Genomic DNA, 51,576 nt, shown 5'->3' on the forward strand with positions numbered 1-51,576 from the left:
GGCACCGACCTACCGCGTCGCCGCGCCGGCCCCCGCACCGGTGCGCAGCGACCGCCTCGGCCAGGTCAGCAGCATCGAGCCGATCACCGAGACCCCGAAGGCGACCGGTGTCGGCGCGGTCGCCGGCGGCGTGCTCGGCGGCGTGCTGGGCCACCAGATCGGCAACGGCACCGGGCGCGACGTCGCCACGGTGGCCGGTGCCGTCGGCGGCGCGGTGGTCGGCAACAAGATCGAGAAGAACCGCTCCGAGAAGGTGGTCGGCTACCGCGTGCATGTGACGCTCGACAACGGCGAGCAACGCACGTTCGAGCAGACCGGCAGCACCGGCCTGCAGGTCGGCGACCGCGTGCGTGTCGACGGCAACCAGGTCCGCCGCAGCTAACCTGCTTACACTGCGCCATGGCCGCCGCGGCGCGGCCTTCAGGAGTCCGCCGTGGCCATCAGCTGGATCAGCGCGCTCAAGGTCATTCCGTGGGGCGATGTGATCGAGGCGGCGCCCGGTCTCGTCAAGGGTGCACGCAAGGTGTTCACGCGCACGCAGCCGGAGCCGGTGGTCGCGCAGGACCCGACGGCGTCGCCGCATCAACGCATCGAGCAGCTCGAAGCCGCGGTCGCACGACTAGCTGAGCAGCAACAGGCTGCTGCGGCGCTGATCGAATCGCTCGCCGAGCACAACGCGAAGGTCGTCGATGCGGTCGATCGTCTGCGGTTGCGCAGCCGGGTGCTGATGGCGGTGTGTGCTGCACTGCTCGTGGCGGTCGGCGCGCTGGCCCTGCAGGCCCTGCGTTGACGGCCTGCTGAGCGGCAACTATATGGGCAGTTCCGAACTCGGTACCGTGGCCGCCACGGCCGACGATGCCTCCGCGTCGCAGCCGGTGCGCCACCTGCGCCAGATCCTGCTGTGGCCGCTGCGGCTGGTCCCGCCCGAAGGCTCCGCGGCGCGCCATGCCAAGCCGTGGGAACTGTTGCGCGACCTGCCCGATTCGCCGTGGCGTGAAGAGGTCGACGAGTACACCGGCGACGCGACCCGCTTCCACGAGCGCCACTACAACGAGTTCGTCAGCTTCCTGCCCTATGTGCAGCGCTTCCTGTACGGGGAGGGCCGCGCGCGGCGCGATGGAACGAAGAGCGACGGCGCCTCGCCGATGCGCGTGTTCCGACGCCACGACGTCAAGGGGGTGCGCGTGGTGTCGCGCCCCGGCGATGCGCCGCTGACGCTCGAGGTCGTGCACGCCGACCTGTACTTCTTCTACGACCTCGACATCGTGATGCTGAACCTCGAGGTCGGCATCAGCGACCTGAGCCTCGCGCAGGCGCAGGACCTGCTGTACCGCTTCGGCCGCGGCTACCCGGCCGGCTGGGATGCCGAGGGCTCGCCGCTGCACGGCATGCACGGCGTCGAATGGCTGGGCGCGGACGGCCAGGTGCTCGCGCGCTCCGACTCCGGCGAGCGCGGGGCCTTCCTCGCGCACGTGGCCGAGCACCGCGCGCCGCGCATTGCATCGCACTGGGCCTTCATGCTGCAGCCGCTGGTCAGCGACCACTCGGGCGAGCCCGGCCTGCTGCGCTACCGCCAGATCGAATACCACCGCATGCCGGTGATGGGCTTCATCGCGGTCGACGAGCCGGCGCGGCTGACGCGCGGGGATTTCATCCGGCTCGGCCTGGTGATCGGTGGCAACGAGGCCGAGACCGCGTTGCCCTACCTCGAATCGACGCTGCAGGGCCGCGCCGCCGATTTCGAACAGCGCTTCTGCTACGACCGCTTCTGGATCGACGCCGGCATGGCGCCGCGCACCCGCTACCTGTGCAGCGGGCATGCGCTGATCGTCGTCGGCGATGCGCGCTCCACGTTCTACAACTGCCGCGACCGCGGCGTGCTGGCGCAGTTCCGCCACCAGCATTTCCTGCTGTTCCTGATCGCGCACTTCCAGAAGGCGGCGCTGCTGATGTTCTCCGACACGCTGGTCGAGGCGCTGAAGCAGCTCGACATCGGCCAGCCCGCCAGCGTGCGGCGCTTCAAGCGGGCGATCCGCGCGAGCTTCGAATCCTTCCTGCGCTTCACGCACCGCTACTGGTTCCATTCGGTGTCCGACCAGGCGCAGGTGCGCGCGCTGTTCCAGATGTGCTCGACGCACCTGGACCTCGACGCGCTCTATGCCGAGGTCAAGGAGCGCATCGCCGACATGAACGGCTACCTCGATGCCGACAGCCTGCGCCGCCAGGCCAACACCGTGGTGCGGCTGACGGTGGTCACCATCCTCGGGCTGGTCGGTACCGTGACGACCGGCTTCCTCGGCATGAACCTGCTGTCCGAGGCCGATGCGCCGGCCTCGCGCAAGCTGTGGCTGTTCGGCATCGTGTTCGTCGCGACCACGGTGCTGACGTTCTACACGATGGCCAAGTCGAAGGGCCTGTCGGATTTCCTCGACGCGCTGTCCGACGAGCGGCTGTCGACCTGGACCAAGTTCAAGGCGCTGCTCGCGGTGTGGCGGCGCCCGGTCGACTGATCAGCCGGCCAGCGCGCGGGCGTTCGACGCCGGGATGTTGTCGCGCGCGATGGCCCGGCCGGCCTGCACCGCCCCGATCCAGTCGCCGGTGCCGGTCACCGCGGCGAAGCGGCTGTGGAACACGACGCTGAACACCCGGTGGATCTCCTCGGCACTGGCCCGGCCGGCCGCGTTCGCATACGGCAGCGCGCCGCTCGCGTCCGACAGCAATTCCACCGCGAAGCCGCGGTGCGTGGCCTCGAACACCGTCGACGCGTTGCAGTTGTGCGTCATGTAGCCGGCGATGCTCAGCGTGTCGATGCCGCGCTGCGCAAGCCACTGCGCGAAGCCGGTGTCGGTGAAGACGCTCGGCCAGTGCTTCTCGATCAGGTGGTCGCGCGGCCGGCTCGCGACCACCTCGTGCAGCGCCCAGCTGTCGGAGCCGGTCGCGAACAGCAGCGCCTCCGCGGCCTCGCTGTGCTGCACGACGATCACCGGGATGCCGGCCGCGCGCGCCGCGTCCATCGCGCGGCCGATCTGCACGAGGCTTTGCGACACCGGCGGGTGCTCGATGCGCAGCTTGCCGCTGACGTATTCGTTCTGGACGTCGATCACGACGAGGGCGCGGCGGGGCGGGTGGGGGGTGGTCATGGAAGCTCCTGCGGGCGACGGCACCGTGCCGTCGATGGCATGCATTCTTCCGCGCCGACGCGCGAAGCGACAGTGGCCCGAAACACCACTTTCGATAGGATCGGGCCATGCCGACGAAAACCGCCTCCGAGCCGATCCACCGCGTTGCCGTCGTCGCGTTCGACGGCATCAGCCCCTTCCACCTGTCGGTGCCCTGCATGGTGTTCGGGCCCGACATGGCCGGCCCCGGCGTGCCGCCGTTCCGGCTGCAGGTCTGCGCGAGCGAGCCCGGCCCGCTGCGCACCACCGCCGGCTTCACGATCGGCGCGACGCACCGGCTGGCTGCGCTCGCGCAGGCGCACACGGTGATCGTTCCATCGTGGCGCGACACCGCCGAGCCGGTGCCGCCGGCGCTGCTGCAGGCGCTGCGCCGTGCCCATGCCCGCGGCGCGCGCATCGTCGGCCTGTGCGTCGGCGCCTTCGTGCTGGCCGAGGCCGGCCTGCTCGACGGCCGGCCCGCGACCACCCATTGGCACCTGGCGGGCGAGTTCGCGCGCCGCTTCCCGCAGGTCGACCTGAAGGCCGACGTGCTCTATGTCGACGATGGCGATGTGCTGACCTCGGCCGGCACCGCGGCCGGCATCGACTGCTGCCTGCACGTGCTGCGCGGCCTTGCCGGCGCCGAGGTCGCTGCGCACGTCGCGCGGCGCATGGTGGTCGCGCCGCACCGGCAGGGCGGGCAGGCGCAGTACGTCGAGCAGCCGATGCCGCGCAGCGGTGCCGACGAGCGGCTGGCCGCCGTGATGGGCTGGGCGCTCGCGCGGCTCGACGAGACCCACAGCCTCGATGCGCTGGCCGCGCGTGCCGCGATGAGCCGGCGCAGCTTCACGCGGCACTTCCGCCAGGCCACCGGCACGACGGTGCTGCAGTGGCTGCAGAACCAGCGGCTCGCGCGCGCGCAGCGGCTGCTGGAGACCAGCACGAAGCCGATCGAGGCGGTGGCGGCGGAATCGGGCTTCGGTTCGGCGTTGTCGCTGCGCCAGCTGTTCGCGGCCCGGCTCGCGATCTCGCCGTCGCAGTACCGCAAGGCGTTCCGCGCGGCTTGAAGGGTGTCGGGCAACGACCACACGCCTGCTGGTCGGTGGCCGACCTGCGGTTCTCCTCGCAGCCGATTCGCGATCCGGGAGGGCACGTGGACGATGGAGCGCAGTTCAACCACAGGAGCCGACCATGATCACTCGCCCTCGCTCCCTGCTCACCCTCGCACGGCGTGCAGCGCTGGCGCCGGCGCGCATTTGCGGCCATCATCGCGCTTCCGTTTTTTCGGGAGCACGGTGGTGGCCACAGAGAACAAGCTCATCCGCGTCGGCGTCGGCGGCTGGACCTTCGAACCCTGGCGCGACAACTTCTTCCCGGCCGGCTGGCCGCATGCGCGCGAGCTCGAGTACGCGAGCCGCAAGCTGACCGCGATCGAGGTCAACGGCACCTACTACAGCACGATGAAGCCGGCCACCTTCGCGAAGTGGCACGACGAGACGCCGGACGGCTTCATGTTCTCGCTGAAGGCCTCGCGCTTCTGCACCAACCGGCGCGTGCTGGCCGAAGCCGGCGACTCGATCCAGCGCTTCATCGGCAGCGGCCTGTCGGAACTGCGCTCGAAGCTCGGCCCGGTGGTCTGGCAGTTCGCGCCGACCAAGCGCTTCGATGCGGTGGACTTCGAGGCCTTCCTGAAGCTGCTGCCGGACAGTGTCGACGGCCGCCCGCTGCGCCACGTGATGGACGTGCGGCACGACAGCTTCCGCGCGCCCGAGTACCTCGCGCTGGCCCGCCGCCATCGGGTCGCGACGGTGTTCACGCATTCCGCCGACTACCCGTCCTTCGCCGATCTGACAGCTGATTTCCTGTACGCCCGGCTGATGTCGGCGCGCGCCGAGGTGCCGACCGGCTACGAGCCTGCGGCGCTCGACGCGATCGCCGGCTGCGCCCGCTGCTGGGCCGCCGGTGACGAGCCGGCCGGCCTGCCGCGTGTCGAGGATCCGCCGCCCGCGAGCGGCAGCCCGCGCGACGTGTTCATCTTCTTCATCAACGGCGCCAAGGAACGCGCCCCGGCCGGTGCAATGTCACTGATCGAACGACTCGCCTGAGGCGCCGGCGCCGGAAATCCACAGTTTCTCGACGATCGCCCGCTACAACTCCCGACGGGGCTGGCGCGGATGGACGATCCCTCTCGCCGGTGTCCCGTGACATCCAGCGAGCAACGTTCCTTGAACACCCCGCAGTTCCGGTTCGGCGAGAACGAGGTCGATCCGGCGACCCGCCAGGTGACCCATGCCGGCCGCTGCCTGCGCACCGAGCCGAAGGTCTTCGACGTGCTGGTGCTGCTGCTGCGCCGGAAGAACGGGGATGTCGAGAAGCGCGAGCGGCTGTTCCTGATCACGCCCCGCATCATCCAGTCGGCGGCTGCGGGGTTGCCTGTCGCCGGCCCACCGGCCTCCAGTCTGCCGGCTGTTTCCCGCTGAGGTTCGCGCCATGGTCGCCATTCCCGTCTTCACTGCCGCCGGCGCCGTCACTGCACGCCGCGCGCCGCACAGCCACACGCCCTCGGCCTTCGACACGCTGATGGCGAGCGCCTGGGCCGAGATGATCGTCTCGTACTGGGATGACCAGCACCGCGCCGGCCGCATCGATGCGCGCGCGCCGCTGGACGTCGTCGACTGGATGCCCGGCGACGGCGGCTCGGCCCGGCAGATGATCCAGGCGCTGGTGGAGCGCGTGCGCTGGCGGCTGGGCTTCGAGCCGCGCCTGCGCTACCTCGCCTGCGTCGAGGATGCGGCGGTCGCCGGGGCCTGGCACGACGAGCCCGAGCTGTGCAGCCTGCTCGACCCCGGGCTGCTGGTGCCGATGCTGTGGCAGCCGGGGGGCGGCGACGCGCCGTGCCTGCTGCCGATCGGCGAGCCGCAGCGCTGGGCCAGCCCGAACCCGGTGGTGGTGCTGGCGCACGACCGCTTCCGGCACCTGCCGCAGCGGTTGCTCGCGACGCACTACGGGCGGCTGCTGGAGGCCTCGCCGCACGAACTGGTCGAGCTGCGCGACGAGCCCGAGGACAAGCGCTGGCGCCCGGTGGACGAGGCGACGCTGACGCCGGCCTTGCGCGCGCTGGTGCAGGCGCACGTCGCCGGCCTGAACAGCGCGCCGGTGTGCCTGCCGGTCGGCGCGATCGACGCGCTGGCGCAGGTGGCCGCGCTGTGCCCGGCCGGCTGGCTGGTGCTGTCGACCGCGCGCGGTTTTGCGAACGACCGCGGCGTGCGCCTGGGCGGCTTCGACAGCGTGCTGTCGGCCTTCCGGCGCGACCGGCGGCTACCGACCGATTTCGCGCTGCTGGCCGCGCACCTGGCCGGGCAGGACGCCCATGCATGGCACCGCGCCGTCGGCGATGCCGAGGTGGTGCAGGCGGTGGCCGGTGGCGCCGGCAGCTCGCGTGCGGCGCTGGAACGCTGGGTCGCGCCGCTGGCGCGCGGCGACTGCGGCGACGGTGYGGCGCTGGCCCGCGTGATGCGCTGCGCGCTGCGCGATTCGGGCGCGTCGGCCGGGCTGGTGGTGTTGCGCCGTGCCCAGCACGACCCGCAAGTGTTCGCGGCGGCCTGCCCCGATCTGCACCTGCGCTGGCTCGGCCGCGGCGGTGTCGACCGCGAGGCCTGGGGCGAGGCGCTGCGCTGCGTGTGGGGGCAGCACCTGCCGTCGCCGCAGGGCCAGCCGCTGTTCCGCGATGTTGCGCTGTCGGCGATGCGCATCGCCGAATGGGGCTTTGCGCGGCGCGTCTGGATGCGCGGCTTGGCGGTGCACGGGCGCACGGCGCCCGACCTGGCGCAGCTCGCCTGGTGCGAGTCGTGCAGTGGCGACCTGGCCGCTGCCGTGCGGCACGTGGCCGAGGCGCTCGCGTGCAACCCGGCCGATCCGCTGGCGTTGGACGTGCAGCGCCGCCTGCACGAGCGGCTGGCCGGCTGGGACACGAAAGAAGGCGGCTGGCTGCGCTGCATTGCCCGCGATCCCGGCGGGCTGGTGCTGGAGCCGCTGGACGGCAGCCACGCACCGGCGCTCGGGCACCAGTTCCGCGACCCGCAGATCGCGGTGATGTCGGGGTTCGACCCGATCGATGCGAAGCGCGATGCGGCGCAATGGGTCGACGAGCGGCGCCTCGAGCCGAGCCGCATCGACTACGCGGTGATGCATGCCGAGCATGGCTTCGTCGGGCACACCGGGCTGTACCAGTGGGCGCGCGCGGGCTTCTTCTACTTCTGGATCGGCATCGACTTCCAGGGCCGCGGCTTCGCGGTGCAGGCCGGGCGGATGCTGTGCCAGTACGCGCTGGCGCATGGGGTCGACTGCCTGGTCACGTCGGTGTATGTCGACAACACGAGGTCGGTGCGAGCGCTGCGGCGCATCGGTTTCCGCCGCATTCCGGTGCGCCGGCCGAGCGACAAGGAAGGCCTGCACTACATGGCGCTGAAGGCGCCGGGCGTGGAGGTCGATGCCCTGGCGGTGTTGATCGACCACAACCGGCGCGAGGACCAGCCGATCGATTTCGAGCCGGATCCGGACCTGGCCGCCTGCGAAGGGGGCGAGACATGAGCGAATCGTCGGACGGACGCCGGCGCGTCGCCGAAATCCATGCCGCGCAGCGGGCCGCGCAAGTGCAGCGCTACCGTGTTTCGGGCGGAGAGTCGGTGTTGGATCGTGGGGGCGAGCACGACCCGGTTCCGGAGATCGAGCCCTGCAGGGTGCCGTGGCCGGCTCCGCTGGCGTCGGCGCAAGCGGGGCCTGCGCCGGAAGCGAGCTTGCTGTCATCGTTGCGCCAGGCCATTGCCGGCGAGACCTGGCAGATCGCGCCTCGGACGGCCGAGCCCGAGCCGGCGCCGGCGGGGCCGCCGACAACGACGCGTGCCGAGCCCCCGGCCGAGCCGCGTGAGCTTGCGCCGGCGCCACTGCCCTTGCCGGGCGCGCCACCGCGGACGCCGACCGATTCGCACACGCGGTCGAACGCAGCGATGGTGGCCTTCGAAGCGGGCCTGCGCGAGGCGGCACCGCCGAGTTCGCGGCCGGCGTCGCCGCCGGTCGAGCTGCCGCGTCATGAGGACCCCGAGACCTTGCCGGCGGTTGAGGGCGATGACGCTGTCCGGCCCGAACTGCGGACGCAGGAGCCGATGCCGGCTGCTGCACCGTCACCGGCTCGCAGGCCCGCGGAGCGGTCGGTGCCGAAGCCGGCCGACCCGATGGCGGACGAGGTGGCGATCGCCTTCGACGCAGGCGCGCGCGAGACGGCGTCGTTGCCGGCCGTGCCTCTGCCGTTGCCCTCCGGGCGGCATCCTGAGCCCCGGGCGCCGGAACGTCAGGTGCCCGCCGGCGACGCCGGGCAAGCCCAGCAGATGACGAGTCTGCCTGCAACGAGCACGGCAGGTCAGTCGGTTGCTCCGACACCGACGCGGCAACCGCAGCCGCAGCCGCAACCGCATGAGTCGCGGCCACCGCAGATGGCACCGCGGGTCGCCCCGGCGGGCCCCGACGACGCCGCGAGGGCCTTCGACACGGGCGCGCGGGAAGTGGCCTCGCTGCCGGTGCGGCCGCCGGCAGTGCGACCGCGCGCCGAAGCTACCATCGAGGCTGAGGGCCAGGAGCGGCTCGAAGTGCACGGCGAAGCGTCCAGCGAAGAGGATGCGCCTGAAGGGAGCGATGCGCTCCTGGCGGCGCAGCAGGCCCTCGATGAGCGGTTGGCCCAGCTGACGTTTCGGGGCGTCGTCGCGAACGGCGTCGGCTAGGGCCTAGGCCAGCTGCGGTGCCTGCTGCGCGGGCGACCAGCGCAGCGGCAGCGCACCCGGGCGCCACACGCCGGCCTCGACACGCAGCCGCAGCAGCCGCTGCGCGCCCTCGAAGGCCGGCAGCTCGGCACCGTCCCAGACCAGCTCGGCATCGCCGGTCAGCTGCAGCAGGTCGCCGCGTTCGTAGTCGATGAACAGCAGCCCGGCGTGCGGGTGGGCGGCGATGTTGCCCAGCGTGTTGAAGAGGCGGTTGCCGCGGTAGTCGGGCACCGTCAGCACGCTGCGCCCGTCGACGGTGTCGACCCGCACGAAGCCCGGTCGCCCGCCGCGGTGAGAGACGTCCACGCCATCGGCACCGGCATGGCCGCGCGCATGCGGCGAGGCCGATGCGATGAACAGCGTGTCGGCGCCCCGCACCAGCGCGGTCGCCTCGGTGCTCAGCAGCGTGCCTTCCGGACGGCCCGGCAGTGCGGCGGCGTCCACGCGCCGCGGCGCGCGCGCCTGGATGTACTGCGGGCAGTTGCCGAAGCTCTGGTCGACCTCCACGTCGATGCGCTGCGCGTCCAGCTGCGTCACGGTGCCGTTCAGTCGGTTGCGGCGCCGGGTGTGCGGCTCCAGGCCGAGCAGGCCGATCGGATCGCCCACCGCCAGGTGCTGCGACAGCGGATCGGCCGCATCGCGCGGCGCGCGGATGCGCAGGTGCCGGGCGTCCTGGGCGTCGACGAAGCCGGGCGCGCCCGCCAGCACCGAGGCCCAGGGCCGGCGCAGCGCGTCCAGGCTGCCGATGAACAGCGTCGGCAACTGTGCGAAGAACTGCTGGTGCTGCAGCGGCATCGCGTCGCGCAGCATGCGCGGCGCGAAGCCGTCGACCAGCGCGCGCGTGCCGGCGCGTTGCTGTACCGCCAGCTCGCCGGCGTGGAAGAGAGGGGTGTCGTTCATGGTGCGGGTCCGTCGGGGTCGAGTGCTCAACGATAGGCCGTCGCGGCGCTCAACGGAATCCGTCTGGCGCGCAAGGGACCCTTCCGGCGCGCGGAATGGCGAGAATGCGCGGCTGGATCGATCACTCCCCCCTGACATGGATTCCACGATGAAGCTGATTCGCCTGAGCCTGCTGGCCTTGTGTTCGATCGCGGGGGCCGCGCAGGCGGCGCCCGACCCGGCTCCCTCTCCGGCACCGTTCCCGGACCAGCCCGCGCTGCGCGAGATCGCCGCCGCCGTCAGCGCCGATGAGTTGCGCAGCACCATCACCCACCTGGTCGCGTTCGGCACGCGCCACACCGCGTCGGACACCACGTCGCCGACGCGCGGCATCGGTGCCGCACGCCGCTGGGTGCAGTCGCGCTTCACCGCGATCTCGCGCGACTGTGGCGGCTGCCTGCAGGTCGCGACGCCGTCGCAGGTCTTCACCGGCCCGCGCCTGCCGCAAGCCACCGAGGTGATGGACATCGTCGCGGTGCAGCGCGGCACCGCCGACCCGCAGCGGGTGATCGTGATCACCGGCCACCTCGATTCGCGCGTCAGCGACGTGATGGACACGACCAGCGACGCGCCCGGCGCGAACGACGATGCCTCGGGCGTCGCCGCGCTGATGGAAGCGGCGCGCGTGCTGTCGAAATACAAGTTCCGCGCGACCCTCGTCTATGCCGCGTTGTCGGGCGAGGAGCAGGGCCTGTACGGCGGCAAGGTGCTGGTCGACCATGCCAAGGTCGAAGGCTGGCAGGTGCAGGCCGACCTGAACAACGACATCGTCGGCAACAGCCACGGCCAGGACGGCGTGCACGACAACGGCACGCTGCGCGTGTTCTCCGAAGGCACCAAGGCGGTCGAGACGCCGGCGCAGGCCGGCAAGCGCCGCTACAACGGTGGCGAGGTCGATTCGCCGTCGCGCAACATCGCGCGTTTCATGGCGAGCCTGTCGGAGCGCTACCTGACCAACCTGCGCGTGCAGATGGTCTACCGCACCGACCGCTACGGCCGCAGCGGCGACCAGGTGCCGTTCCTCGATGCGGGCATCCCGGCGGTGCGCGTGACCGAGGCGCACGAGGACTACACGCGCCAGCACCAGGACCTGCGCACCGAGGGCGGCATCGCGTATGGCGACACGATCGACGGGGTCGATTTTCCGTACCTCGCGCAGGTGACGCGGCTGAACGCGGTGACGCTGGCCGCGATGGCGAATGCGCCGGTGCCGCCGAAGGGCGTGTCGATCGCCGGCGCGGTGACGCCGGACACCACGGTGAAGTGGCAGGCGCAGCCGGGGGTGTCGGGCTACAGGGTGTGGTGGCGCGAGACGACCGCGCCGCAGTGGCAGCACAGCCGCTTCGTCGCGGGCGATGCGACGCAGCTGGTGCTGAAGAACGTCGTGATCGACGACTGGTTCTTCGGGGTGTCGGCGGTGTCGGCCGATGGGTATGAATCGCCGGTGGTGTTTCCGGGGGATCCGGGCGCGTTCTGACGGATCAGGCCTCGACCGTATCGGCCCGCAGGTCCGCTGCCAGCACCTGGTTGCGCCCGCCGCGCTTGGCCTCGAGCAGCCGGTCGTCGGCGATCTTCAGCAACTGCTCCATCGCCGCCAGCTCGGCGAGCGAATCGGCGACGCCGGCCGAGAAGGTGTTGCTGCGCAGCGCGCCGGTGTCGAACTGGAACACCTCGTCGCGCCACGCACCCAGCAGCGCCTCGACCTTGCGCTGCGCCGCCGCCGCGTCGGTGCGCGGCATCAGCAGGCAGAACTCCTCGCCGCCGAAGCGGAACGCGATGTCGCTGCGCCGCCCGTGCGCGATCAGCAGCGCACCGAACGCCGCCAGCAGCTTGTCGCCGGCGACGTGGCCGTGGCGGTCGTTCACCGACTTGAAGTGGTCGAGGTCGATGATCGCGACCGCCAGCGGCTGCTGTTCGCGCTGCGCGAGCGCCAGCATCTGCGGCAGCACGTCGTTCAGGTGGCGGCGGTTGAACAGCCCGGTCAGGAAGTCGCGCGTGGCCTGCTGGCGCAGCTCGGCCTGCAGCGCCTCGACCTCGTCGATCTTCTGCGACAGCTGCTGGTTGATGGCCTCCAGCTCGGCCTTCGCGCGTTCGGTGCTGCGCCGGCGCGCCTCGATCTCGTCGAGGTTCTGCTGCAGCCGGCGCAGCTCGGTCTGCAGCGAGGCGGCCTGGTAGCGCGCCCGCGAGGCCAGCTGCGCGCGCTCGACGTGCAGCGCCTGCCACAGGCGCAGCGAGGCCAGCGACTGCGCCGCATGACCGAGCCGCTCGTGGGTGTCGGCCATCGCCTGGTGGAACAGGCAGCGCACGCGCAGGCTGAGGCCCTCGGCCGCGGTGTTCAGCACCGCCGGCTGGGCCTGCGCGAGCAGCGCGGCGGCCTGCGGCAGCAGGTCGCGCGCGGCCATCACCTCGGCGGTGGCGACGACCAGCGTGATGCGCTCGTCGGGCAGCTTGATGCCGGTCTTGTCCTGCGACGCGCGCTCGATCAGCTCGGCGCCGAGCGCGGTGTTGCCGGCGCGCAGCGCGGCGATCGCCATCGTCTCGAAGTTCGGGTTGGTGCTGCCGCGCCCGCTGGCATCGGTCGGCAGCGCGAGCAGCCGCTCGACATCGCCCAGCGCATCGGCGGCCCGCTCGAGGTTGGTCAGGCAGATCACCCGGTTGATCAGCAGCACGCTCAGCAGCCGCGGGTTGTCCAGCCGCGCGTAGCGGGCGATGCCTTCCTCGACGTAGCTGAGCGCCTGGTGGTAGTCGCCGAGCTGGATCAGCTCGTGCGCGAGGTTGCAGTACAGCACCACCTCGAAGCCGTTGCCGCGCGCCGGGCGCGATTCGTTGAGCGCCTGGAACATGTACGCGAAGGCCTGTTCCGACTGGCCGAGCGACGCGTAGCAGCCGGCGATCACGTTCAGCAGCAGGCCGAGCTCGTCGTGCTTCAGCACCGCGAGGCCCTCGGCGCGCAACGGCAGCGCGCGCGCCAGCGATTCGCGGTACTTGCCCTCGCGCCACAGGCAGCGCGCGATGCCGACCTCGGCCAGCAGGTGGCCGGCGCGGTCTTGCGTGGCGTCGAAGCAGCGGTCGGCTTCGGCCAGCTCGCCGGCGGCTTCGAGCGGGGTCGAATACCAGATCAGGTGCAGCCCGCGCACCAGCCGGGCCCAGCCCTCGGCGGCCTGGTCGGCGTGCGCGAGGCTGCGCTCGAGCGCCTGGTCGGCCAGCGCGATGCACCGGCGCGAGTCGCTGTACAGCAGCCGCCACGCGCGGCGCGCGGTGGCCAGCGCGGTGGACGTCGATCGTCGGATGGGCGGCGCTTTCATGGCACCGGATTGTCATCGTTTTCGGTGACAGCCGGCATCCCCACCCTGGCGGATCGTCAGCGCGGTGCGCCGTCGCCGGCCGTCAGCGCCTGCAGCACGCGGGCGAGGTCCTCGGCATTGACGTCGGAGACGGCGAGCCAGGCCATGCCGTCGCGCCCGGCCGCGGCCATCTGGAAGCCGCGCTGCGCTGCCGGCGTGTCGATGGCAGGGCGATCGCGTGACGGCCAGATGAAGACGTCGATCTGGTGCGCCCGCAGCTGGTAGACCAGCACCGCGACCGGCCGGCCGCCGAGGTAGTCGATGCGCCCACCCTGCAGCACCGCGCCGGCCGCGACCGGGTGCTGCACCGGCGGCGAGAAGTCCAGCCGCGCCGACAGCCACGGCTTGACGGTGTGCTGGTCGGTCGACGCGACGTCGATGCTGCGCTGCGCGAGCGTCGCGCGCACGTGGCTGGCGACGGCCTCGTTCAGCAGCAGGTCGCTCGCGCTCGGGGCCAGCGCCATCTGCAGCCCCCAGGCCAGGACCAGCGAGCACAGCGCGCTGGCGCCGGCGATCTGCCAGGTGAATGACGGCAGCCAGCGCGGCTGGCGCGGCCGACGGCCCAGGTGCGCGCGCAGCGCGGCCGGCGCAGCGTGGTAGTCGGCCTGCAGGCGCACCGCGCGGCGCAGCTCGCGCAGCTGCTCGGTGTGCTGCCGCAGCGCGGCATCGCGCTCGACGAGCGCCTCGGCCTCCAGCTGTGCGGTGAGGTCGAGCTCGCCGTCGATGAAGGCGTTCAGTGCTTGAGGCGTGGCATCGAAGCGGCTCATGCGCCATCTCCACCGCGCGCCGCCCGCGGCACCGGCCGCAGCACCGCGGTGCGCGGACGCGCGGCCGGTTGCAGTGCATCGCGCAGCAACGCGCGGGCGCGCGACAGCCGCGACATCACGGTGCCGATCGGGATGTCGGCGATGCGCGCGATGTCGCGGTACGACAGGTCTTCGAGTTCGCGCAGCACCAGCACCTCCCGGAAGTCGATCGGCAATGCGGCGATGGCCTGGTTCAGCCGCACGCGGTCGGCGTTGCGCAGCGCGGTCTCCAGCGGTTCGTCGGATGACGGCGCGGCCGGCTCGGGCATCGCGTCGCCGTCGCCGACATGCACCAGTTCGGCCGGCCGGTTCTCGCGCAGCCAGGCGTAGCAGCTGTGGCGCACGACGGTCAGCAGCCACGGCCGCGCCTGCTCGCCGCGGAACGACGCGAAGTAGTGCATCGCGCGCAGGCAGGCCTCCTGCACGACGTCCTGCGCGTCGTGGTCGTTGCGGGTCAGCCAGCGCGCGAGGTTGTAGGCCGCATCGAGGTGCGGCAGCGCGAAGCGCTCGAAGCGTTGGCGGGTGTCATCGTCGTCCACCGAGGGCATACCGGTCGGCGGCCGGTTTTATTCCCGATGTCGAGTGATTCGCTGGGTGAAGGAATTTCGGCCGGCCCGGGCCGGTAGGGCAGGGGTGTTCCATCCACCAGCAGGAGGGCCCATGGCCTCATCGAATCGCAGGGATTTTCTTCGCCTCGCCGGCCTGGGCGGCGTGGTGTTCGCGTCCGGCTGCGCCGGCACGGCCGGGCGCCCCTTGGCCGACGACTTCTACTTCGTGCAGCTGTCGGATACGCACTGGGGTTTCGAAGGCGCGCCGAACCCGGATGCGCGCGGCACGCTGCCGAAGGCGATCGCCGCGGTGAATGCGCTGGTGGACGGCGGCGGCCCGGACTTCGTCGTCTTCACCGGCGACCTGACGCACACCACCGACGATCCGGCCGAGCGGCGCCGGCGGCTGCGCGAGTTCCGCGAGCTCGCCGGCACGCTGAAGGTGCCGGTCGTTCACTTCATGCCCGGCGAGCACGACGCGGCGCTCGACCGCGGCGAGGCCTACCGCGAGTTCTTCGGGCCGACGAGCTATGCGTTCGACCACCGCGGCGTGCACTTCATCGTGCTAGACAACGTGTCGGACCCCGGCGCGAGCGTCGGCGATGCGCAGCGCGCGTGGCTGGCCGACGACCTGAAGCGCCGGCCGGCCGATGCGCCGATCGTCGTCTTCACGCACCGCCCGCTGTTCGACCTGGCGCCGGCCTGGGACTGGGCGACGCGCGACGGCGCGCAGGTGATCGAGCTGCTGATGCCGCACCCGAACGTGACGGTGTTCTACGGCCACATCCACCAGGAGCACCACGCGACCACCGGGCACATCGCGCACCACTCGGCGAAGTCGCTGATCTTCCCGTTGCCCGCGCCGGGCTCGCAGCCGCGGCGCACGCCGCTCGCGTGGGACCCGGCGCAGCCGTACCGCGGGTTGGGCTTTCGCGAGGTGGAGCGCGAGCGGGCGGCGTGGCAGATCACCGAGCTGCCGGTGGTGAAGGCATGAGGGCGCCGTCAAGGCGGCAGCTGTTCGCGATGGCCGCGGTGCTCGCGCTGCCGGCCTGGGTGCGCGGTGCGGCGCCGCGCGTGATCCCGGTCGTCGCGAAGAAGTTCGTGTTCGTGCCGGACGAGATCCGCGTGCAGGTCGGCGAGCCGGTCGTGCTCGAACTCAGCGCGCCCGAGGTGCTGATGGGCTTCAGCGCGCCGGAACTCGGGCTGCGCGCCGACATCGTGCCGGGTCAGCCGACACGGCTGCCGTTCACGCCGCGCAAGGCGGGGCAGTTCGCGTTCAGCTGCGACGTGTTCTGCGGCTCGGGCCACGAGGGCATGGACGGCGTGATCTTGGTCGAGCCCGCCGGCTGACCCCGTTCACATGCTGCGCCGGTACTGCCCGCCCACCTCGAACAGCGCCGCGGTGATCTGCCCGAGCGAGCAGCAGCGCACCGCGTCCATCAACACCTCGAACACGTTGCCGTTCGCGATCACCGCCTGCTGCAGCCGCGCGAGCATCGCTGGCGCCGCGTCGGCATGCGTTGCGTGGAAGGCCGCGAGCCGCGCCAGCTGGGACTGCTTCTCGGCGTCGGTGGAGCGCGCCAGCTCGACGTGCCCGGCCACCGGGTCGCCATGCGGGTTGCGGAAGGTGTTGACGCCGATGATCGGGTACTCGCCGGTGTGCTTGAGCATCTCGTAGTGCATGCTCTCTTCCTGGATCTGGCCGCGCTGGTAGCCGGTCTCCATCGCGCCGAGCACGCCGCCGCGCTCGGCGAGCTTCTCGAACTCGGCCAGCACCGCCTCTTCGACCAGCTCGGTCAGCTCGTCGATGATGAACGCGCCCTGGTTCGGGTTCTCGTTCTTCGCGAGGCCCCACTCGCGGTTGATGATCAGCTGGATCGCCATCGCGCGGCGCACGCTGTCTTCGGTCGGCGTCGTGATCGCCTCGTCGAACGCATTGGTGTGCAGCGAGTTGCAGTTGTCGTAGACCGCGATCAGCGCCTGCAGCGTGGTGCGTATGTCGTTGAACTGGATCTCCTGTGCATGCAGCGAGCGGCCCGAGGTCTGCACGTGGTACTTCAGCTTCTGGCTGCGCTCGTTGGCGCCGTAGCGCTCGCGCATCGCCACCGCCCAGATGCGCCGCGCGACGCGGCCGAGCACGGTGTACTCCGGGTCCATGCCGTTGCTGAAGAAGAAGCTCAGGTTCGGCGCGAAATCATCGATGTGCATGCCGCGCGCCAGGTACGCCTCGACGAACGTGAAGCCGTTGCTCAGCGTGAACGCGAGCTGGCTGATCGGGTTCGCGCCGGCTTCGGCGATGTGGTAGCCGCTGATGCTCACCGAATAGAAGTTGCGCACCTGGTGGTGCACGAAGTACTCGGCGATGTCGCCCATCACCTTCAGGCTGAACTCGGTCGAGAAGATGCAGGTGTTCTGCCCCTGGTCTTCCTTCAGGATGTCGGCCTGCACCGTGCCGCGCACGTTCTGCTGCACCCACGCGCGGATCTTGTGCAGCTCGTCGTCGCTCGGCTCGCGGCCGTTGTCGGCCTCGAAGCGCGCCAGCTGCTGGTCGATCGCGGTGTTCATGAACATCGCGAGGATGGTCGGCGCCGGCCCGTTGATCGTCATGCTGACGCTGGTGGCCGGGTCGCACAGGTCGAAGCCGCCGTACAGCACCTTCATGTCGTCCAGCGTCGCGATGCTGACGCCGGAGTTGCCGACCTTGCCGTAGATGTCGGGCCGCAGCGCCGGGTCGTTGCCGTACAGCGTGACGCTGTCGAACGCGGTCGACAGGCGCTTGGCCGGCATGCCCTCGGACAGCAGCTTGAAGCGCCGGTTGGTGCGGAATGCGTCGCCCTCGCCGGCGAACATGCGCGTCGGGTCCTCGCCCTCGCGCTTGAACGCGAAGGTGCCGGCGCTGTACGGGAAGCTGCCCGGCACGTTGTCGAGCAGCAGCCACTTCAGGATCTCGCCATGGTCCTCGTAGCCGGGTAGCGCGACCTTGCGCACCCGCGTGCCGCTGAGGCTTCGCGTGGTCAGCGCGGTGCGGATCTCCTTGTCGCGGATCTTCACGACGTACTCGTCGCCGGCATACGCCGCCTGCAGCTGCGGCCACTGCGCCAGCAGCTTGCGTGCGGCGGCATCGAGCTGCTGCTCGCGCTGGTCGGCAAGCTGGGCCGCGGCGTTCGCATGCGATTCGCCGGCGCCTGCTTCCGCCAGCATGCGGGCTGCGCCGCGCAGCTGCTGCACCTCGCGCGCGAGCCGCGCCTGCGCGCGCGCCCGCTGCTTGTAGCCGCGCACCGTCTCGCTGATCTCGGCCAGGTAGCGCACCCGCGCGCCCGGCACGATCGGCACCTGATGCGTGCTGTGGCGCGTCGCGGCCGGCGCCAGCACACCCTCGCGCACCGGCATGCCCAGCGCGGCCAGGCGCGGCAGCAGCGCCTGGTACAGCGCGGTCACGCCGTCGTCGTTGAAGCGGCTGGCCATCGTGCCGAACACCGGCATCTCGTCGGGCCGCGTGCCCCAGGCCTCGCGGTTGCGCTGCACCTGCTTGGCGACGTCGCGCAGCGCATCGGCGGCGCCCTTGCGGTCGAACTTGTTGATCGCGACGAACTCCGCGAAATCGAGCATGTCGATCTTCTCGAGCTGGCTCGCGGCGCCGAACTCGGGCGTCATCACGTACATCGGCACGTCCACCAGCGGCACGATCGCCGCGTCGCCCTGGCCGATGCCCGAGGTCTCGACGATCACCAGGTCGAAGCCGGCGGCGCGGCACGCGGCCAGCACGTCGGGCAGGGCCTGGCTGATCTCGCTGCCGAAGTCGCGGGTCGCGAGGCTGCGCATGAAGACCCGGTGGCCGGACCGCCACGGTGCGATCGCGTTCATGCGGATGCGGTCGCCGAGCAATGCGCCGCCGCTCTTGCGGCGCGACGGGTCGATGCTGATCACCGCGACGTGCAGCGCATCGCCCTGGTCCAGCCGCAGGCGGCGGATCAGCTCGTCGGTCAGCGAACTCTTGCCGGCGCCGCCTGTGCCGGTGATGCCGAGCACCGGCGTCGCGTGCCGCTTCGCGACCGCGTGCAGCTCGGCCTTCAGGGCCTCGGGAACGGCACCGTTCTCGAGCGCGGTGATCAGCTGCGCCAGCGCACGCCGCTGCGGCTCGTCGCGGCCCTGGATCGCTGCCAGCGTGGCCGGCGCATGCGGCGACAAGTCGACGTCGCAGCGCATCACCATCTCGCCGATCATTCCTTGCAGGCCCATGCGCTGGCCGTCTTCCGGGCTGTAGATGCGGCTCACGCCGTACTGCTGCAGCTCGGCGATCTCGCTCGGCACGATCACGCCGCCGCCGCCGCCGAACACCTGGATGTGCGCGCCGCCGCGCTCGCGCAGCAGGTCGACCATGTACTTGAAGTACTCGACGTGCCCGCCCTGGTAGCTGCTGATCGCGATGCCTTGCACGTCTTCCTGCAGCGCCGCGGTGACGACCTCGTCGACCGAGCGGTTGTGCCCCAGGTGGATCACCTCGGCGCCCATGCCCTGCAGGATGCGCCGCATGATATTGATCGCCGCGTCGTGGCCGTCGAACAGGCTCGCGGCGGTCACGAAGCGCACCTTGTGCACAGGCCGGTAGGCGGCCAGCGCCTTGAACTCGGCGGACAGGTCAGTCATGCAGGTCTCCGTGTCAGCGCACGCGCAGCTTGGTGAGATCCTCGCCGGCCGGCGGGTAGCGCAGCTTCAGTCCGAGAAGGGCTCGCTTCACCAGCGTCGCGATCATCAGGTTGCGGTGCGTCTTCGAATCGGCCGGCACCACGGTCCATGGCGCCCAGCGCGTGCCGGTGGCGGCGATCGCGTCGGCATACGCCTGCTGGTAGGCCTTCCACTGCTTGCGCACGGTCAGGTCGTCGGCGGCGAACTTCCAGTTCTTGGTCGGGTCGTCCAGCCGCTCCTGCAGCCGCAGGCGCTGCTCGTCCTTCGAGATGTGCAGCATGAACTTCAGCACCACGGTGCCGGTCTCGGTCAGCATGCGCTCGAAGTCGTTGATCTGGGCGTAGCGCTGGCGCGTCTGCTGGGGCGTGATCCAGCCGTTGACCACCGGCACCAGCACGTCTTCATAGTGGCTGCGGTTGAACACCATCACCTCGCCGGCGCCCGGCACCTTCTGGTGGATGCGCCAGAGGTAGTCATGGTCGCGCTCCGGGCCGGTCGGGGCCTTCCAGCCGACCGTCTGTACGCCGAGCGCGCTCATCTGGCCGAACACGCCGCGCAGCGTGCCGTCCTTGCCGCTGGTGTCGGTGCCCTGCAGCACCACCAGCAGCTTGAAGCGCCGGTCGGCGTAGAACAGGTTCTGCAGCTCGTCGAGCTCCAGCGCCAGCGCATCGACCGCGGCCTTGTCGGCCACCTTGTCGCCGGTCGAGAACGGCTTCGCGCCGGGATCGATCGCCGAGAGGTCGAAGGCGCGCTTCTTGCTCCCCGCGTCCGCATACTGGAAATCCGCCCCATCCGGTGCCTTGCTCGCCACGTGGACTCCGATCGTTGCAATTGACGTATACGTCAATCGCGAGTGTATCGCCGATACTTCGCGGCGGGCGGCCGCACTCCGTTGCGGGGAATCATGGTCTACCCGACCCGATTCCGGCGGCACAATCGCGCCGTTCAGAAGTACGGCGCCGGAGGGGGCGCCAGGGCAGAACATCAGGAGTGGTTCCGTGCCGAGCATCAATATCCCCGTGAAGACGCCGGAAGGCGTCGACGAGTTGGGCAGTCGACAACGAAAACTGGGACAGCGGCATCGCACGGTCTTGCTGCTGGTCGATGGGCGCAGGCGCGAGAGCCAGGTGCGGCAGCTCGCCGTGCAGGCCGGGGTGCCCGACCAGATCTTCGACGAGCTGGTGGCCATGGGCCTGATCATGTTCACGCACGGCACCGGCTCGATGCAGGGCAATTCCGGCCTCGCACCGCTCGATGTCGACCTGCCGCTGGACACCGTCTCCGGCCCGTTGCCGCCGTCGCTGAGCCTGCAGCCGGAGTCGGTGCTCACCGATTCGATGCTCGGCGACCTGCCGATCTCCGACCTGGCCCCGCTGGACGAAGCCGATGCCGCGCTCGACGAAGCGCGCGCGATCCTGATGCGGGCCGTGAAGGCCGAGGCGCCGGTGGCCGGCTCGCTGACGCTGATGCGCCTGAAGCGTGCGCGTTCGCGCAACGACATCGAGGCGCTGCTCGACGAGGTGGAGCAACGCATCACGAAACCGTTCAAGGGCATCTGGGCGGCGCAGACGATTGCCCGCGTGCGCGAGCTGCTGCGCACCGTCAACTCGCCGTCGGCGGCCTGACGCCGCTGCGCTCGACGCCCGGGACTTACCCGGGTTTGCCGGCTGCCGGGCTGTCGATCGGGCGGCAGCGGTTACCCTTCGGCCCATGACGTTCCTGGCCATCGACATCGGCAACACCCGGCTCAAGTGGGCGCATTACGCGAGTCCGCAACCGGGCGCGCGCCTGCTGGCGCATGGCGCCGTCTTCCTCGAAACCATCGACCGGCTGGCCGACACCGAATGGAAGAGCCTGCCGCCGCCGAGCAGCATGCTGGGTTGCGTGGTGGCCGGCGAGGGCATCCGGCGCGAGGTCGAGGAGCAGCTGGAGCAGCTCGCGCACTGGCAGGTCGAGCCGCGCTGGGTCGTCTCGACCGCGCAGGCGGCCGGCGTCACCAACGGCTACGACCACCCGAACCGCCTCGGCACCGACCGCTGGGTCGCGCTGATCGGCGCCTGGCAGCGCGTGCGGGCGGCCGGCGCGCCGCGGCCGGCGTTGGTGGTGATGGTGGGCACGGCCGTCACCGTCGATGCGCTGGACGAAACCGGCCGTTTCATCGGCGGCATGATCCTGCCGGGTTTCGGGCTGATGCTGCGCGCGCTGGAGATGGGCACCGCCGGCCTGAAGGCACCGACCGGCGAGGTGGTCGATTTCCCGACCAACACCAGCGATGCGCTGATGAGCGGCGGCGCGCATGCGATGGCCGGCGCGATCGAGCGCATGGCCCACAAGCTGCGCGAACGCACCGGTCGGGAGCCGGTGTTCGTGATGACCGGCGGCGCGGCGGTGAAGCTCGCGCCGATCGTCAGGCTGCCGTTCGAGACGGTCGACACGCTGATCTTCGACGGCTTGCTGGAGCTGCAGTCGCACCGGCTGGCGCTGTGATCAGCCGGCGACGCGGATGACGACCTTGCCGAGGTGCGCGCTGTCGGCCAGGTGCCGGTAGGCGGCTTCGGACTCCTCGACGGGGAACACGCGGTCGATCACCGGCCGCAGCCGGTGGGCGGCGATCACCCGGTTCATGGCCTCGAAGTCGCTGCGGCTGCCGACGGCGATGCGGCGCAGCGTCAGCACCCGGCCGCTGAAGGCGCGCGGATCGAAGCGGCTGTCGTCGCCGCCGAACACGCCCATCAGGCCGATGTCGGCGTCCCATGCGGCGCAGCGCAGCGAGCGCTCCAGCGTCGCCGGGCCGACCGCCTCGATCACATGGTCGGCGCCGCGCCCGCCGGTCAGGCGCAGCACCTCGCGGTCCCAGTCGACCGATTGCCGGTAGTTCAGCACCTCGTCCGCGCCGAGCGAGGCCAGCCGCGCGGCCTTGTCATCGCTGGAGGTCGTCGCGATCACGCGGGCGCCGAGCGCTTTCGCGAACTGGATCGCGAACACCGCGATGCTGCCGGCGCCCAGCGTCAGCACCGTGCTGCCGGCGCGCACCGGCCGCCCGCCGGTCAAGCCGTTCCAGGCCGTCAGCCCAGCGCAGGGCAGCGTGGTCGCCTCGTCGAAGCCGAGGTGATCGGGCATCGCGAGCACGGCCTGCTCGTCGGCGACGACCTCGTCGGCCAGCCAACCGGGCAGGCTGCAGCCGGTCTGTTGCATCGCCTGCGCCAGGCTCAGCCGGCCGTCGATCCATTGCGGGAAATAGCTGCTGGTCACGCGGTCGCCGACCGCGAAGCGCGTCACCGCGCGGCCCACCTCGACCACCTCGCCGGCACCGTCGCTGAGCGGCACGACGCCCGGCGTCAGCGGCACCGGGTAGGTGCCGGCGCGGATCATCAGGTCGCGCCGGTTCAGCGACACCGCGTGCACCCGCACCCGCAGCGCGGTCGGCGCGAGCGGGGCGCGCGGCAGGTCGCGCGTCACCAGCGGGGCGGCCGGGTTGTCGGCATCGAGATGAAGGCTTCGCATCGAGGGCTCCTGCAGGTGGATGTGTCCATTCTCGAAGCGAGGCTGCGGACGATGAATGCCTGCTACGCTCGATCTCTTGTCTGCTCGTCCAGGCTGCGATGGATCCTCTCGATGACATCTTTGCCGCGATGCGGGTGCGCAGCGCGCTGTATGCACGGCTTGAGCTGAGCGCGCCCTGGGGCCTGGATTTCGCGGCCGGCCGCATGGCACGCTTCGGGCTCGTCGTGCGCGGCAGCGCCTTGCTGCGGCTGGAGGGCACCGGAACGCCGGTCGCGCTGGCCGCGGGCGATTGCTTCGTGATGCTGCGCGGCTCGCGCTACGTGCTGAGCGACGCGCCGGGTTCCGCGACGCGATCGTGCAGCGAGACGGTGCGCGACCATGTCGGCGGCGTCGTGACGCTCGGCGGCGGTGGCGCGCCGGCCACCGTGATCACCGGCTGGTTCGACTTCGATGCGCTGGCGGCGACGCCGCTGGTCGAGCTGATCCCGACGTTGCTGCTCGCACGGCTCGACGACGACCGCAGCCAGCTGCTGCAGGCGACGCTGCAGATGCTCGCCGTCGAAACCGGCACGCCGGCGCTCGGCTCGGGCACCGTGATCAGCCGGCTCGCCGACATCCTGTTCGTGCATGCGGTGAGGTCGCATGCGCAGGCGCTCGCAGCGGACGACGCGGCCGGTGCGAATTGGCTGAGCGCGTTGGCCGATCGGCGCATCGGCACCGCCTTGCGCCGCATGCACCACGAGCTCGCGCGCGCCTGGACCGTGGACGAGCTGGCGGCGGCCGCGGGGCTGTCGCGCTCGGTCTTCGCGCTGCGCTTCAAGCAGAAGGTGGGCGAGCCGCCGCTCGAGTACCTGACGCGCTGGCGGATGTTTCGCGCCGGCTGCCTGATGCGCGCCGGCGATGCGCCGCTCGCGGGCATCGCGGCCCAGGTGGGCTACGACTCCGAGCCGGCCTTCAACAAGGCCTTCAAGCGCATCACCGGTCGACCGCCCGGCGCCTGGCGGCGCGAGGCGGCCGCGCAGGTTCAGAGGATGTAGCGCGACAGGTCTTCGTTCTTCGCCAGCTCGCCGAGCTTCGCGTCGACCTCGGCGGCGCCGATCGACACCGTCTGGCCCGACAGCTTCGGCGCGTCGAAACTCACCTCGTCGAGCAGGCGCTCCATCACCGTCGACAGGCGGCGCGCGCCGATGTTCTCGGTGCGCTCGTTGACGTCGAACGCGATCTGCGCCAGGCGGCGGATCGCGTCGGGCCGCAACTCGAGCGTGACGCCCTCGGTCGCGAGCAGCGCCTGATATTGTTTGACCAAGCTTGCGTGCGTCTGCGTCAGGATGGCCTCGAAATCGTCGACGCTCAGCGAGCCCAGCTCGACGCGGATCGGGAATCGCCCCTGCAGCTCCGGGATCAGGTCGCTGGGCTTGCTCAGGTGGAACGCACCCGACGCGATGAACAGGATGTGGTCGGTCTTCACCATGCCGTACTTGGTGTTCACCGTGGTGCCCTCGACCAGCGGCAGCAGGTCGCGCTGCACGCCCTGGCGCGACACGTCGGCGCCGCTCGATTCGTTGCGCGACGCGACCTTGTCGATCTCGTCGAGGAACACGATGCCGTTCTGCTCGGTGTTGTGCAGCGCCGCGGTCTTGATCTCGTCCTCGTTGACGAGCTTGGCCGCCTCGTCGTCGACCAGCAGCTTCAGCGCCTCGCCGATCTTCAGCTTGCGCAGCTTGCGCTTGCCTTGGCCGAGGTTCGCGAACATGCCCTTCAGCTGCTCGGCCATCTCGTCCATGCCGGGCGGGCCGATGATGTCCAGCGTCGGCTTGGTGTCGGCGACCTCGATCTCGATCTCCTTGTCGTCGAGCACACCCTCGCGCAGCCGCTTGCGCATCACCTGGCGGGCGGTGTTGTCGGCCGCCGGTGCGGCGGGCGTCGGCGGCGCGAGGCCGAAATCGCTGCTCGCGGCGCGCGGCGGCGGCACCAGGATGTCGAGCACCCGGTCTTCGGCGGCGTCCTCGGCGCGCACGCGCTGGCGCTTGATCTGCGTCTCGCGCTCCTGCTTGACGGCCATGTCGACCAGGTCGCGGATGATGGTGTCGACGTCCTTGCCGACGTAGCCGACCTCGGTGAACTTGGTGGCTTCGACCTTGATGAACGGCGCATCGGCCAGCTTGGCCAGCCGGCGCGCGATCTCGGTCTTGCCGACGCCGGTCGGGCCGATCATCAGGATGTTCTTCGGCGTGATCTCGCCGCGCAGCGCGCCGTCGACCTGCTGGCGCCGCCAGCGGTTGCGCAGCGCGATCGCGACCGCGCGCTTGGCGCCGGCCTGGCCGACGATGTGCTTGTCCAGCTCGGACACGATCTCTTGCGGCGTCATGGAGCTCATCGGGTGCTTTCGCCCAGGATTTCGATCGTGTGGTTCTGGTTGGTGTAGATGCACAGGTCGCCGGCGATCTCGAGCGAGCGCTTGACGATGTCTTGCGGCGCCAACTCGGTGTGTTCGAGCAGCGCGATGGCGGCGGCCTGCGCGTAGGCGCCGCCGGAGCCGATCGCGACGATGCCTTTCTCGGGCTCCAGCACGTCGCCATTGCCGGTGATGATCAGCGAGGCCTCCTTGTCGGCCACCGCCAGCATGGCCTCGAGGCGGCGCAGCACGCGGTCGGTGCGCCAATCCTTGGTCAGCTCGATCGCAGCGCGCACCAGGTGGCCCTGGTGTTTCTCGAGCTTGGCCTCGAAGCGTTCGAACAGCGTGAAGGCGTCGGCGGTGGCCCCGGCGAAGCCGGCGAGCACCTGGTCGCGGTAGAGCTTGCGCACCTTGCGGGCCGTCGACTTCACGACGACGTTGCCGAGGGTGACCTGGCCGTCGCCGCCGAGCGCGACGAGGTTGCCGCGCCGCACGCTCAGGATGGTGGTGCCGTGGTATTGATCCATGGGGTCTCAGATTCGGGCGAAGCCGCAGGCTTCAAGCCGAAGATTGTGACCCGGGATTCAGACCACCCGAACCTTGACCTTCGCGTGCTCGTTGATGCCCATCGCGCCGAAGAACAGCGCGACCAGCCGGTGTGCTTCGGAGAAGGTCACCGAGCGGTTCTCGCCGCGGCGTGCCAGCACCCAGTTCAGCAGGTCGCCGGCCGCGATGAAGTCGACGCGGATCAGGCGGGCGCACGAGACGTTGACGACCTCGGCATGGCCCAGCTCGTCGTTCATCTTGGTCAGCGTGGCACCGATGTCACCGACCAGCTGGCCGGACAGTTCGACCCCCGCGACCTGCACGCCCGGTTCGTCGGGCATCTGCGATTCGAGGAAGCTGGTGGACACGTCGCTCACCACCGACATCGGCGGCGATTGCGTGCTCATGTTGGAGCCGCTGATGCGCACCTGGCACTTCGCGCTTTCCCACGACGGCGGGGACACCTCGTAGGTGACGCAGTAGTCGATGGCCGCTTCGTCGAATTGATCGGCGCGGTTGGCCATGCGCAGCGCGTCGAGGCGCAGCTGCCAGAACACCGGGTCGGCATCGCGCACGCCGGTGGGCGCGGCATCCTGGATCACCTGCATCAGGCGGTCGCCGCCGAGCCAGCGCATGTCGAGCGGCTCGTTGATCCAGCCGCGGAACAGCTCGCTCATGCGCGCGCAGGCCTCGGCATCGATGCTTTGCAGCGCGCTCCAGTCGAACACCCACGGCAGCGGCATCTGCAGCGACTGCGAACGCAGCCGCGCGACCGCGTCGGCGTCGACGATGCTCGGGCACACCCAGCCGACCTGGCCGTCAATGCGCGAGCTGGGGCGGCGTTCTTCGCCGGCGGCCTCGGCCACCAGCTTGGGCATCGAGAACCACTGCGGCGCCGACCAGCCGAACTGCTGGGCGTAGTCGATCGCGAGGCTCTCGAACTTGTGGTGCTGGCCGATCGCGCGGTACAGGTCGAACAGCGCGAGCCAGGTTTCGGCGTGCTGGGCGCGCGGGCCGCCCTGGCCGGTGAGCGCCGCCAGCGACGATTCGCAGCTTTCGAAGTCGGCATTCGCGAACGCGATCACCGCTTCGTCGAGTTCGGGGTCGTGGGCGACTTCGCTCACTTCCACTGCATACGGGCTGCCCAGGTCGCCGCCGGCGATGTCGAGATGCAGTGGCGACAACGGCGACAGCCCGGCGCCCATCACGACGGTGGCGGGGGCGCCGGCCGGCGGGCGGGCCGGCTTGACCGCCGCCGGGGCACCATTCGCGCGGACCGGTTCGGGGCGGATGCGGCTCTGGTCGGGCTCGGTGGCCGCATAGCCGATCGCGGCCGGCTGGGTCGGCGCATCGTAGAAAGAGGGCGGGCGGCGCGACGGCGAGGCGAGGCCGTCGCCGACCATCTGTTGCTCGATCTCGTCGATCTTGGCCTTGACGCCGACATCCGGCTTCGCGCCGCTGTCCTGCATGCGGGCTTCGGAGTCATCGAGGCGGGAGGATCCGCCCAGCGCCGCCAGCTGTTCGCTGGTCAGGCCTTCGCGGCGCACCTTGCGCAGCATGTCGAATTCGCGCTTGCGGACGAAGTCGTTGCGCCGCTTGCGCTCGATCATCGCCTTCAGTTCGGACTTCGCGTACTCGCTCTCGCGAGCTTCTTCCGTGGGCGTGCCGAGTTGCGCCCAGTCCGTGGCCGGGTTGGCGACGAACTTGACAACCTTACGGAAGAAGCTGGTGTTGTCTTTCTGGTCCGACATGTCGGGTGACGGGATGCGCGAAGGGGGATGTCAGTCGCCGAACATCTTCTGCTTCAGCTCGCGCCGTTGCTGGGCTTCGAGGGACAGTGTAGCGGTCGGCCGTGCGATCAGGCGGCCCAATCCGATCGGTTCGCCAGTTTCGTCGCAGAAACCGTAGTCACCGGCCTCGATGCGGCCCAGCGACTGTGAGATTTTCTTCAGAAGCTTGCGCTCACGGTCACGCGTGCGCAGCTCGAGCGCGTGCTCTTCCTCGATGGTGGCGCGATCGGCAGGATCGGGGACGATCGAGGTGTCTTCGCGCAAATGCTCGGTGGTTTCGCCGGCGTTGCTGAGCAGATCGTCTTTCAGCTGCTGCAGGCGCGCCTTGAAGAACGCCAGCTGCTTCTCGTTCATGTACTCGCTGTCGGGCATGGCCTGCAGCTCGTCGTCGGTCAGGGCTTCGCCCGGCTTGCTCTTCCAGGCGTTGGCCAGCTTGGGGTCGGCTTTGTGTTCGTGCTTGGAAATGTCGGTCACAAGAGAATTCATCTGTCGGGTGGGCGGCCTCGGAGGCGCGAAGCGGTCGGCAAAACGGGACGTGGCCGGTGGAATGGGGGCCGGGGACGATGCCGCGGCCGATGCCCGGGCCGCGGCGGAAAGCTTGGGAGCGGGCGGCGGCTTCACGACCACCGGCTTCGGCGCAGGGGCCGCGGTTGCCGCAGCCGCCTTGGCGACCGGCTTGGCCGCCGCAGCGGCCGGCGCATGCGCCGCCTTCGCCGCCGGCTTGGCGGCAGGTGCGGCTTTGCTCGCCGGCGCCTTCGGCGCAGGGGCGGCCTTGGCCGGTGCCTTGGCGGCCGGCTTCACGGTGGTCTTCGCGACCGGTGTCGTCGGCTTCTTGGCCGCTGGCTTGGATGGTGTTGCTGGCTGGGCCGGGGTCTTTGTCACTGAGATCTCCTCGCAACGGCGGTTATACCCGCTCTGTGGGGTGGGCATTCACCCCGCAGCCAAACTTGGGCGCCGCGGATTGTAGCCACGTTGTTTTCCAGCTCAACGGGTTTTTCGACAGAATCAGACGAGGCACTGCTCCAGCCCCTGCAGAAAGATTTCCCGCGGCAGGTCCAGGCCGATGAACACCATCTTGCTGGTCTTCTTCTCGCCCTTCGCCCAGGCCGGGCCCAGGTCGCTGCCCATCAGCTGGTGCACGCCCTGGAAGATCACCTTCTTGTCGCTGCCCTTCATGTTCAGCACGCCCTTGTAGCGCAGCATCTTCGGGCCGTAGACCTGCACGATCGCGCCCAGGAAATCCTCCAGCTTGGCCGGGTTGAACGCCCGGTCGGAGCGGAACACGAACGACTTCACGTCGTCGTCATGGGCGTGGTGGTGCGGGTGGTCGCAGTGCTCGCCGTGCTCGTGGTCATGATCATGGTCGTGGCCATGGTGATCGTGGTCGTGATGGCCGTGATCGTCGGCCTTCAGGAAATCGGGGTCGATGTCCAGCTTGGCATTCAGATTGAAGCCGCGCAGGTCGAACACCTCGGCCAGCGGCACCTCGCCGAAGTGAACCTTGCGTTGCGGGGCGCGCGGGTTCATGTGCTTGATGCGGTGGATCAGCGCATCGACCGTCGGGGCGTCGACCAGGTCGGTCTTGCTGATGAAGATCTGGTCGGCGAAGCCGATCTGGCGGCGCGCCTCCTGGCGGGTGTCGAGCTGCGATTCGGCGTGCTTGGCGTCGACCAGGGTCAGGATCGAGTCCAGCAGGTAGCTTTCGGCGATCTCGTCGTCCATGAAGAAGGTCTGGGCGACCGGGCCCGGGTCGGCCAGGCCGGTGGTCTCGATCACGACGCGGTCGAAGCTCAGTTCGCCCTTGCGGCGCTTCTCGGCCAGGTCGTTCAGCGTGGTGCGCAGGTCTTCGCGGATCGTGCAGCAGACGCAGCCGTTGTTCAGCTGGATGATCTGCTCCTGGGTGTCCTGCACCAGGATCTCGTTGTCGATGTTCTCGTCGCCGAACTCGTTCTCGATCACGGCGATCTTCTGGCCGTGCGCTTCGGTGAGCACGCGCTTCAGCAGCGTGGTCTTGCCCGAGCCGAGGAAGCCGGTCAGGATGGTGGCGGGGATGAGGCTCATGGGATGTCGGTCCTTGACGAGGAAGCGGGCCAGATGCGGCCGAAAAACTTTTGTTCAAGGTATCAGATGTGTCAACCCCGTGTGACTCCCTGCTTCGAGTAAGCTTTTGCCCCTACGAACTCTTCGCCCCCGGCGCGATGTCAGACCCCCACCCGAGTCGATCTTCCAGAGGCGCTGACAAGCACCCCGCCCCCACGGACAAGCGCGGCCTGTTCGAGCGGCTGATGGAATTCATGTCCCCCGGCCCCGACTCCAAGGACGAGCTGATCTCGACGCTGGCCGACGCGGAGAACCGCGAGGTGATCGCGCCCGAGTCGCGGATGATGCTCGAGGGCGTCATCCGCATGGCCGACCTGACCGCCGGCGACGCGATGGTGGCCGCCCCGCGCATGGACCTGCTCGACATCGAGGCCCCCTACGACGAGTTGCTGGCGCTGGTGATCGACACCGGCCACTCCCGCTTCCCGGTCTTCGAGGGCCAGCGCGACAACATCGTCGGCACGCTGATGGCGAAAGACCTGCTGAAGCTGCAGCGCGCGCCCGAGCTGAACCTGCGCACGCTGCTGCGCCCGGCGGTGTTCGTGCCCGAATCGAAGGGCCTGAACGAGCTGCTGCGCGATTTCCGCTCCAACCGCAACCACCTGGCGATCGTGATCGACGAGTTCGGCAACACCGCCGGGCTGATTACGATCGAGGACGTGCTGGAAGAGATCGTCGGCGAGATCGAGGACGAATTCGACGAGAAAGACGGCGAATCCGGCATCTACACGCTGGCCGACGGCAGCCACCGGGTGGCCGGCGACACGACGATCGAGGCCGTCAACGACTCGTTCGGCGAGGTGCTGCCGCTCGACGATTTCGACACCATCGGTGGCCTGGTGGCCCAGGAACTCGGCCGGGTGCCGCGCCGCGGCGAGGCGGTGACCGTCGGCAGCCTGGTCTTCACGGTGATGCTGACGCGCGGTGGCGCGGTGCGCTGGTTCAAGGTGACGCGCGCGCCCGAGGCCGCCGTGGGTGAAGACGGTGCCTAGGGCGGTGCCGCAGGCGCCGGCCCCCCGCCCCGGTCTCGGTCGCCGTGACGGCCGCCACGTGGCCGGGGCGTCCGACAACATGTTCCTCGGCCTGGACCTGCTGCTGGTGCTGGTGCTCGGCGGGGTGCACAGCCTGGCCGCCACTTACACGCACGCCTGGGTGCTGCAGCTGCTGGCGGTCGCCGGGCTCGCGTTCCGGGTCAGCCGGGCCTCGCCGCGCCGGGCGGCGCTGCTCGGCTGGGCCTTCGCGACCGCCTGGTTCGTGGCCGGCACCTTCTGGCTCTACATCAGCATGCACCGCTACGGCGGCCTGCCGGGCTGGATGGCGGTGGCCGCGGTGCTGGCGCTGTCGGCCGTCCTGGCGCTGTACTTCGCGCTGGCGATGGGGGTGTTCGGCTTGTTGCGGCGCAACCACCTGGTCGTCGATGCGTTGGTGTTCGCGGCCTGCTGGCTGCTGGCCGAGCTGGCGCGCGGGCTGCTGTTCACCGGCTTCCCGTGGGCGGCCTCGGGCTATTCGCATGTCGACAGCCCGCTCGCGCACCTGGCGCCTTGGGTCGGCGTGTACGGCATCGGCTGGGTGTCGGCGCTGGTGGGCGCGCTGGCGGTGATCGGGTTCCGCAGCGGCATCGGCCCGGGCGGGCTGGGCGCGATCACCGCAGTGGCGGTGGTGGGCGGCCTGGCCGTCATGCAGCCGGTCGGTTTCACCCGCGGCAACGGCATCCTGCAGCTGTCGCTGCTGCAGTCGAACGTCGCGCAGGACGAGAAGTTCGCCGAAGAGAAGCTGCCGCAGGCGCTGGCCTGGGCCACGGCGACGCTGCAGTCGGCGCGTGGCGACCTGGTGCTCGCGCCCGAGACCATCGTGCCGCTGTTGCCCGACCAGTTGCCCGAAGGCTACTGGGCGGCGCTGGCCGCCGGCTTCCAGCGCGGCGACCGGGCGGCGCTGATCGGCGTGCCGCTCGGCAGCTTCGAGGCTGGCTACACCAACTCGGCGGTCGGGCTGTCGCGCGAGACCGCGAAGTGGCCGGGCGGCTTCTACCGCTACGACAAGCACCACCTGGTGCCGTTCGGCGAGTTCATCCCGACCGGCTTCCGCTGGTTCACCGAGTTGATGAACATTCCGCTCGGCGACTTCAACCGCGGGCCGGTGGGGGCGCCGTCGTTCGAGGTCAAGGGCCAGCGCGTCGCGCCGAACATCTGCTACGAGGACTTGTTCGGCGAGGAGCTGGCGGCGCATTTCCGCGAGCCCGAGCGGGCGCCGACGATCTTCGCGAACATCAGCAACATCGGCTGGTTCGGCGACACCATCGCGCTGGCGCAGCACCTGAACATCTCGCGCATGCGGGCGCTCGAGTTCCAGCGGCCGATGCTGCGCGCGACCAACACCGGCGTGACGGCGGTGATCGACCACACCGGGCGCGTCACGCACCAGCTGCCGCCGCTGACGATGGGCGTGCTGCAGGCACCGGTCGAGGGCCGCCAGGGCATGACGCCGTACGCGAGCTGGGCGGCGCGGTGGTGGCTGTGGCCCTTGCTGGCCGGCGCGATCCTGTCGTTGCTGATCGTCGTGCCCCTGCGCCGTTCGTAGCACCACCCTCTAAAATCGCCCCTTCCGCGTTCACCGGGCGCGACGCCTCTTCCACTTTCGAGTCCATATGCTGACCTTCCAGCAAATCATCCTGCGCCTGCAAGACTACTGGGACCGCCAGGGCTGCGCGCTGCTGCAGCCGTACGACATGGAGGTCGGCGCCGGCACCAGCCACACCGCCACCTTCCTGCGCGCGCTGGGCCCGGAACCCTGGAAGGCCGCCTACGTGCAGCCCAGCCGCCGCCCGAAGGACGGCCGCTACGGCCAGAACCCGAACCGCCTGCAGCACTACTACCAATACCAGGTCGTGCTGAAGCCCGCGCCGGCCAACATCCTCGAGCTGTACCTCGGCTCGCTCGAAGCGCTCGGCTTCGACCTGAAGGCCAACGACGTGCGCTTCGTCGAGGACGACTGGGAGAACCCGACGCTCGGCTGCTGGGGCCTGGGCTGGGAGGTCTGGCTGAACGGCATGGAGGTCACGCAGTTCACCTACTTCCAGCAGGTCGGCGGCATCGACTGCAAGCCGATCACCGGCGAGATCACCTACGGGCTGGAGCGCCTGGCGATGTACCTGCAGGGCGTCGACAACGTCTACAACCTGCAATGGACCGACACGCTCAGCTACGGCGACGTCTACCTGCAGAACGAGATCGAGCAGAGCACCTACAACTTCGAGCACAGCGACGTCGATTTCCTGCTGACGGCCTTCGCCGCGCACGAGAAGCAGGCCACCTACCTGATGGCGCAGCAGCTCGCGCTGCCCGCCTATGAACAGGTGCTGAAGGCCGGCCACACCTTCAACCTGCTGGACGCGCGCGGCGCGATCAGCGTGACCGAGCGCGCCGCCTACATCGGCCGCATCCGCACGCTGGCGCGCGCCGTCGCGAAGAGCTACCTCGACAGCCGCGCCCGCCTCGGGTTCCCGATGGCGCCCAAAGGCTGGGCCGACGAAGTGATCGAGCAACTGAACAAGAAGAAGGCGGCCTGAGCGATGAGCCACAAGAACCTGCTGGTCGAGCTGTTCGTCGAGGAACTGCCGCCGAAGGACCTGAAGCGCTTCGGCGAGGCCTTCGCCGCGACGCTGTTCGCCGGGCTCAAGACGCGCGGCCTGGCCACCGAGCATTCCGCCACCACCCCGTACGCGACGCCGCGGCGCCTCGCGGTGCACGTGAGCGCGGTGCGCGCGCAGGCCGACGACCGCGCGGTGTCGCTGAAGCTGATGCCGGTCAGCGTGGGCCTGACGGCCGACGGCCAGGCCACGCCGGCGCTGCTGAAGAAGCTCGCGAGCGTCGGTGCCGATGCGTCGGTGCTGCCGCAGCTGAAGCGCCAGCCCGACGGCAAGGCCGAGGCGCTGTTCTACGACAGCCTCGTCAAGGGCCCGATGCTCGCCGAAGGCCTGCAGCAGGCGCTCGATGAAGCACTGGCCGGCCTGCCGATCCGCAAGGTGATGCAGTACCAGCTGGCTGACGGCTGGACCAGCGTGAACTTCGTGCGCCCGGCGCACGGGCTGGTCGCGCTGCACGGGGCCGACGTGGTGCCGCTGCAGGTGCTGGGCCTCAGCTCCGGCCGCGAGACGCGCGGCCACCGCTTCGAAGCGGCGATCGAGCCGGTGGTGCTGCTGGATGCTGACCACTACGCGCGCCAGCTCGAAGAGCAGGGCGCGGTGATCGCGAGCTTCGCGGCCCGCCATGCCGAGATCGTGCGCCAGCTCGACCATGCGGCGAAGCAGCAGGGCCTGCAGCCGATCGACGATGCCGCGCTGCTCGACGAAGTGACGGCGCTGGTCGAGCGGCCGAACGTGCTGCTGTGCCGCTTCGAGCCGGAGTTCCTCGACGTGCCGCAGGAATGCCTGATCCTGACGATGAAGGCCAACCAGAAGTACTTCCCGCTGCTCGACGCGGCCGGCAAGCTGACCAACCAGTTCCTGGTCGTCAGCAACATCCGGCCGGCCGATGCGAGCCGGGTGACCGGCGGCAACGAGCGCGTGGTGCGCCCGCGGCTGGCCGATGCGAAGTTCTTCTTCGACCAGGACCGCAAGAAGGCGCTGGCCGATCGGGTCGGCGGGCTCGACAAGGTGGTCTACCACGGCAAGCTGGGCTCGCAGGGTGAGCGGGTCAAGCGGGTGCGGGCGATCGCCGCCGGCATCGCGAAGCAGGTGGGCGCCGATGCGGTGCAGGCCGACCGCGCCGCGCTGCTGGCCAAGGCCGACCTGCTGACCGACATGGTCGGCGAGTTCCCCGAGCTGCAAGGGATCATGGGCGGCTACTACGCCCGCCACGATGGCGAGACCGACGAGGTCGCGCTAGGGGTCGAGGACCACTACAAGCCGCGCTTCGCCGGCGACGAACTGCCACGCGGCCAGGTCGGCGAGATCGTCGCGCTGGCCGACAAGCTCGAGACGCTGGTCGGCCTGTTCGGCATCGGCCAGTTGCCCACCGGTGACAAGGACCCCTTCGCGCTGCGTCGCCACGCGCTCGGCGTGATCCGGCTGCTGACCGAGCGCCAGCTCGCGATCCCGCTCGACAAGCTGCTGCGCGACGCAGCCGGTGTCTTCGGCGACAAGATCACCGACGCCACCCCCGCGCTGAGCGACTTCATCTACGAGCGCCTGGCCGGCGTGTTGCGCGAGCAGGGCGCCACCGCGCAGCAGGTCGATGCCGTGCTGTCGCTGCGCCCGAAGGAACTCGGCGATGTCGGCAAGAAGCTGGCCGCCGTGCGTGCGTTCGCGGCGCTGCCCGAGTCCGAATCGCTGGCCGCCGCCAACAAGCGGGTCAGCAACATCCTGAAGAAGGCCGACGGCGAGGTGCTCGAGCAGGTCGATGCGGCGCTGTTGACCGACCCGGCCGAGAAGGCGCTGCACGCCGCGCTGGTCGACATCGAGCGGATCGCCCGGCCAGCATTCGACCGGCGCGACTTCACCGCGTCGCTGCAGGCGCTCGCGGCGCTGAAGGCGCCGGTCGACGCGTTCTTCGACCAGGTGATGGTGAACGCCGAAGATCCGAAGATCCGCGTCAACCGGCTCGGCCTGCTGGCGATCCTGCGCAGTGCGATGAACCGCGTCGCCGACCTCTCCCGGCTCGCCGTCTGATCATGCCGCGCGAAGCACGTCCACCGAGGTCCGACGCCATGAACCTGATCATCCTCGACCGCGACGGCACCATCAACGAAGACCGCGACGATTTCGTCAAGACGGTCGACGAATGGGTGCCGATGCCCGGTGCGCTCGAGGCGATCGCGCGGCTCAACCATGCCGGCTGGCAGACGGTGATCGCGACCAACCAGTCGGGGCTCGGCCGCGGCCTGTTCGACATGGCCACGCTGAACCTGATGCACGCGAAGATGAACGTGCAGCTCGCGCGCGTCGGCGGGCGCATCAGCGCGGTGTTCTTCTGCCCGCACACGCCCGAAGACCAGTGCGATTGCCGCAAGCCGCTGCCCGGCCTGTACCTGCAGATCGGCGAGCGCTTCGGCGTCGACCTGAAGGGCGTGCCGGTGGTCGGCGATTCGCTGCGCGACCTCGAGGCGGCGGTCGCGGCCGGCTGCCCGCCGCACTTGGTGCGCACCGGCAAGAGCCGCGCGCTCGACGACGCGCAGCTCGCGCAACTGCACGCCAAGGTGCCCGGCCTGCAGGTGCATGACGACCTGACGGCGTTCGCCCAATACATGATCCAGCAGGAGCGCACGCTGCGCGGCGCCTCCGGCAAGACCGACTCCGGATTCGGAAGGCTCGATTGATGTCGAAATTCATTGCGGCGCTGCGTTCGCTGCTGTTCGTGCTGTGGATGGCCGCGACCGTGATCCCGTGGGCGGTGTTCTCGCTGATCGCGTCGATCTTCATCCGCGGCACGCCGCTGTTCTGGTTCACCACCTTCTGGCTGCGCATCGCGATCACCGGCTGCCGCTTCATCTGCGGCGTGCGCTACCGCGTGCAAGGCATGGAGAACCTGCCCGACGGCCCGGCCATCCTGTGCCCCAAGCACCAGTCGACCTGGGAGACCTTCGCGTTCCCGACGCTGATGCCGCGCCCGCTGTGCTACGTGTTCAAGCGCGAGCTGCTGTACATCCCGTTCTTCGGCTGGGCGATGGCGCGGCTCGACATGGTGCACATCGACCGCAGCAAGCGCACCGAGGCCTGGTCGCGCGTGGCCGAGCAGGGCAAGCGCTTCATGGCGCAGGGCAACTGGGTGATCATGTTCCCCGAGGGCACGCGCATCGCGCGCGGCCAGCAGGGCACCTACAAGACCGGCGCGACGCGCCTGGCGGTGGCGACCGGCGCGGCGCTGGTGCCGATCGCCGTCAGCTCGGCACGCTGCTGGCCGCGCAAGTCGTTCCTGATCCGCCCGGGCCTGGTCACCGTGTCGATCGGCAAGCCGATCGCGCCGGCCGGGCGCGAGGCCGATGAGCTGATGCGCGAGGTCGAGGCCTGGATCGAAGGCGAGATGCGGCGCATCGACCCCGAGGCGTACGCACAGTAGTCGCAGCCCGCCTCTACAATCGCGGCCCATGACTCGACATGCGCCGGGCCCCGAAGAATCACAGCTCTCGCTGTTCGATGAGTCGCCTGCGTCGGTGTCCTCTTCCCCCTCCCTCTGGCCCTCGCTGCCGCGCACGCCGTTGCGTCCACCGGTGTCCGAGGCCCCTGCGGCACCGCCGCCCGTCGCCGCGCCTGCGGTGTCCAATCTCCAGCCCGCCGTCTTCCGCCATCCGCAGGCGCAGCGCGAGATCCGCCTGAACGAGCACCTCGTCGGCTACGCGCTGCGGCGTGCGCGCCGCCAGAGCATCGGCTTCGTCGTCGGCACCGACGGGCTGAGCGTCGCGGCGCCGAAGTGGGTCGGCCAGCAGGACATCGAGGCCGCGCTGCGCGAGAAGGCCGGCTGGATCCTGCGCAAGCTGGTCGAGCAGCAGCAGCGCGGGCAGCGGCTGCAGGCGGCCAAGGTCGACTGGCGCGACGGCACCGGCATCCCGTTTCTCGGCGAGACGGTGATCATCGTGCTCGATTCGCGCGCCACCGGCGCGATCCTGAACACCGATGCCGCGGCGCTGCCCGGCGTGCCGCGGCTGACGCTGCACGTGGGCCTGCCGCAGACGGCCACGCCCGAGCAGATCCGCGACGCGGTGCAGAGCTGGCTGCAGCGCCAGGCGCGGCGCATCTTCGAAGACCGCTGCCGGCATTTCGCGGCGCAGCTGAACGTGCGCTACACGCGGCTGAGCCTGTCGTCGGCGCAGACGCGCTGGGGCAGCGCCAGCGCCGACGGCCGCATCCGGCTGAACTGGCGGCTGATCCATTTCGCGATGCCCAGCATCGACTACGTCGTCGCGCACGAGCTGGCGCACCTGCGCGAGATGAACCACAGCCCGCGCTTCTGGGACGTGGTGCGTTCGGTGATGCCGGACTTCGAGCAGGTGCGGGGCACGCTGAAGGACGACGCGCTGCCCGTGTTCGATTGAACGGCGCGGGCACAATCCCCCGCTGATGTTCAGCCTCAACCGCTACTCCTTCCGCCAGCTGCTGCTCGTCGCCTTCCTGCTGATCGCCGCGCTGCTCAGCGCGGCCTCGCTGCGCGGCCTGTTCCAGCTCGAAGGCCTGCTGCGCCAGAGCAGCGAGGGTGCGCGCCAGGCCGTCGCGCACACCGCCGATGCGCAGGTGCTGGCCGAACGCACCGTCGCGATGGAGCGTGCCGCGCGCCAGTACCTGGTGCTCGACGACCCGGTGCTGCGCCAGCGCTTCGAAGAGGCCGCGCGCGACGCCACCTCGGCGCTCGCCCGCCTGGCCGACAACCGCATCCCGTCGAACCTGGCCGCCGACTGGCGCGCCACCGAGGCCGACATCGAGGCCCAGCTGAGCGGCCCCGAGCCGGCGATCCGGCTGCGCGAGGTCACCGTCACCACCGCGTTCCGCGAACTCGAATCGATCAATGCCGCGATCGCCGAGCAGGTGCGCCTGGCCACCGAGGCGCGCAACCAGGTGCTGATGAACGAGCTCGAGGCCGGCCGCACCCAGCTCGGCCGGCAGATCCTCGCGGCGATCGGCATCTCGATCGTGATGGCGCTCGGCTTCGGCCTGTGGCTCGCGCGGCCGCTCAAGCGCCTGGAGCGCGCCGTCGTCAGCCTCGGCGAGAACCGGCTCGACCAGCCGATCGACATCCAGGGCCCGACCGACGTGCGCCTGCTCGGGCGCCGCCTCGAATGGCTGCGGCTGCGGCTGGCCGAGCTCGATTCCGACAAGTCGCGCTTCCTGCGCCACGTCTCGCACGAGCTGAAGACGCCGCTGGCCGCGCTGCGCGAAGGCGTCTCGCTGCTCGAGGACGGCGTCACCGGCGAGCTCAGCGAGAACCAGCGCGAGGTCGCGCGCATCCTGCGCCAGAACACCCACGTGCTGCAAAGCCAGATCGAGGACCTGCTGCGCTTCAATGCCGCGGCCTTCGAGGCCCGCCAGCTGGTGCGCCGCAAGACCGAACTCACCGCACTGATCAAGGACCTGGTCGCCCAGCAGCGGCTGCAGTGGCAGGCCCGCCAGCTCAGCGTGCTGGTCGAGGGCGAGCCGCTCAGCGCCGAGGTCGATGCCGACAAGCTCGGCACCGCGCTGGGTAACCTTTTGTCGAACGCGATACGCTTCAGCCCGCTGGGCGCTACCATCCGTTTTTCCGTGACCCGCGTGCCCGGCCGTGCCTGCATCGACATCGTCGACCAGGGCCCGGGCGTTGCGGCTGCCGACCGGGCCCGCGTGTTCGAGCCCTTCTACCGCGGCGAACGCCAGCCGGGCGACGCGGTGCGCGGCAGCGGCATCGGCCTGTCCATCGTGCACGAGTACGTCACGGCCCATGGCGGCCAGGTCGAACTGATGGACGACGGCGGCTCCGGCGCTCACTTTCACATCGAATTGCCCCATGCGCGTTAGTCCTGCCCTTCGTTGCGCTCCCGCCTGGCTGGCCACGCCGCTGTTGGTCACGCTGTTGGCGGCCTGCGTGACGCCACCGGTCGAGGTGCCGCCGCCGGCGCCTGCCGCGTCGGCCCCGCTGCCGGCTGCACCCGCGGCTTCTGCCGTCGTGATCATGGTGCCGGCGCCGATCGAGCCGGCCGACCAGGTGTCGCGCCAGATCCTCGGCTACCACGAGCAAATCCGTCAGATGCCGGCGGCCGACCTCGGCAACGAGATCACGCGGCTGAACGCCATCGTCAGCGCGAACAGCGCCGCGGCGCCGACCGGCGCGGTGCTCGAACTGGCGCTCGCGCTCTCGCAGCAGCACAACGGCGGCGACGTGGCACGTGCGGTGCAGTTGCTCGAATCGGTCGTGAAGGCCGGCGCCCCCGAGCTGCAGCCCTGGCAGCCGATGGCGCGCCTGCTGCTCGCGCGCGTCACCGAGCAGCGCCGGCTCGAGGACGCCTTCAACCGCGAGGCCGCGCAGCGCCGCGACCAGCAGCGCACGCTGCAGCAGCTCAATGAAAAGCTCGAGGCGCTGAAGGCGATCGAGCGCAGCATGACGACCCGGCCCGGCTCGGGCGCCGCTGCGGTGCCGGTGACCCCGGTGCCGGCCGCGCCAGCGGCCGCCTCGGTGCCGTCCGCCCCGAAGGCGCCCTGACGCGCCGCTGCCTTCGCTCCCCATGGCCAACATCCTGCTCGTCGACGACGACCCCGACCTGCTGAAGCTGCTGTCGATGCGGCTCGGCGCGGCCGGCCACCGCGTGACCTCGGTCGAATCGGCCGAGGCGGCGCTGACGCAGCTGGCCGTCGCGCGGCCGCAGCTGGTGGTGAGCGACGTGCAGCTGCCCGGGCGCGACGGGCTGGCGCTGTTCGATGAGATCCGCGCGCGCCATCCGGCGCTGCCGGTGATCCTGCTGACGGCGCACGGCACCATCCCCGATGCGGTCGAGGCCACTGCGCGCGGCGTGTTCAGCTACCTGACCAAGCCGTTCGACGGCAAGGCGCTGCTCGACAAGGTGAACCAGGCGCTCGCGCTGGCGCCGCCGGTGCCGCAGGCCGAAGACGGCGACGGCGCGTGGCGTGCCGCGATCGTCAGCCGCTCGAACGCGATGACCGAGCTGCTCGGCGAGGCCAAGATGGTGGCCGCGTCCGATGCGAGCGTGCTGATCCGCGGCGAGAGCGGCAGCGGCAAGGAGCTGCTCGCGCAGGCCATCCACCGCGCCAGCGCGCGCGCCGCGAAGCCGTTCGTCGCGGTGAACTGCAGCGCGATCCCCGAGGCCTTGCTCGAATCCGAGCTGTTCGGCCACGTGAAGGGCTCGTTCACCGGCGCGGTCGCCAACCACCGCGGCCTGTTCGTCACCGCCGACGGCGGCACGCTGTTCCTCGACGAGATCGGCGACATGCCGCCGGCGCTGCAGGTCAAGCTGCTGCGCGTGCTGCAGGAGCGCTCGGTGCGGCCGGTCGGCGCGAGCCAGGCGCTGCCGGTCGACGTGCGCATCCTGTCGGCCACGCACCGCGACCTCGATGCGGCGATGGCCGAAGGCCAGTTCCGCGAAGACCTGTACTACCGGCTCAACGTGGTGTCGCTGCACCTGCCGACGCTGGCCGAGCGGCGCGACGACATCCCGCTGCTGGTGAACCACTTCCTCGCGAAGCTGGGCGAGAAATACGGCAAGCGCTTCAACGGCTTCGCGCCCGAGGCGATGAAGGCGCTGACCACCGCGAGCTGGCCCGGCAACGTGCGCCAGCTGCACAACGTGGTCGAGCAGGTGTGCGCGCTGACGACCACGCCGCTGATCCCGCTGACGCTGGTGCAGCGCGCGCTGCGCGTGCCGTCGGTCGAGGTGCTGACCTATGCGCAGGCGCGCGAGCGCTTCGAGCGCGACTACCTGGTCGGGCTGCTGAAGCTCACCGACGGCAACGCGGCCGATGCGGCCCGGCTGGCCGACCGCAACCGCACCGAGTTCTACCGGCTGCTGCAGCGCAGCGGGCTGACGCCGGGGCAGTTCAAGGCGGGTTCGGGCGACGCGGACTGAGCGGCGCGTTCAGCATGTCGGCCACGCGGCGGGATGCGTCCCCGGTGGCATCGACGGCCAGCGCCACAGCGGCGGTGTCTCGGCAAACTGCGCCGCATGGCGCGCCGCGACCAGGCGGCCGAAGCCCGAGGGCTCGCTGACGAGCAACGGTGCGATGTCGGGCGCCTTCGCGGTCAGTCCGTGGTCGACCCGCCCGAGCGAGCGCAGCCAGTGGCCGACCCCCGCCAGCGACACCTGCACATGCCAGCTGCCGCCTTCGCACGCCTGGCGCCACAGCGCGGCCTGCGCGCCGAAGGCCAGCAGGTAGCCGGCGGCGTAGTCGAGGGCCTGCAGCGGCAGGGCCTGCGGCTTCGCGGCGCCGGCCGCGCGCGCCTCGGCATCGTTGAAGCCGGTGGCGGTCTGCACCAGCGAATCGAAACCGCGCCGCGCCGACCACGGGCCGGTCGATCCGTAGGCGGACAGCGACACCGCGACGATGCCTGGCCGCAGCGCCGCGAGCTGCTCTGGCGCGAAACCGAGCGTCGCCAAGCCGCCCGGCCGGTAGCCCTGCACGAACACGTGCGCATCGGCCAGCAAGGCACGCAGCCGCTCACGGCCCGCGTCGTCGCGCAGGTCGAGGTGGGCCGAGCGCTTGCCGCGGCTGGTCTCGGCAATCGCCTCGATGTTGGGCAGCTGCGGCGAGTTCAGCAGCAGCACCTCGGCCCCGTAGGCCGCCAGCGTGCGGCCGGCCACCGGGCCCGCGAGGATGCGCGTCAGGTCGAGCACGCGCAGGCCGTGCAGCGGGCGATCGGCGACGGCGGCGTCCGGCCATGCGAGCGGGGCGGCGTCGCCGATGCGTTCGATGCGCACCGTCGGTTGATCGGCCAGCGCGAGGGCTTGCGGGTGCCGGTCCCAGGCCTCGAAGCTGCGCAGCGCGGCGACGACCAGGCCGGCCTGCGCCGCGGCGTCTTCGAAATCCTCGGCGCGCCAGCCGCGCAAGGCCTGCTCGACCACCGGGCGCTCGGTGGCGTCGCCGGTCGGGCAACCGAGCAGCGTCAGCGCGCCATCGCGATGGTGGGCGAAGTTCGCATGCAGGCGCACCCAGCCGGGCTCGCCGAGGGTCTCGCCGCAGCGGTACAGCCCCGACAGCTTGTCCCACACCTGCGGTGCGCGGCCGTCGAGCGTGAAGTGCGCGCAGCTCTCCAGCACCGCGTGCTCGCGCGGCACCAGCACGCGCTGGCGGCGGCCATGGCGCAGGTGCCACAGCTCGGCCGCTGCACCGGCCGCGGCGGCCATGCTGGCCTGGATCGCATCGGCGACGGCGAAGCTGCTCGGCAGCACCGGCGCGTGGCCGGGCACGTCGATGGCGTCGAGCGCCGCGGCCGGCAGGCCGGCCTGCCGCCACAGTCCGGACAACGCGCGTTGCGCCGGACCGGCATCACGATCATCGATGGGCACGCAAGGCTCCCAGGCGGGTGAAGATGGCGCGCATTCGACACCGCGACGCGGCGCCGGTCAATCGCCCACCTTGATCGCCCACGTCAAGCGCCCAGTCCGGCGATCAGCGAATGGTGCATCGAGACGCCGGCCAGCACACCATCGGCCGATGCGAAGGTGGCGTTGTGGCGCAGGTGGGCGGCGTCGCCGGCCGCGTAGACACCGGGGACGCTGGTCTGCTTCAGCTCGTCGACGCGCAGCATCGGGCCGAATGGGCCATCGATGAGTTCGCAGCCCAGGGAGTCGACCAGTTCGTGGCCGATGCGCACGCGCGGCGCGACGAACAGCGCCTCCAGCGGCAGCGACCGTCCGTCCGCGAGGCGCACCGCGCTGAGCCGCGGCAGCGGCCCTTCGAGGGCCTGCACCACGGCGGGCTCGATCGCGACGCAATGTGCGCGCAGCCGCCGGGCCTCGTCGTCGGCCAGCGGCTGCCCGTTCAGCAGCAGCGTGGTCGGGCCCCACTCCTTGATCAGCAGCGCATGGTGCACCGAGGCCGGCCCGGCCGACAGCACGCCGAGGCGGCGACCGGCCTCCTCGTAGCCGTGGCAGTACGGGCAGTGCAGCACGCTCGCGCCCCAGCGCGGCGCGAGTCCGTCGATGTCGGGGAAGGTGTCCTGCACGCCGATCGCCAGCAGCAGCCGGCGCGCGGCGAGCGTGCGGCCATCGTCGAGCGAGACACTGAACTGCCGCCCGCCATCGCCGTCACCGTTGCCGTCGTCCACGCGGCGAGCCCGCAGCGCGCGGCCGCTGACGAACTGCACCGTCGGGTAGGCCTGCACGCGTTCGCGTGCGGCAGCGATCAGCTGCAGCGGCGGCGTGCCGTCCTGCGCGAAGAAGCCGTGCGACCGGGCCGCGAAGCGATTGCGCGGTGCGCCGTCATCGACCACCGCGACCGTGCGGCGGGCGCGGGCCAGCTGCAGTGCCGCGGACAGGCCGGCGAAGCTGCCGCCGATCACGACGGCGTCGACGGATGCATCGAGGGTTTCAATGGGCATGGTGGATGTCCTTCATCGTGTGGCCAGTGGCCTGCAGGCGGTGGTGGAAGTCACGTGACAGATCGGCGAGCGTCACCTGGCCGAGCCGTGCCAGCAGCAGCGCCTCGGCCTCGTGGCAGGCGCTGTCGAGCGCCGCGTTGACCGCCTGCTCGACGAGGCAGCCGGGGCTCTCGGTGCGGTTGCCGAAGGCGAGCAGCGCGGGCGCGCCAAGCGCCGCATGGATGTCGGCGAGCGTCACGTCGTGCAGCGGGCACGACAGCACCCATCCGCCACCGTGTCCCTTGGCCGACGCGACGAAGCCGGCTTCACGCAATCCGGTCATCAGCCGGCGCACGACCACGGGGTTCGTCTGCATCGCCGAGGCGAGCGATTCGGACGTGGCCGGCCCGTCCTGCTCGGCCATGTGCAACAGCACGTGCAGGACGCCGGAAAGTTTGCTGTCTCGTTTCATGCAACATTATGAGTTGCATGATATTGGAGGTGCCGAAACCGACCCGGAAAGCCCCAGGCGTGGCAGGGCAATCCGGCGGACGGGGCGTCAGCGTCGGGGCTTGCGCGTCTCGCCCGTCTGCTGCTTCTCATCCGGTTCGGCGGCGCCGTTCACCGGTTCGGTGATCGCCTTGCCGATCGATTCCAGTGCGTTGTCCTTGTCCCGCGGCGGCACGCCGGGGCGCTTTTCTTCGCGCGCGGTCGGCGTGCTGGCGGGCGTGTACGAAGGCGGGGCGGAGCGGTCGTTGCGGGTCGTCATGGCGAAGGTCCTTCGGATGAAGCTGCCGCGGCAGCGGGGATGTCGTTCGGCGATGCAGGGGGCGGCGGTTCAGCGCTGCGCGCCGCCGTCACGACGCGGTGCACGAACGCCAGCTTGCGCACCACCGGCTCGGGCACGACGAACGGGTAGGCGTCGTGCGAGCCGAGGCTGCGCGCCATCGCGTTGATGAACTGCGAGATCGGCAGCCAGCGCTCGATCAGTGCCGCCTCGAACGCACCGTCGCGCGGCGCCAGCGCCACCGCGCGCACCGGTTCGCCGCCCGGCGAGGCGAGCTGCAGGCCCCAGGCCGACGCGGTCTCCAGCCCATCCTGCACATGCAGGTAGTGGGCCCAGCATTCGGCCCAGTCTTCCCACGGGTGCGCGCTCGCATAGGCGCTGACGAACTGCTCCGGCCAGTCGGTGCGCGGCGTCGCGTAGTGCGCCTGCAGCGCCTGCGCATAGTCGGCGCGCTCGTCGCCGAACCGCTCGCGGAACTCGTCGAGCCACGGCGTGCCGTCGACCAGCAGGTCCCAGTAGTAGTGGCCGATCTCGTGCCGGAAGTGGCCGAGCAGCGTGCGGTAAGGCTCGTGCATCTCGGTGCGCGCCCGTTCGCGGCGCGCGTCGTCGGCCTCGCCGACGTTCAGCGTGATGATGCCGTTGTCGTGGCCCGTCAGCACGCGTTGGCCGGGTTGCAGCTCCTGCAGGAACTCGAACCACACGCCGTGTTCGGGGTCGACGGCCTTGCTGCGCACCGGCAGCCCGAGCGACAGCAGGCTGTACACCAGCCGCCGCTTGGCCTGCTCGATCAGTTGCCACGACACCAGGTTGTCGGGCTCGCTGAGCGCCGGCAGGATGTGCGTGGTCTGGCACGAGGTGCACAGCGTCGCATCGCTGTCGGCCGGCACCATCCAGTTGCAGGCCTGCACGCTGGTGTAGTTGTGGCAGGGCTTCTGCGCGGCGGCTCCGTCGCGCAGCCGCTGCCACGTGCCGTCGGCACCGATCTCGAAGGCGCCCATCTCGCGCTCGCCGGGCACGAAGCCGAGCGCGGCGCCGCAGCGCTCGCAGGCCACGTTCTCGAAGAACACGCGCAGTCCGCAGCGTTCGCAAGCCAATGTCTTCATGCGGCGAGGATAGGGTGCACCCGCGGCGCGGGCCGGCATCGAGGTGGCCGTCGGCGTGTAGGACGATGGCGCTTTCGATGCCCATTCCCCCCGGACGAGGGGAGTGCGCGAGCCCGTTCACCCTGAAGGGCGGGTTCCATCTGTCACGCAAGCTCACCACAATCGCCGTTCAGGTCCAGGGACACAGAACAGGACCGCAAGAAAGGGACAGGCCGATGATGTTCACGCTGCGTGTGGCGCCCGACTGGGCGGAGCAGATCCGCAAGATCCGCGAGGCGGTCACCGAAGAGACGCACCTGATCCGGGCCGACAACCGCTTCTACCGGGTCTGCCGCGCGGGCGACGCGAGCTTCCAGCTTCACCTGCTGCCGAGCGCCGGCGCGCGCGGCGTCGCGCTGCGCTTGCGCGAAAGCGATCTCGAGCTGACCCACATCGATGGCGGGCCGTTCGAGCCCGGCGGCGCACGGCTCGATCCGCGCCGGCTGCAGGCGCCTGCGCTCGACGAGGCGCTGCTCGCCTTGCCCCGCGCCACCGGCCAGGCTCGTGTCGAGGCGCAGTCGCTGATCGTGCTGTGCGTGGCCGGCTCGCTGCGCAGCGATGCGCTCGCGGCCAAGGTCGGCCAATTGCTGCGCGTCGTGACGACCGGCCTGCCGGGCGCGTCGGCGCAGTTGCCGGCCGGTGAGCTGCTGCAGGAAGCGCGGGCCTGGGGCCCCGCTTGCGAATCCATCTTCAACGCGATCACTTCGACCGCACGCGGCATCGCGCTGAAGCGCCGCTCGGAGTTGACGCCGTTGCAGCGGCACTTCAGCGAGCGTGTCGAGTTGGCGAAGGTCGAGCCCGGGTTGCAGGCCTCGGCGCGCAGCATCACGGTGCTGAAGCGGCCGAAGTGAACCCACCAAACTGAGGCGACCGCTCAGGGCACCGCGCGGCACCCGGTCAGCAACTCCAGCAGCCGGGCCTGGATCGCCTGGCGCGACTTCGGGTTCGCGAACTCGCTGTGCGACACCAGCTGCGTGCCGGCCGGCGTCTTGCGGAAGCGCTCGAGTGCGGCGAGCTCGTCCTCGGTGTACTCGGCCATCGGCGCGGTCAGCGTGCCGCCGGCATCGAGCCGGGCCTGCGCGGCGCTGCGCTCGGTGTACTTGCGTCCGGCCGGTGTCGCGAGGAAGTCCTCGATGGCGTCGATGTCGGCCGCGCTCCAGTTGTCCTTCACGGCGGTCTCGAAGACCGGCACCAGCGCGGCCGGCTGCAGCGACTGCACGCAGGTGGCGGCGTCGACGCTGATCTTGTTGGCCAGCCGCGCCTCGCGCATCGCGCCCTGCACGCCGAGCAGCGTCGAGCGGGCGAGCAGCGTGGCGCTGTTGGTGGGCGTGGCCGCCAGGCCGGGGATCGCCTGGGTGGCGAGCAGGGCGGCAAGCAGGGCGGAGACGGTGGCGGCAGTCAGGGGGGTGGTGATTCGCATCGCGCGATTTTCCCGCATTCGGCGGCAGCGTCCGCAACGCAAGGTAAGCGGGGGTGGTGCAGCGCGTTCGACGTAGGCGGATCCTGCGTTCCGTTCGGCCCGCTGTCCGACAGACTCCGAACCCGATGGTGCACAGACTTCAGCGATCCACAGCTTGAAGGAGCCGCTCGTGAAGACTTCCACCTTGTTCCGCTCGCTCGCGCTGGTGCCGTTGATGGCGCTCAGCGTTCCCGCCGCGATGGCCGCCGACCAGACGGCCCAGCAGTCGGCCCGTGCCCGCTTCGAGAAGGACCGCGCTGTCTGCAACAGCGGGCGCTCCAATCAGGACCGCAAGACCTGCATGCAGGAGGCCAACGCCGCGCTTGCCGCAGCCCAGGGCGGCCGCCTGCCCGATCCCGACCCCAGCCTGGCCCGCAACGCGACCAAGCGATGCGCCGCATTGCCGATAGCGGACCGCAAGGATTGCGAAGCGCGCATGCGCGGGCAAGGGACGACCAGCGGCAGCGCCGCCGACGGCGGCATCTACCGCGAGCTCGTCACGCGCACCGTCGGCCCGGCGGAGAACGCGGCCTCGGCCGTCATGCCGGACGACAGCGCGCCCAAGTGACGACCCCGTCAGGCTGACGCCAGCGCTGCCGCGTCCACCGGCAGCTTGCGCAGCCGCCGGCCGGTGGCCGCGAAGATCGCGTTGGTCACCGCCGGCGCGAGGCCCGAGGTGCCCGGCTCGCCCATGCCGCCGGGCGTTTCGCCGCTCGCGACCAGGTGCACCTCGATCGCCGGCGCCTCGTTCATCCGCACCACGCGCACGTCGTGGAAGTTCGATTGCTCGATGCGCCCGTTCGCGAGCGTCGCCTGCCCCCACAGCGCGCCCGAGATCCCGAAGATCACGCCGCCCATCAGCTGGGCGCGCACGGTGTCCGGGTTGACGATCACGCCGGCATCGACCGCGCACACCACGCGCTGCACGCTGACGCTGCCATCGGCCGCGACCGCCACCTCGGCGACCGTCGCCAGGTAAGTGCCGAACGCGAACTGCAGTGACACGCCGCGGCCGTGCCGTGCCGGCATCGCCCGCCCCCAGCCTGCCTTCTGCGCCGCCAGTTCGAGCACCGCCTTCGCGCGCGGGTTCTGCTGCAGCAGGTCGAGCCGGTACGCCACCGGGTCGGCCTTCGCGGCCGCGGCCAGTTCGTCGATGAAGCTCTCGACGACGAAGACGTTGTGCGTCGGCGCCACGCCGCGCCAGAACGCGGTCGGGATCGGCGGCTCGTGGTTCACGTAGTCGACGTGGATGTTCTTGAACGCATACGGCGGCTGCGCGGCACCGTCAATGGTCTCGGGGTCGAAGCCGTTGTTGTAGAGCGGCGGCGCCCAGCGCTTCAGGATCGACGAGCCGGTCAGCCGGTGCGTCCACGCCACCGGCCGGCCCTGCGCGTCCAGCCCCGCGGCGACGCGGTCGAAGAAGTACGGCCTGTACATGTCGTGCTGCGTGTCTTCCTCGCGCGTCCAGATCACCTTCACAGGGTGGTCGAGCCCCTTGGCGATCTGCACCGCGCGCGTGACGCTGTCCACCTCCAGCCGGCGCCCGAAGCCGCCGCCCAGCAGGTGGTTGTGCACCTTCACCTTGTCCAGCGGCAGGCCGGTCACCTGCGCGGCCGCAGCCCGCGCGCGTGACAGCACCTGCGTGCCGACCCACACGTCGCAGCCGTCCGGGCGCACGTGCACCGTGCAGTTCAGCGGCTCCATCGCGGCGTGCACGAGGAAGGGCACCTCGTACACCGCCTCCAGCCGCGTCGCGGCGCCGGCCAGCGCGGCCGCGGCATCGCCGTCGTGGCGCACGGTCGCGCCGGGCTGCAACGAGGCCACGCGCATCGATTCGACGATGCCGGCGGTGGTGAGCGTCGCGTGCGGGCCGTCGTCCCATTCGATCGCGAGGGCCGCCAGGCCCTTCTTCGCGGCGCCCATGTGGTCGGCGACCACCGCGACGCAATCGTCGAGCTTCACGATGCGGCGCACGCCGCGCACCTTCAGCGCCGCGCGTTCGTCAATGCGGCGCAGCCGGCCGCCCGGCACCGGCGATTGCGCGAGCGTCGCGATCTTCATGCCGGGCACCTGGGCGTCGATGCCGTAGCGCGCCTTGCCGTTCACCTTGTCGGGCGTGTCCAGGCGATGGGCGGGCGTGCCGATCAGCTTGAACGCCGAGGCCGGCTTCAGCACGACCTCCTTCGGTTCGGGCAGCATCGCCGCGCTGGCGGTCAGCGCGCCGTAGCCGAGGCGGCGGCCGCTCGCCGCATGCACCACCTGCCCGCGCTCGGCTCGGCAGGCCGACGGCTCCACCGACCAGCGCTGCGCCGCCGCCTGCACGAGCAGCGTGCGCGCGACCGCGCCGGCCCGGCGCAGCGGCTCGAAGGCCGCGCGGATCGTCGTCGAGCCGCCGGTGACCTGGAAGCCGAGCAGCGGGTTGGCGTACAGCTTGTCGTCGGGCGGCGCATGCGCCACGCGGATCGTCGCGAGCTCGACCTCGAGCTCCTCGGCGATCAGCATCGGCACGCTGGTGTAGGTGCCCTGGCCCATCTCGATGTAGCCCATCGTGACGGTGACCTGGCCGTCGGGCGCGATCTGCACGAAGGCGTTCGGTGCGAACGCTGCCGCGGCCTGCGCCGCGCGGGCCGGGCCGGACAGGCCCAGGCTCACGCCGACCAGCAGCCCGCCGCCGGCGGCGGCGCCGATGCTCAGGAAGTTTCTGCGCGACAGCGTCGCGTCGTCGAGGTGCGCGGTCATGTTGCGCCTTTCGACAGCGCGCGGGCCGCGGCATGGATGCCGTCGCGGATGCGCGGGTAGGTGCCGCAGCGGCACAGGTTGCCGCTCATCGCGGCGTCGATGTCGGCGTCGTTCGGCGCGCGGTTCGCCGCCAGCAGCGCCGCGGCCGACATCAGCTGGCCCGACTGGCAGTAGCCGCACTGCACGACCTCGAGGTCCAGCCAGGCGTGCTGCAGCGCGCGGCCGATGCGGGTGCCGGCCAGCGCCTCGATCGTCGTCACGTCGGCCCGGCCGACCGATTCGACGCTGGTGATGCACGAGCGTGTGGGAACGCCGTCGACGTGCACCGTGCAGGCGCCGCACAGGCCGGCGCCGCAACCGAACTTGGTACCGGTCATGCCGAGCACGTCGCGCAACACCCACAAGACGGGCGTGTCGCCGTCGACATCGGCGCTGCGCCGGGTTCCGTTCACTTTCATGGGGGCTCCTGCTTCGTGGCGACGGCCACAGGCGGACGCAAGCATGGCCGCGCGTCGCGCGCGGCGTCGGTCGGATACCCCACGAATCAGGACGTCCCGCCGGCCGGCCACTGCCACCGGTGGCTCGGTCGCAGCGCGTCGATGAACTCCGCATCGTGGCTCGCCACCAGCAGCGCGCCCTCGAAGCCCTGCAGCGCGCGCTGCAGCTCCAGCGTGCTGTCGAGGTCGAGGTGGTTGGTCGGCTCGTCCAGCAACAGCAGGCAGGCCGGCTGGCCGCGCCACAGCGCGCAGGCGAGCGCGGCTTTCAGTCGCTCGCCCGCACTCAGCGCGCCCATCGGCAGCGCGACGTGTGCCGCACCCAGGCGCAGCTGGGCCAGGCGGGTGCGCAACTCGGCGGGCGGCAGCGGGCTGTCGAGATCGCGCAGGTGCTCCAGCAGCGTGCGCTGCGCCGGCAGCGCGGCCGCGCCGTCCTGGTCGAGCACCGCGAACGGCACATGCAGCGTCGCGCTGCCCGCGGCCGGCGGCAGCAGGCCGGCGATCACGCGCAGCAGCGTGCTCTTGCCGCAGCCGTTCGGGCCGGTCAGCGCGATGCGCACCGGGCCGCTGAACGACGCGTCGCGCACCGGCGCTTCGCCGTGCGGCAACTGCAGGTCGTCGAGGCGCAGCACCAGCTTGCCGGGCACGACGCGGCTGGCCGGCAGCGCGACGAACACCGCCGGCTCCTGCGCGACGCGCCGTTCGGCATCGCGCACCGCGGCGTCGAGCGCGTGGCGGGTGCCGGCGTCGCGTTTCACGTCGCGCGCGTTCGTGGCCTCGGCCGTCTCGCGCATGCCGTTGATCGTGATCGCCGACAGGTTCGCGCTGCGGGCGTTGCGGCGCGCTTGCGACTGCTTGCGCTGCCGCGCGTCGTGCTCGCGGCGCAGCCGGGCCAGCGCGGTGTCGCGCTCGTTGCGCGCATGGGTGAGCGCCGCGCCGGCCGCGGCCGCCTGCGCATCGCGTTGCGCGACGTACAGGCCGTAGTCGCCACCGTAGACCGACAGGCCGCGCGGCCCGAGTTCGACGATGCGGTCGACCGCACGCAGCAGTTGCCGGTCGTGGCTCACCAGCACCACCGGGCGCTGGCACTGCCGCAGCCAGCGCTGCAGCCACGCACGCGCCGGCGCATCGAGGTGGTTGCTCGGCTCGTCGAGCACCAGGGTGTCGGCGTCGGCGGCCATCGCGCCGGCCAGCGCGACGCGCATGCGCTCGCCACCGCTCAGCGCGGCCATCGGCGTGCCGGGCGAGAGGCCGGACAGCCCGGCGTCGGCCAGCGCCTGCGCGGTGCGCGCCGGCAGGTCCCACTGGCCGTCCGCGAGCAGCAGGTCGCCGGCCGTCGCG

At 70.8% G+C, this 51,576-nt stretch carries 48 protein-coding genes; 26 read left to right on the top strand and 22 right to left on the bottom strand.

Going from position 1 to position 51,576, the window contains the following annotated elements; all coding sequences use genetic code 11:
* The 3 genes from ACXJLU_RS18360 to ACXJLU_RS18370 form a co-directional block, all read left to right on the top strand.
* The coding region (locus tag ACXJLU_RS18360) for a glycine zipper 2TM domain-containing protein (RefSeq protein WP_457333378.1) at positions 1–382 on the top strand (382 nt) is incomplete at its 5' end.
* 51 nt (positions 383–433) lie between these two features.
* Positions 434–790 carry a hypothetical protein gene (locus tag ACXJLU_RS18365; protein ID WP_457333380.1) on the top strand — a complete coding sequence of 119 codons (357 nt, stop codon included), beginning with the start codon at positions 434–436 and terminating at the stop codon, positions 788–790.
* Positions 791–812: 22 nt separating this feature from the next.
* Positions 813–2,510 (top strand): hypothetical protein, encoded by a 1,698-nt coding sequence (locus ACXJLU_RS18370; protein WP_457333382.1) that lies wholly within the window; start codon positions 813–815, stop codon positions 2,508–2,510.
* On the opposite strand, the gene ACXJLU_RS18375 is transcribed toward ACXJLU_RS18370, so the two are convergent.
* The gene (locus ACXJLU_RS18375) at positions 2,511–3,140 is read right to left on the bottom strand and encodes a cysteine hydrolase family protein (RefSeq protein WP_457333384.1); all 630 of its coding nucleotides are present in this window, start codon (positions 3,138–3,140) and stop codon (positions 2,511–2,513) included.
* Positions 3,141–3,247: 107 nt separating this feature from the next.
* Here ACXJLU_RS18375 and ACXJLU_RS18380 point away from each other — a divergent pair, with 107 nt between their 5' ends.
* The 5 genes from ACXJLU_RS18380 to ACXJLU_RS18400 all read left to right on the top strand — a co-directional run bounded on the left by ACXJLU_RS18380 (position 3,248) and on the right by ACXJLU_RS18400 (position 8,932).
* Positions 3,248–4,225: a GlxA family transcriptional regulator gene (locus ACXJLU_RS18380; RefSeq protein ID WP_457333386.1), complete on the top strand. Its 978-nt coding sequence runs from the start codon at positions 3,248–3,250 to the stop codon at positions 4,223–4,225.
* 231 nt (positions 4,226–4,456) lie between these two features.
* Positions 4,457–5,263 carry a DUF72 domain-containing protein gene (locus ACXJLU_RS18385; RefSeq protein WP_457333388.1) on the top strand — a complete coding sequence of 269 codons (807 nt, stop codon included), beginning with the start codon at positions 4,457–4,459 and terminating at the stop codon, positions 5,261–5,263.
* Positions 5,264–5,383: 120 nt separating this feature from the next.
* Positions 5,384–5,638: a hypothetical protein gene (locus ACXJLU_RS18390; protein WP_457333390.1), complete on the top strand. Its 255-nt coding sequence runs from the start codon at positions 5,384–5,386 to the stop codon at positions 5,636–5,638.
* Positions 5,639–5,648: 10 nt separating this feature from the next.
* The gene (locus ACXJLU_RS18395) at positions 5,649–7,748 is read left to right on the top strand and encodes a GNAT family N-acetyltransferase (RefSeq protein ID WP_457333392.1); all 2,100 of its coding nucleotides are present in this window, start codon (positions 5,649–5,651) and stop codon (positions 7,746–7,748) included.
* Positions 7,745–8,932, top strand: coding sequence for a hypothetical protein (locus tag ACXJLU_RS18400; RefSeq protein ID WP_457333394.1), 1,188 nt, complete (start codon positions 7,745–7,747; stop codon positions 8,930–8,932). Before ACXJLU_RS18395 ends, ACXJLU_RS18400 begins: the two co-directional genes overlap by 4 nt.
* A gap of 3 nt (positions 8,933–8,935) precedes the next feature.
* On the opposite strand, the gene ACXJLU_RS18405 is transcribed toward ACXJLU_RS18400, so the two are convergent.
* Positions 8,936–9,871, bottom strand: coding sequence for a pyridoxamine 5'-phosphate oxidase family protein (locus tag ACXJLU_RS18405; protein WP_457333396.1), 936 nt, complete (start codon positions 9,869–9,871; stop codon positions 8,936–8,938).
* Between the two features lie 148 nt (positions 9,872–10,019).
* Between ACXJLU_RS18405 and ACXJLU_RS18410 the strand changes: the two genes are divergently transcribed.
* Entirely contained in the window at positions 10,020–11,387 is a 1,368-nt protein-coding gene (locus ACXJLU_RS18410; RefSeq protein WP_457333398.1) for a M28 family metallopeptidase, read from the top strand.
* A gap of 4 nt (positions 11,388–11,391) precedes the next feature.
* On the opposite strand, the gene ACXJLU_RS18415 is transcribed toward ACXJLU_RS18410, so the two are convergent.
* Genes ACXJLU_RS18415 through ACXJLU_RS18425 form a run of 3 tightly spaced genes read right to left on the bottom strand, consistent with a single transcriptional unit; the run spans position 11,392 to position 14,608 of the window.
* Positions 11,392–13,215 carry a diguanylate cyclase gene (locus tag ACXJLU_RS18415; RefSeq protein WP_457333400.1) on the bottom strand — a complete coding sequence of 608 codons (1,824 nt, stop codon included), beginning with the start codon at positions 13,213–13,215 and terminating at the stop codon, positions 11,392–11,394.
* Positions 13,216–13,271: 56 nt separating this feature from the next.
* Positions 13,272–14,021, bottom strand: a complete 750-nt coding sequence (locus ACXJLU_RS18420) for an anti-sigma factor family protein (protein WP_457333402.1) — start codon at positions 14,019–14,021, stop codon at positions 13,272–13,274.
* A complete protein-coding gene (locus tag ACXJLU_RS18425; RefSeq protein ID WP_457333404.1) occupies positions 14,018–14,608 on the bottom strand; it encodes a sigma-70 family RNA polymerase sigma factor in 591 nt (196 codons plus the stop codon). Before ACXJLU_RS18425 ends, ACXJLU_RS18420 begins: the two co-directional genes overlap by 4 nt.
* A gap of 112 nt (positions 14,609–14,720) precedes the next feature.
* Here ACXJLU_RS18425 and ACXJLU_RS18430 point away from each other — a divergent pair, with 112 nt between their 5' ends.
* Positions 14,721–15,602 carry a metallophosphoesterase family protein gene (locus ACXJLU_RS18430; protein ID WP_457333406.1) on the top strand — a complete coding sequence of 294 codons (882 nt, stop codon included), beginning with the start codon at positions 14,721–14,723 and terminating at the stop codon, positions 15,600–15,602.
* Entirely contained in the window at positions 15,599–15,958 is a 360-nt protein-coding gene (locus ACXJLU_RS18435) for a cupredoxin domain-containing protein (protein ID WP_457333408.1), read from the top strand. The genes ACXJLU_RS18430 and ACXJLU_RS18435 overlap by 4 nt, the downstream gene beginning before the upstream one ends.
* Positions 15,959–15,964: 6 nt before the next feature.
* On the opposite strand, the gene icmF is transcribed toward ACXJLU_RS18435, so the two are convergent.
* On the bottom strand, positions 15,965–19,255 hold the full coding sequence (gene icmF / locus ACXJLU_RS18440; RefSeq protein ID WP_457333410.1) for a fused isobutyryl-CoA mutase/GTPase IcmF: 3,291 nt from the start codon (positions 19,253–19,255) through the stop codon (positions 15,965–15,967).
* Between the two features lie 13 nt (positions 19,256–19,268).
* Positions 19,269–20,105, bottom strand: coding sequence for a PPK2 family polyphosphate kinase (locus ACXJLU_RS18445; RefSeq protein ID WP_457333412.1), 837 nt, complete (start codon positions 20,103–20,105; stop codon positions 19,269–19,271).
* A 187-nt stretch (positions 20,106–20,292) separates the two neighbouring features.
* Here ACXJLU_RS18445 and ACXJLU_RS18450 point away from each other — a divergent pair, with 187 nt between their 5' ends.
* Positions 20,293–20,919: a hypothetical protein gene (locus ACXJLU_RS18450; RefSeq protein WP_143171291.1), complete on the top strand. Its 627-nt coding sequence runs from the start codon at positions 20,293–20,295 to the stop codon at positions 20,917–20,919.
* 85 nt (positions 20,920–21,004) lie between these two features.
* A complete protein-coding gene (locus ACXJLU_RS18455) occupies positions 21,005–21,781 on the top strand; it encodes a type III pantothenate kinase (RefSeq protein WP_073463089.1) in 777 nt (258 codons plus the stop codon).
* On the opposite strand, the gene ACXJLU_RS18460 is transcribed toward ACXJLU_RS18455, so the two are convergent.
* The gene (locus ACXJLU_RS18460) at positions 21,782–22,798 is read right to left on the bottom strand and encodes a zinc-dependent alcohol dehydrogenase family protein (protein WP_457333415.1); all 1,017 of its coding nucleotides are present in this window, start codon (positions 22,796–22,798) and stop codon (positions 21,782–21,784) included.
* 98 nt (positions 22,799–22,896) lie between these two features.
* Here ACXJLU_RS18460 and ACXJLU_RS18465 point away from each other — a divergent pair, with 98 nt between their 5' ends.
* Positions 22,897–23,835: an AraC family transcriptional regulator gene (locus tag ACXJLU_RS18465; RefSeq protein ID WP_457333417.1), complete on the top strand. Its 939-nt coding sequence runs from the start codon at positions 22,897–22,899 to the stop codon at positions 23,833–23,835.
* On the opposite strand, the gene hslU is transcribed toward ACXJLU_RS18465, so the two are convergent.
* The 5 genes from hslU to ACXJLU_RS18490 all read right to left on the bottom strand — a co-directional run bounded on the left by hslU (position 23,823) and on the right by ACXJLU_RS18490 (position 29,590).
* Entirely contained in the window at positions 23,823–25,175 is a 1,353-nt protein-coding gene (gene hslU / locus ACXJLU_RS18470) for an ATP-dependent protease ATPase subunit HslU (protein WP_457333419.1), read from the bottom strand. The two genes, ACXJLU_RS18465 and hslU, sit on opposite strands and share 13 nt — an antisense overlap.
* Complete coding sequence (gene hslV, locus ACXJLU_RS18475) at positions 25,172–25,720, bottom strand: ATP-dependent protease subunit HslV (protein ID WP_073463097.1); 549 nt, start codon at positions 25,718–25,720, stop codon at positions 25,172–25,174. The genes hslU and hslV overlap by 4 nt, the downstream gene beginning before the upstream one ends.
* Positions 25,721–25,777: 57 nt before the next feature.
* Positions 25,778–27,490, bottom strand: a complete 1,713-nt coding sequence (locus tag ACXJLU_RS18480) for an STAS domain-containing protein (protein WP_073463098.1) — start codon at positions 27,488–27,490, stop codon at positions 25,778–25,780.
* Between the two features lie 30 nt (positions 27,491–27,520).
* Complete coding sequence (gene dksA, locus ACXJLU_RS18485; RefSeq protein ID WP_457333421.1) at positions 27,521–28,330, bottom strand: RNA polymerase-binding protein DksA; 810 nt, start codon at positions 28,328–28,330, stop codon at positions 27,521–27,523.
* Between the two features lie 204 nt (positions 28,331–28,534).
* Positions 28,535–29,590, bottom strand: a complete 1,056-nt coding sequence (locus tag ACXJLU_RS18490; protein ID WP_457333423.1) for a CobW family GTP-binding protein — start codon at positions 29,588–29,590, stop codon at positions 28,535–28,537.
* Positions 29,591–29,727: 137 nt separating this feature from the next.
* Between ACXJLU_RS18490 and ACXJLU_RS18495 the strand changes: the two genes are divergently transcribed.
* From ACXJLU_RS18495 to ACXJLU_RS18540, 10 genes are all read left to right on the top strand, one after another.
* Positions 29,728–30,621 carry a CorC family transporter gene (locus ACXJLU_RS18495; RefSeq protein ID WP_073463104.1) on the top strand — a complete coding sequence of 298 codons (894 nt, stop codon included), beginning with the start codon at positions 29,728–29,730 and terminating at the stop codon, positions 30,619–30,621.
* Positions 30,622–30,700: 79 nt separating this feature from the next.
* Positions 30,701–32,206: an apolipoprotein N-acyltransferase gene (lnt, locus tag ACXJLU_RS18500; RefSeq protein WP_457333460.1), complete on the top strand. Its 1,506-nt coding sequence runs from the start codon at positions 30,701–30,703 to the stop codon at positions 32,204–32,206.
* Between the two features lie 67 nt (positions 32,207–32,273).
* Positions 32,274–33,194 carry a glycine--tRNA ligase subunit alpha gene (gene glyQ / locus ACXJLU_RS18505; RefSeq protein ID WP_457333425.1) on the top strand — a complete coding sequence of 307 codons (921 nt, stop codon included), beginning with the start codon at positions 32,274–32,276 and terminating at the stop codon, positions 33,192–33,194.
* A gap of 3 nt (positions 33,195–33,197) precedes the next feature.
* Positions 33,198–35,294, top strand: a complete 2,097-nt coding sequence (gene glyS / locus ACXJLU_RS18510) for a glycine--tRNA ligase subunit beta (protein WP_457333427.1) — start codon at positions 33,198–33,200, stop codon at positions 35,292–35,294.
* A gap of 38 nt (positions 35,295–35,332) precedes the next feature.
* Entirely contained in the window at positions 35,333–35,941 is a 609-nt protein-coding gene (gene gmhB / locus ACXJLU_RS18515; protein WP_083613868.1) for a D-glycero-beta-D-manno-heptose 1,7-bisphosphate 7-phosphatase, read from the top strand.
* On the top strand, positions 35,941–36,681 hold the full coding sequence (locus tag ACXJLU_RS18520) for a lysophospholipid acyltransferase family protein (protein ID WP_457333429.1): 741 nt from the start codon (positions 35,941–35,943) through the stop codon (positions 36,679–36,681). Before gmhB ends, ACXJLU_RS18520 begins: the two co-directional genes overlap by 1 nt.
* A 28-nt stretch (positions 36,682–36,709) precedes the next feature.
* Positions 36,710–37,654 (top strand): M48 family metallopeptidase, encoded by a 945-nt coding sequence (locus ACXJLU_RS18525; protein ID WP_457333431.1) that lies wholly within the window; start codon positions 36,710–36,712, stop codon positions 37,652–37,654.
* 25 nt (positions 37,655–37,679) lie between these two features.
* Positions 37,680–39,104, top strand: coding sequence for a sensor histidine kinase (locus ACXJLU_RS18530; RefSeq protein WP_457333433.1), 1,425 nt, complete (start codon positions 37,680–37,682; stop codon positions 39,102–39,104).
* The gene (locus ACXJLU_RS18535; RefSeq protein WP_457333435.1) at positions 39,094–39,786 is read left to right on the top strand and encodes a hypothetical protein; all 693 of its coding nucleotides are present in this window, start codon (positions 39,094–39,096) and stop codon (positions 39,784–39,786) included. Before ACXJLU_RS18530 ends, ACXJLU_RS18535 begins: the two co-directional genes overlap by 11 nt.
* Positions 39,787–39,808: 22 nt before the next feature.
* Positions 39,809–41,164, top strand: coding sequence for a sigma 54-interacting transcriptional regulator (locus tag ACXJLU_RS18540; protein WP_073463120.1), 1,356 nt, complete (start codon positions 39,809–39,811; stop codon positions 41,162–41,164).
* 9 nt (positions 41,165–41,173) lie between these two features.
* Here the strand turns inward: ACXJLU_RS18540 and ACXJLU_RS18545 are convergent, their stop codons facing one another.
* The 5 genes from ACXJLU_RS18545 to ACXJLU_RS18565 all read right to left on the bottom strand — a co-directional run bounded on the left by ACXJLU_RS18545 (position 41,174) and on the right by ACXJLU_RS18565 (position 45,504).
* Positions 41,174–42,601 carry a CoA transferase gene (locus ACXJLU_RS18545; protein WP_457333438.1) on the bottom strand — a complete coding sequence of 476 codons (1,428 nt, stop codon included), beginning with the start codon at positions 42,599–42,601 and terminating at the stop codon, positions 41,174–41,176.
* Between the two features lie 83 nt (positions 42,602–42,684).
* Positions 42,685–43,635, bottom strand: coding sequence for an NAD(P)/FAD-dependent oxidoreductase (locus ACXJLU_RS18550; protein ID WP_457333440.1), 951 nt, complete (start codon positions 43,633–43,635; stop codon positions 42,685–42,687).
* Positions 43,625–44,086: an Rrf2 family transcriptional regulator gene (locus tag ACXJLU_RS18555; RefSeq protein WP_457333442.1), complete on the bottom strand. Its 462-nt coding sequence runs from the start codon at positions 44,084–44,086 to the stop codon at positions 43,625–43,627. Before ACXJLU_RS18555 ends, ACXJLU_RS18550 begins: the two co-directional genes overlap by 11 nt.
* A gap of 87 nt (positions 44,087–44,173) precedes the next feature.
* Positions 44,174–44,383, bottom strand: coding sequence for a hypothetical protein (locus ACXJLU_RS18560; protein WP_457333444.1), 210 nt, complete (start codon positions 44,381–44,383; stop codon positions 44,174–44,176).
* Positions 44,380–45,504 (bottom strand): zinc-binding metallopeptidase family protein, encoded by a 1,125-nt coding sequence (locus tag ACXJLU_RS18565; protein ID WP_457333446.1) that lies wholly within the window; start codon positions 45,502–45,504, stop codon positions 44,380–44,382. Before ACXJLU_RS18565 ends, ACXJLU_RS18560 begins: the two co-directional genes overlap by 4 nt.
* Positions 45,505–45,719: 215 nt before the next feature.
* Between ACXJLU_RS18565 and ACXJLU_RS18570 the strand changes: the two genes are divergently transcribed.
* Entirely contained in the window at positions 45,720–46,394 is a 675-nt protein-coding gene (locus tag ACXJLU_RS18570) for a ribosome-inactivating family protein (protein WP_457333448.1), read from the top strand.
* 23 nt (positions 46,395–46,417) lie between these two features.
* On the opposite strand, the gene ACXJLU_RS18575 is transcribed toward ACXJLU_RS18570, so the two are convergent.
* Positions 46,418–46,963 carry a hypothetical protein gene (locus tag ACXJLU_RS18575; protein ID WP_457333450.1) on the bottom strand — a complete coding sequence of 182 codons (546 nt, stop codon included), beginning with the start codon at positions 46,961–46,963 and terminating at the stop codon, positions 46,418–46,420.
* Between the two features lie 169 nt (positions 46,964–47,132).
* Here ACXJLU_RS18575 and ACXJLU_RS18580 point away from each other — a divergent pair, with 169 nt between their 5' ends.
* The gene (locus ACXJLU_RS18580) at positions 47,133–47,570 is read left to right on the top strand and encodes a hypothetical protein (protein WP_457333452.1); all 438 of its coding nucleotides are present in this window, start codon (positions 47,133–47,135) and stop codon (positions 47,568–47,570) included.
* A gap of 8 nt (positions 47,571–47,578) precedes the next feature.
* Here ACXJLU_RS18580 and ACXJLU_RS18585 read toward each other — a convergent pair whose 3' ends face one another.
* The 3 genes from ACXJLU_RS18585 to ACXJLU_RS18595 form a co-directional block, all read right to left on the bottom strand.
* The gene (locus ACXJLU_RS18585) at positions 47,579–49,741 is read right to left on the bottom strand and encodes a xanthine dehydrogenase family protein molybdopterin-binding subunit (RefSeq protein WP_457333454.1); all 2,163 of its coding nucleotides are present in this window, start codon (positions 49,739–49,741) and stop codon (positions 47,579–47,581) included.
* The gene (locus ACXJLU_RS18590; protein ID WP_457333456.1) at positions 49,738–50,199 is read right to left on the bottom strand and encodes a (2Fe-2S)-binding protein; all 462 of its coding nucleotides are present in this window, start codon (positions 50,197–50,199) and stop codon (positions 49,738–49,740) included. The genes ACXJLU_RS18585 and ACXJLU_RS18590 overlap by 4 nt, the downstream gene beginning before the upstream one ends.
* Positions 50,200–50,285: 86 nt before the next feature.
* Positions 50,286–51,576, bottom strand: a 1,291-nt coding sequence (locus ACXJLU_RS18595) for an ATP-binding cassette domain-containing protein (protein ID WP_457333458.1), incomplete at its 5' end; no start/stop codon positions are given.

Source organism: Rhizobacter sp. P5_C2, assembly GCF_054049715.1.

Excerpts from the sequence above, each read along its gene's own strand:
- ACXJLU_RS18490 (WP_457333423.1), bottom strand. The coding sequence starts at position 29,590 with ATGAGCCTCATCCCCGCCACCATCCTGACCGGCTTCCTCGGCTCGGGC.
- ACXJLU_RS18420 (WP_457333402.1), bottom strand. The coding sequence starts at position 14,021 with ATGAGCCGCTTCGATGCCACGCCTCAAGCACTGAACGCCTTCATCGAC.
- lnt (WP_457333460.1), top strand. The coding sequence starts at position 30,701 with ATGTTCCTCGGCCTGGACCTGCTGCTGGTGCTGGTGCTCGGCGGGGTG.
- ACXJLU_RS18455 (WP_073463089.1), top strand. The coding sequence starts at position 21,005 with ATGACGTTCCTGGCCATCGACATCGGCAACACCCGGCTCAAGTGGGCG.
- ACXJLU_RS18460 (WP_457333415.1), bottom strand. The coding sequence starts at position 22,798 with ATGCGAAGCCTTCATCTCGATGCCGACAACCCGGCCGCCCCGCTGGTG.
- ACXJLU_RS18375 (WP_457333384.1), bottom strand. The coding sequence starts at position 3,140 with ATGACCACCCCCCACCCGCCCCGCCGCGCCCTCGTCGTGATCGACGTC.
- ACXJLU_RS18400 (WP_457333394.1), top strand. The coding sequence starts at position 7,745 with ATGAGCGAATCGTCGGACGGACGCCGGCGCGTCGCCGAAATCCATGCC.
- ACXJLU_RS18570 (WP_457333448.1), top strand. The coding sequence starts at position 45,720 with ATGATGTTCACGCTGCGTGTGGCGCCCGACTGGGCGGAGCAGATCCGC.
- ACXJLU_RS18370 (WP_457333382.1), top strand. The coding sequence starts at position 813 with ATGGGCAGTTCCGAACTCGGTACCGTGGCCGCCACGGCCGACGATGCC.
- hslU (WP_457333419.1), bottom strand. The coding sequence starts at position 25,175 with ATGAGCTCCATGACGCCGCAAGAGATCGTGTCCGAGCTGGACAAGCAC.
- ACXJLU_RS18425 (WP_457333404.1), bottom strand. The coding sequence starts at position 14,608 with ATGCCCTCGGTGGACGACGATGACACCCGCCAACGCTTCGAGCGCTTC.
- icmF (WP_457333410.1), bottom strand. The coding sequence starts at position 19,255 with ATGACTGACCTGTCCGCCGAGTTCAAGGCGCTGGCCGCCTACCGGCCT.
- ACXJLU_RS18555 (WP_457333442.1), bottom strand. The coding sequence starts at position 44,086 with ATGAAACGAGACAGCAAACTTTCCGGCGTCCTGCACGTGCTGTTGCAC.
- ACXJLU_RS18530 (WP_457333433.1), top strand. The coding sequence starts at position 37,680 with ATGTTCAGCCTCAACCGCTACTCCTTCCGCCAGCTGCTGCTCGTCGCC.
- ACXJLU_RS18380 (WP_457333386.1), top strand. The coding sequence starts at position 3,248 with ATGCCGACGAAAACCGCCTCCGAGCCGATCCACCGCGTTGCCGTCGTC.
- ACXJLU_RS18520 (WP_457333429.1), top strand. The coding sequence starts at position 35,941 with ATGTCGAAATTCATTGCGGCGCTGCGTTCGCTGCTGTTCGTGCTGTGG.
- ACXJLU_RS18430 (WP_457333406.1), top strand. The coding sequence starts at position 14,721 with ATGGCCTCATCGAATCGCAGGGATTTTCTTCGCCTCGCCGGCCTGGGC.
- ACXJLU_RS18405 (WP_457333396.1), bottom strand. The coding sequence starts at position 9,871 with ATGAACGACACCCCTCTCTTCCACGCCGGCGAGCTGGCGGTACAGCAA.
- ACXJLU_RS18410 (WP_457333398.1), top strand. The coding sequence starts at position 10,020 with ATGAAGCTGATTCGCCTGAGCCTGCTGGCCTTGTGTTCGATCGCGGGG.
- ACXJLU_RS18565 (WP_457333446.1), bottom strand. The coding sequence starts at position 45,504 with ATGAAGACATTGGCTTGCGAACGCTGCGGACTGCGCGTGTTCTTCGAG.
- ACXJLU_RS18415 (WP_457333400.1), bottom strand. The coding sequence starts at position 13,215 with ATGAAAGCGCCGCCCATCCGACGATCGACGTCCACCGCGCTGGCCACC.
- ACXJLU_RS18585 (WP_457333454.1), bottom strand. The coding sequence starts at position 49,741 with ATGACCGCGCACCTCGACGACGCGACGCTGTCGCGCAGAAACTTCCTG.
- glyQ (WP_457333425.1), top strand. The coding sequence starts at position 32,274 with ATGCTGACCTTCCAGCAAATCATCCTGCGCCTGCAAGACTACTGGGAC.
- ACXJLU_RS18575 (WP_457333450.1), bottom strand. The coding sequence starts at position 46,963 with ATGCGAATCACCACCCCCCTGACTGCCGCCACCGTCTCCGCCCTGCTT.
- ACXJLU_RS18495 (WP_073463104.1), top strand. The coding sequence starts at position 29,728 with ATGTCAGACCCCCACCCGAGTCGATCTTCCAGAGGCGCTGACAAGCAC.
- gmhB (WP_083613868.1), top strand. The coding sequence starts at position 35,333 with ATGAACCTGATCATCCTCGACCGCGACGGCACCATCAACGAAGACCGC.
- ACXJLU_RS18525 (WP_457333431.1), top strand. The coding sequence starts at position 36,710 with ATGACTCGACATGCGCCGGGCCCCGAAGAATCACAGCTCTCGCTGTTC.
- ACXJLU_RS18435 (WP_457333408.1), top strand. The coding sequence starts at position 15,599 with ATGAGGGCGCCGTCAAGGCGGCAGCTGTTCGCGATGGCCGCGGTGCTC.
- ACXJLU_RS18480 (WP_073463098.1), bottom strand. The coding sequence starts at position 27,490 with ATGTCGGACCAGAAAGACAACACCAGCTTCTTCCGTAAGGTTGTCAAG.
- ACXJLU_RS18540 (WP_073463120.1), top strand. The coding sequence starts at position 39,809 with ATGGCCAACATCCTGCTCGTCGACGACGACCCCGACCTGCTGAAGCTG.
- glyS (WP_457333427.1), top strand. The coding sequence starts at position 33,198 with ATGAGCCACAAGAACCTGCTGGTCGAGCTGTTCGTCGAGGAACTGCCG.
- ACXJLU_RS18560 (WP_457333444.1), bottom strand. The coding sequence starts at position 44,383 with ATGACGACCCGCAACGACCGCTCCGCCCCGCCTTCGTACACGCCCGCC.
- ACXJLU_RS18465 (WP_457333417.1), top strand. The coding sequence starts at position 22,897 with ATGGATCCTCTCGATGACATCTTTGCCGCGATGCGGGTGCGCAGCGCG.
- ACXJLU_RS18550 (WP_457333440.1), bottom strand. The coding sequence starts at position 43,635 with ATGCCCATTGAAACCCTCGATGCATCCGTCGACGCCGTCGTGATCGGC.
- ACXJLU_RS18535 (WP_457333435.1), top strand. The coding sequence starts at position 39,094 with ATGCGCGTTAGTCCTGCCCTTCGTTGCGCTCCCGCCTGGCTGGCCACG.
- ACXJLU_RS18590 (WP_457333456.1), bottom strand. The coding sequence starts at position 50,199 with ATGAAAGTGAACGGAACCCGGCGCAGCGCCGATGTCGACGGCGACACG.
- hslV (WP_073463097.1), bottom strand. The coding sequence starts at position 25,720 with ATGGATCAATACCACGGCACCACCATCCTGAGCGTGCGGCGCGGCAAC.